This is a genomic window from Butyrivibrio sp. FCS006 (genome assembly GCF_000424525.1).
GTDB lineage: Bacteria > Bacillota > Clostridia > Lachnospirales > Lachnospiraceae > Butyrivibrio.
In genome coordinates this window covers 277126-334796 of the sequence record NZ_KE384203.1, presented here as the reverse complement: position 1 = coordinate 334796, position 57671 = coordinate 277126, and the positions used below count along the sequence as shown (strand labels likewise).

Sequence of the window (57671 nt, the reverse complement as noted above, 5' to 3'; positions counted from 1 at the left end):
TATCAACTCTAAAGCCATCGCATCCCTTATCAAGCCAGAAGCGCATAACATCCTTCATGGCTTCCCTTGTGGCGATACATGCCGGATCATCGGGAGCCTTCTGCCAGCTTTCGGTTCTTTTAGCAAAGCCGTAGTTAAGGGCAGGCTGGCACTTAAAGAAGTTGAGCATATAGCAGCCGTTTCTGTCAGCCTCTCCGCCTATATAAGGGTGTCCTGCGATTCCTTCGATCCAGCCGTTTGTCCAGATGTATCTGTCAGAGAATTCGTTTCTTTCAGCCTTTTTGCTCTCCAAAAACCACTCATGCTCCTCGGAGGTGTGTCCGGGAACAAGGTCAAGCAGCACGTGTATGCCCTTTTCGTGGGCAATCTTAAAGAGATTGTAGAGATCCTCATTGCTTCCGTATCTCTCTGCAACCTTCTTATAGTCGCGAACATCATAGCCTGCATCTTTGAAAGGAGAATCGTAGCAGGGGTTGATCCAAAGGGCATTACAGCCGAGCTCTTTTACATAATCGAGCTTTTCAATGATACCGTTAAAATCTCCGATTCCGTCTCCGTTTGTATCCTTAAAGGACTGAGGATAAATCTCATAAAATATTGCATCTTTTAACCAGCCGGGCATAGGAATACCTCCCCAAATTTTCTAAATTTTGATATATTATTATTAACAATAACACATAAAAGTTTTTCTTGCCAGAATATTCGGAAACGTTTCCGGTAAATGTGGGGAGATTCTGCTATGGTTGCAAAATATATCTATGCCAGTACTGAAATCCTTAGCGCAGTGCTTTCTTTCGTCGCTGCTGTTTATCTGTTTTTAACCAGTTCTTACATCAAAAAACAATACAGAGCTCTCGGGTCCATTGAGCTTTTGGTTGGTATTCTTCTGCTTTGTGATGGTGTTGCATGGTATATAAACGGGACCCCGGGCAAGAGTGCTTATTATTTAAATATTTTTGGCAATTTCATGACTTTTTCTCTGATAGCGATTCTTCCTGTCCTGTACTGCCTGTATATTGTTCAGTCCATGAGTGATGAGGGAAGGGGCAAGGGCCTTTTGCGCGGGATTGTTGCTATTTCGACAGCAACGCTCCTGTTTCATGTTATCTCCTACTTTAACAAATTCATATATTGGATAGATCCCATGACAAATCTGTACTCCAGAGGCCCCGGCTTTACCATCTGGTCAGTTTTGTTTTTTATACCTGTCCTTATTTCCGTAGTGTACGTTATTACTCACAGGCATCTTTTCAACAAAAGAAGGTTTACAGTAATAGTCATCTTTGCCGCCATTCCGACACTTACGGCCATAGTAAATCTTTTTATAGGAATGTCTCTTTCAAACTATGCAATCTGCGTCTGTGTGCTGATCATGTTCATGCAGGCTTTGCAGGACAATGTTCTGACCATGATCGAGCAGAGAGATAAGATCAAAAGACAGGATGACGAGCTGGAAGATATGAGACAGAGAATAGCGCTTTCTCAGATAAAGCCTCATTTCCTCTACAATACGCTGAATTCGATCTATGTTCTGTGCGATGTTGATAAGGATAAGGCCAAGTATGTGGTCAACAATCTTGCGGATTACCTTCGCCAGAGCATCGGTTCTATCGAGAGTAAAGAACCTATTCCTTTTGAAAAAGAGCTTGAGCACACCAAGGTTTATCTCGACATCGAAAAGGTCAGATTCGATGGAAGGTTCGATGTGGAATACAGGATAAATGCCACAAACTTCACCATACCGGCACTTACCGTCCAGCCCATGGCTGAAAATGCCATAAAGCACGGACTTTGCAAAAAGAAGAACGGAGAAAAAGGGCTTCTTATCATCTCGTCCGATGACTGCGGAGATTATTTCAGGGTTTGCATAGAAGACAACGGAGCAGGCTTTGATGTAGACGAATACAATAAAATGGACAAGCTTTCCGGTGAACACATCGGCCTTCGCAACGTCAGAGACAGGATAAAGATCATGGAAAATGCCGACATGCTCATAAACTCTGAAATCGGAAAAGGAACTAAAATTGAGATCAGAATTCCCAAAAATTGACTTGAAATTTTGGCCTCAAAAGTGTATGTTATATGTGTCTGTACAACTGGCGGATAAGTGGGTAACCACATGGGAGTACAGATAATAATTTTGAACAGTCGACCGCCTGGGCAACCGCTTTTAGCGCTATGCTCAGGCGGTTTTTTGTGTAGAGCACTTGGTGAGGTATTGTCGAGCCTAGTGCGAACCAGTCACGTGCACTTAACGAGGTATTTTCGAGTTTAGTGCAGCGGGACAAGGAGAAGGAGGACAAATGTTTAATCTCAAAGAAGAACTTAGCAGCACTACCTATCCGGGAAGGGGCATCATCCTTGGAACATCCGAGGATGGCAAGTATGCAGTTTGCGCATACTTCATCATGGGAAGAAGCGAGAACTCAAGAAACAGAGTATTCGTAGAGGATGGAGACGGAATCCGCACCCAGGCTTTCGATGAGTCCAAGATGGAGGACCCAAGCCTTATCATCTATGCACCTGTTCGTGTTCGCGGAACATCCACCATCGTTACAAACGGTGATCAGACAGATACAATTTATGAGCTTATGCAGGCAGGACAGAGCTTTGAGGAGTCACTCAGAACAAGAGAGTTCGAGCCCGATGCGCCTAACTACACACCCAGAATTTCAGGCATCATGAACGTTAAGGGCGGAAAATATGACTTTGCTCTCTCAATCCTTAAGAGCAACCACGGCGATCCTTCATCATGTCAGAGATTTACTTACACATACGAGAATCCCAAGGCAGGAGAGGGATACTTTATCCACACTTACCAGGGCGATGGCAATCCGCTTCCAAGCTTTGAGGGAGAGCCTACACAGGTAAATATCTCAGGCGACATCAACAAGTTCACAGATGATGTTTGGACAGCGCTTAACGCAGATAACAAGGTATCTCTTTTCACAAGATATATCGATATCGCAACAGGAGCAAAAGAGACAAGGATCTACAACAAGAACTTCAAGAAGGAGGAGAAATAATATGAACGAGATTCAGTTAAAATACGGATGCAACCCTAACCAGAAGCCTTCACGTGTATATATGGAAAACGGCGCAGACCTTCCAATTGAGGTACTTAACGGCCGTCCCGGCTACATCAACCTCCTTGATGCATTAAATGGCTGGCAGCTTGTTTCTGAGCTTAAAAAGGCAACAGGACTTCCTGCAGCTACATCTTTCAAGCATGTATCACCTGCCGGCGCAGCAGTAGGAACACCTCTTACAGATATCGAGAAGAAGATCTACTGGGTAGAGGATCTTGGTGAGCTCAGCCCTCTTGCAAACGCTTACGCAAGAGCACGTGGCGCAGACAGAATGTCATCCTTTGGTGATTTCATTTCTCTTTCAGATGAGTGCGATGCTGATACAGCTCGTCTTGTTAAAAGAGAAGTTTCCGACGGTATCATTGCTCCCGGCTATACAGACGAGGCTCTTGAGATCTTAAAGGCTAAGAAGGGCGGAAATTACGCAGTTATCAAGGTTGATCCAAGTTATGTTCCCGAGGATATTGAGAAGAAGCAGGTTTTCGGTATCACCTTCGAGCAGGGTCACAACTTCATTGAGATAGACAACAAGATGTTTGAGAACATCGTTACAGATAACAAGGACCTTCCTGAGGCAGCACTCATCGACCTCAAGATCGCTCTTATCACCCTTAAGTACACACAGTCAAACTCTGTTTGCTATGTAAAGGGCGGAGCAGCCATCGGTATCGGAGCAGGACAGCAGTCCAGAATCCACTGCACAAGACTTGCAGGAAACAAGGCAGATAACTGGTTCCTTCGTCAGGCACCTCAGGTTCTGAACCTTCCTTTCCTTGATTCTATCAAGCGCCCTGACAGAGACAACGCCATCGACCTCTACATCGGTGAGGACTACATGGACGTACTTGCAGACGGCAAGTGGCAGAACATCTTCAAGGAGCAGCCACCTGTATTCACAGCTGAGGAAAAGAGAGCCTGGCTGAATAAAAATACAGATGTAGCTCTTGGCTCAGATGCGTTTTTCCCATTTGGAGATAACATCGAGAGAGCATTCAGAAGCGGTGTTAAATATGTTGCTCAGCCCGGAGGTTCAGTAAGAGACGACAATGTAATAGAAGCTGCTAACAGCCACGACATGGTTATGGCATTCACAGGCCTTCGTCTTTTCCATCACTAATATTTATAAATGTGTTAAAAATGGATTAAATAAACTTAAAAAACATGATTATATGCGCGCAATAACGTACAATTTATATGTACACCCCTTGGTTTATTTTGTGAAAAGAAAGGATGCGCGCTATGAAAAAACTTTATAGTTTATCGCTGGCGCTGGTGATCATGCTCACTTGCATATTGTCAGGCTGCGGACAAAATAAAGAGATAGAAGCAGATACCACTGAAAGTGTCAGCTCTATCTCTTTATTAAATATCAAGAGTGAGGTCACAAGCCAATTGGAGGCCCTTGCTCAGCTATATGAGAAGGATACGGGGGTAAAGGTCAATATAATGACTGTGCAGAGTGGTGTTGATGCGCAGGCTACCCTCAAAGGATATTATTTGTCAGATCAGATGCCTGATATCATAGCTTGCGAGTCTTCGGGATTTGGAAACTGGGAAGGCCTTCTCGTAGATATGAGCGATCAGGCGTGGGCATCAAGAACCGATGCTGCTTATAAAGATTCGACATACGGAACTTTAGGATTTCCATATACAACAGAGGCTATTGGACTTGCTTATAATAAAGACATTCTTACAAAAGCCGGTGTAGATCCGGCTTCAATAACAGGTCCTGACGCCATGAAAAAAGCCTTTGAGACTATCGATGCTAAAAAAGAACAGCTTGGTCTTAAGGCGGTGATCGGCTATTCTGCTGAGCCGGAAAATCTTGGATGGTCAGCAGGTAACCACCTGACAGGAGCTTATATCGATTCGGGCCTTTCAAGATCGGATACTACCTATATTGACCTGATGTCTAATGGCGGCGGTGTGGATGAAAATCGTCTTACGCACTATGCAGAGATGATAGGTCTTTTCAATGAGTACTCAGATCCGAATCTTCTTGTAAGCGGAACATATGATGATCAGGTGGCCGGGTTTGCTGCTGGTAAATATGCATTTGTTACTCAGGGTTCCTGGATAGGTGCAACTCTTTCAGGTTCAGATGACTATGCTAAGGCAGGAAGCTTTGAAGTGGGTATGGTGCCATATGCATTTGAAGATGGGATGGATACAATTCTTACAAGCGCACCCAACTGGTGGGCGGTACCAAAGGAAGGCAATGTTGATGCGGCTTTGGCGTTCCTTCAGTGGTGCTCTGAGGATAGCGCACAGCAGATACTGGTTGAACAAGCCGGTTTCGTAAGTCCCTTTGTAGACTGTAAATATGTGGCTTCCGATCCGTTTGCTCCTGTAATTTCAAGTTACATTTCATCGGGAAAGACCTCCAGCTGGCATTGGATGGAAATGACTGAGGGTCTGGGGCAGAAGGGATTGTCGTTTGTGTATCAGAAATTTGCAAAGGGTGAACTTGATGTATCCGGCTTTGTAAAAGAGTTCAAGAAAGTTGCCACAGAATGGTATTCGAAATTATAAGGAGGGGAGCATGAGAGAAGAAAAAATCAAAGTGAAAAAAATCAATTCTATTATGTTCCAGATAGCAGTTGCAAATGTGGCCATTTTGATCGCTTTTGTCATTGTAATGTCCTTTGTCATGTCATCAATGGATACCTCTACAAGCAGCAGTATCTCAATGTTTAAAACCATGATGACACTTACACAGCATGAAGCTATGCTTAAGAACGACGTCATGTCTTTGTATGACCAGACAACCGGTTATGTGGCTGCCTCTGCTGATGAGACCAAACAGGCATTACTGCCGCAGATAAATGCTGTTAAGGCTACCATTGAAGAAGATATATCTGCACTGGAAAATGACTTCCAGGCAATTGGGAATGAAAAGGCAATTGCCCAGATGAGTGAGATCAGAGGGCAATATCAGAGAATGAGTAAGTTTATAGATTCTTCCATGACTAAGTGTGATTCGGGAGACAAGGATTCTGCTTATTCCATTCTTTTTGATAAAGCCGAGATTCAAAAGGTTGCTATTTTCCACTCCACAAATATTCTTGATGAGGCAATAAATGAGTCTGCATCAGCTACGACTCAGAAGATGCAGGCACTGTTTAATTCCGGACAGGTGACGGCTGCCATCGGCATTATTGTAATTATAGCGCTGATCATTTTCAGCTTCCTTATCAGCTACAAGAATATTGTTAAAAAGATCAGAAGCATCTCGGATGAAGTTAATGTCATTATTTCAAACATTGAAGAAGGCAGAGGTGATCTTACAGCCAGGATAAAGACTAAAGCCAAATCAGAGCTTTTGTATATAACTACGGGTGTCAACCACTTTATAGAGACTCTCCAGGGAATCATGAAAGATGTAAAGGACGGATCGATAGTTCTGACAGAATCTTCGGAGGAAGTGGTGTCACAGCTTCGTGTCGCAGATGATAACGTGACCAATACTTCAGCTGCTCTCGAAGAGCTTTCCGCAAGCATGGAAACCGTATCAGGTAACGTTTCGCATATCAATGAATCAGTTGAGAGCGTTAAGAATGCTGCACAGGAAATTGCTGATCAGGCAACGGAAGGTACCAGGACAGCGGGGGATATCAAGGCTGAGGCCGATGAACTTAAGGCCAGAGTGATCAAGAAAAAGGCAGAAGCAGGAGAACAGGTGGAAAACCTCTCCGCAACGCTTATGGAATCGGTGCATGAGTCTGAAAAGGTTGCGCAGATCAATGAGCTTACAAAGGTTATCCTTGATATTGCAGGCCAGACAAATCTACTTGCACTCAATGCTTCAATTGAGGCTGCAAGAGCCGGGGAGGCAGGAAAGGGATTCTCGGTAGTGGCAACCGAAATCAGTGCTCTTGCCGATAACAGCAGGCAGACAGCCGGAAATATCCAGGTTATCAGTAACGAAGTTACCGAAGCGGTTAATAATCTGGCCAAGAATGCTCAGGCTGTACTTGATTACATCAACGGTCAGGTTATAAGTGACTATGATGAATTTGTTGCTACAGGAGAAAAGTACGAGCATACAGCGGATATTATGGAAGAAATGCTTGGAAGCTTCAATAACAAGGCTGAAAACCTTAATGATATAATGACTGAGATGGTTGAGTCTGTTCAGCTCATCAGTACTTCCGTTGTGGAGAGTTCGCAAGCAATTTCGCAGTCGGCTGAGAGCTCTCAGGAAATTGTAGGTGGTATCAAGAAGATTACAGAAGCTATTGATAAGAATAATGAGGTTACAGAGCAGCTTAGCGATACTACGCAGAAATTCGTAACGCTTTAACCTGCAGAAGAAACATAAAAGCTCTCATTGGAGTGATTCCGATGGGAGCTTTTTATTTGTTTATATTAAGTTCTGGTCGTAGATGGCTCTTTGACCGCCTACGTATTTGGGCCTGTGGCGTGCGCATATTATAGGTGCTTCGCCAATCTTGCGAAGTGATATTCTCATGGGAACTGCAACTGCGTGCATGTGCATACCTATCATTGTTCCGCCTATGTCTATTCCTGCATCGGCCCTGCCACCGATGTCCTCTACTAGTACCGGATCATCGAATCTCTCATAGCATACGGTTCCGAAGGCTCCGCCTGCGTGATTGGGCTGGGGTATTGCATTTACCTGCTCAAATCCGTATTTGTCCATACAGGCTCTTTCTACTACAAGAGCTCTGTTTAAGTGCTCACAGCACTGAGCTGCTGCAAATATGCCTCTGTCCTTGAGAACAGGGATGATACCGTCAAATACTGCATTTGCGGAATCGAGGTTTGTGGCTGTGCCGATCTGATCTCCGAGGATCTCGCTGGAGGAACAGCCGATTACAAAAATGGAGCCCTCACGTAGCCTGGCGCTCTCTAAAATCTCTGTTATTGCCTGCCTTGCCTGGGCCTTTACTTCTGAATAATTCATTTAAATCGCCTGCCTTTGATCATGTTCTATAGTTAAGCAAGTTCCATCTTCTTAAAGATCTTAAGAAGACCTGCCTTGTAGCACAGAAGAAGTGAACCGATAACGCCGATGAGGGCCTGAGCGATCTCGTAAGGGAGCTTCATCATGGCGTATTCAAATGTGCTGTAAACAAAGGTCTTGCCTAGCGTATACCCAACTACCATTATAACAGCACCCACCAGAGTAGCAACAAGGGATTTGGCAAAAGACTCTTTTCCCTTATGAACCATATAGGAAATGGTAGCTGCCTGAAGTCCGTGCACAACCAGTGAAACAAACATCGGAAGAGGGTAGAAGATCATATCTCCAAGGAATGATCCAACACCACCGACTATGAAAGCTGCCAGAGGATCAAGAAGGATGGATGCTGTGCATATGATAAGATCGCACAGATACAGATGCCCTCCCGGAACTGTAATGCCAAAGCTTGACATTGCAATGTTAAGAGCCATAAATATGGCGGTCACGGTCAGCCATCTGACCTTGTTCACCTCTTTTAGCGTTACTTTTTCTGAAACTGTCTTCCCCATGATGATTTTTCCTCCCGGATAGTAGTATTTTTCCGTCTTGACTAACAAACTTCAATCAATATATCATCAAACTGATAGTATTAAAAATATCAAAAACAGATTATTTTATATAACCAGATTTCAGGAGAAATTATGGAAAAGGAAAAACGCTATCTGAGAATCTATGAACAGGTTAAGGAAGATATCATAAAAGGTACGTATCCTGTGGGTACGAAGCTCCCTTCAAAGCGCGTAATGGCTGATGCCATGGGTATGAGCGTCATTACCGTTGAACATGCCTATGAGCTTCTCTCGGATGAAGGGTACATTGTTCCAAAGCAGAAGAGCGGATACTATGTCTCTTTTGATGACAGCGACATATATACAGGGGTGGAAAGTGCTGCGCCATTTATGCCAAGACGACGCGAGGCGGCATCGGAACAAAGTGTTAGCAATGAGCCCGTTTTTTCGTACTCAATTTATGCTAAAACAGTAAGGAAGGTTCTCACAGAGTTTGAGGAGTATCTGATGCAGAAATCTCCCAAGAATGGGATGTTTGAGCTTAGAAGTGCCATTGCCTGGTATCTTCTGCGCTCCAGGAGGCTTAAGGTCTCTCCTGACCAGATAATAATAGGCGCAGGAGCGGAGTACCTCTACGGCCTTATTGTCCAGACCTTCGGAAGGGATGTGCTCTACGGCGTCGAGAGCCCATCCTATCAGAAGATTGCCAAGGTTTACTCGGCAGGCGGAGCAAGGCTTAAGATGCTGCGGCTTGGAAACGACGGGATAGAGAGCGATGAGCTCTGGAACAGCAATGTGAAGATACTTCATATAACCCCTTACAGGAGCTTCCCTAGCGGAGTTACGGCATCTGCTTCCAAGAAGAGAGAGTACCTCAGATGGAGCAGGAAGAATGGAGGATACATCATAGAAGATGACTTTGAGTCAGAGTTTACTCCCAGCCGTAAACCTGAAGAAACCATATTTTCCCTGGATGAGGAGGGGAGAGTTATCTACGTCAACACCTTTACCAGGACTATTGGGAGCTATGCAAGGTGTGCATATATGGTGCTACCGGAGAATCTGATCGGCGAGTTTGCTGATAAGACCGGGTTTTACGAGTGTCCTGTGCCGACACTTGACCAGCTTGTCATTGCCAGTCTTATCGACAGCGGAGACTTTGAAAGACACATTAACAAAGTGAGGAGATATAACCGTAATAAATGATTTGAAGTACAGAAATATGCTATAATTGAATAATAAGTCGCATACACATGCCAAAGGTGATCAATGGAAAAGTACGATAATATCGATGAGCTCACCGGGCTCTATAATCTGAACGGAATCTTAAGTCACTTGCAGGGCCATGAAACAAGAGCTGCTGAAGGCAGCATTGTTATCATTTATTTGAATGTTATGAATTTCAAATCCTTCAACCAGAGATACGGATTTGTTGGAGGTAATGAATTCCTAAGAGGTCTTGCAGGGGAGATAAAAGGTCTTTTCCCCGAGGAACTGATTGCCAGAACGGCAGGTGATCAGTTTATTATTCTTGCAAATTCCCTTGATGAAAAAGAAATAACGGACAGGCTTACCATGCTATCAGAAGCATCTGCAAGGCATGATAAGGGTCTTCGCCTTCATATCAAGGCCGGAATCTATCAGCAGACAGGAGATGAGACCGATCCGGTTATAATGATCGACAGAGCTAAGACTGCCTGTGACGATATCATCAGGGTCTATGACAAGAGCATAAACTTCTATGACGAGGCTCTTAGCAAGAAGAATGAGCTAAGGCAATATGTTATTGATAACTTTGAGAGTGCATTTAAGAACAGATATTTCAAGGTTTATTACCAGAAGGAAGTCAGAGCATTAACAGGCAAGGTCTGCGGGTATGAAGCCCTGGCCAGATGGCAGGATCCTGTTATGGGAATAATTTCGCCTCTGATTTTCATTGAGGTCTTAGAGGACGTCCATCTGATACACAAGCTTGATCTGTGCATCATTGATATGGTTTGTAAGGATTTGAGGGATGATATCGACAGCGGATATGCTGTTGAACCTGTTTCTGTAAACCTCTCCCAGCTTGATTTTGAGCTGTGTGACATCATGGCAGAGATTGACAAGTGCAGGGCTAAATATGACATTCCGGTTGAACTTCTGCATATCGAGGTCACTGAGAGTGCTCTCACTACCGGTGAGAATTTCCTTGATCAGCAGATCAAGAAGTTCAGGCAGGCCGGATATGAGATCTGGATGGACGACTTTGGCTCAGGCTACAGCTCTTTGAACAATCTTAAGACCTTTGATATAGATGTACTCAAGATCGATATGGATTTTCTGCGCACCTTTGATACCAATAAAAAGACACAGGTTATCCTTGCCATGATCGTAAATATGGCCAAGGAGCTTGGAATCCATACACTGGCTGAGGGCGTTGAGACTAAAGAGCAGTACGAGTTTTTGCGCAGAATAGGCTGTGAAAAGCTGCAAGGATACTTATTTGGCAAGCCTACGCCTGTAGATGATTTTGACAGAGCGGTGGACTGCAGCTTAGATGTGTGCGAGGACTTTTCTCTTACACCCTACTATGACAGGATCGGAGAGGTCAATTTCCTTGGAAATACGCCACTTAGAGACAAGAGCTTTGAGGTATTTAATAACCTGCCTCTTGCTATTATTGAGCTTCAGGATGATATAGCACAGTGTATCTATGCCAATAGAGCGTATCTTGATTACCTGAGTTCACTCGGCTTTGCGTCTTTATCAGAAGCAAACAGTGTATACGGAACTACAAATCACCCGGATATTGTTGAGTATACAGCATGCTTAAAGCGTGCACAGGCAAGCCCGGACCACAGGGCATATGCTGATATAGTAACTAATGGCAACACCGTCAATCACAAGGTAAGATTCCTGTTCGACAGCGGAGATCGTCAGGCTTTTGCCGTTGTGTCAAGAAATACCTCTATTCATGAGGAAAGTGACACGGCAGAGAGTCTTCGTGTTGCCATGGCACACGTATTTAACCAGTACTTCAGGGTTGATTTTTTTGATGAGGACGGCACTGTTGACAATATCTTCCTGAACGCAGATCAGAAGTCGGTTTCTGATTATACAAGAGATACCAAAGAGGCAGTAAGACTGTACTCTGAAATGTATATATATCCTGAGGACAAGGAACGTTTCAAGAAATTTTACGATATTACTACAGTCCGTGAAAGGATAGAAAACACAAAAAGTGCATATGTTGTTGATTATTATCGCTCTGCAACACCGGGGGATAACGGAAGAATGCAGATGTACATGATACTTCCGTTTTATTATAATGGCAAATGGAAGTTTATTTCTCTCTGCAGATATGCGGATGAGATCAGGGATGATGCATTAAAATGATTGGATGAAAGTTTATGTTAAGGTTTTGTTTTGGGGCATCCGGCGCGGGGAAGAGCACCGGATTATACAGAGAAATAATAGAAAGAAGCAATAAGGAGCCGGGTACTGATTTTCTTATCATTGTGCCGGACCAGTTCACGATGCAGACTCAGAAGGATGTAGTTAAACTGCATCCCGACAGGGCTATCATGAACATAGATGTACTGAGCTTTGGCAGACTCTCCCACAGAGTTTTCGAGGAGACGGGCCATGGCTCTTTTTCTGTGCTCGATGATGTGGGTAAGAGCCTGGTGCTGAGGCATGTTTCGGATATGCTTGGCGACAAGCTGCCTATAATCGGCAGGAATATGCATAAGAGCGGATATCTGGACGAGGTCAAGTCCACAATTTCCGAGTTTATGATGTACGGAATAGATGACAAGGCACTGTCCGTTCTTGAGGAAAAGAGCCTTAAAAAGGGCGCATTAAATGCCAAGCTTAAGGACCTCAGGCTCCTCTATCGGAGCTTCCTTGAATACATAGACGGAAGGTTTATCACTGCAGAGGAAACCCTTGATATTCTGTGCAAGGCACTTCCTGAGTCTGCCCTCATCAAGGACAGCGTCATTGTCTTTGACGGCTTTACCGGCTTTACACCAATTCAGTACAGGGTGATCAAAGAGCTTTTGTCCCTGTGCAGTGAAGTTGTCTTTTCCGTGACCATAAGTCCGGACGAGGACCCTTATGCAGATGATTATAAGGAGCAGGAACTCTTTATGCTGAGCAAAAAGACCGTTCGCGATCTTGAAAGGCTTGAATTTGAAGTGCAGAAGGAGAAAGGCTCCAATATACCTGATTTTGAGACATATAGGAAACTTAGACACAGTGAAGTGACAGATATCTTTTACCGCGAGGAGCCTGTGGCAAGGCTTAAGAATAATGCACCACTGGCATTTCTTGAGAAAGCTCTTTTCCGCTATAATCCCGAGAAATTTGCCGGGGATAACAACTCCATATTCCTGTATCAGACCACGACGCCTTCTGAAGAGATACGTCAGACTATGATCAAGATTGCCGATCTTGTGAGGAATGAGAACTATGCGTACAGGGATATTGCGCTTGTGTGCGGATCGCTTGATACTTACGGGGATATTATCACAAGGCAGGCTCAGAAGTTTGGAATTCCGGTTTATGTGGATACAAACGTCTCGCTGATGCTCAATCCCTTTATTGAATATATAACCAGTGCCCTGAATATCGTCATTTCAGGATACAGGTATGAGGACGTTTTCCATTACATGAGAAGTGGTATGACCGGATTTGATGCCGGGGATACTGATCTTTTGGAGAACTATGTACGCGCTCTTGGAATTAAGGGCAGGAAGCAGTGGGAAGACAGGTTCCTTCGCAGAATGCCAAGGAAGTTTAAATCAAGAAAGAAGGACCTTGAACAGAAGGACCAGATGCTCCTTGAGAAGCTCGACTTAATGAGGGAGAAGATAAGCAGCGACCTAAAGCCGTTATTCGATGCAAAGGGCGGAACGGTAAAGGAGATCACTGATGCCCTTATAAGTGTCGTAGAGGCCGGAAATTTAAAAGAAAAGCTTGAGGAGTACAGAAATACCTTTGAGGAAAAAGGAGACCTGAAAAAGGCCAAAGAATACGATCAGATATATACAAGGGTAATGCTGCTTCTGGAGCAGATGAATGCTCTTATAGGTGATGAGAAGCTTGACATGGCTGAGTACAAGGATGTACTAAGCGCAGGTTTTGGTGAGATATCAGTTGGTACGATACCACAGGACGTTGACAGGATCATTGTCGGAGATATTGAGAGGACAAGACTTAAAGAGGTTCGCATCCTGTTCTTCGTGGGAGTCAACGACGGCAATATCCCGTCAAACGCAGGAAGCGGTGGAATTCTGTCTGACATAGACAGGCAGTTCTTACAGGATCTTGGCACGGATATTGAGTTTGCACCATCGCCAAGGCAGCAGATGTATATTCAAAGGCTCTACCTGTATATGAACCTGACTAAGCCTACGGATAAGCTGTTTTTGTCCTTTGCCGAGCTTGGTAATGACGGAAAGAGCTTGAGGCAGGCATATCTTATTCCTAAGCTCAGACAGATGTTTGAGAACCTTGAAATAGAAAGGCCAATGGAGAATGGTTTTGAAGCTCAGATGGTCAGCATAGATGACGGAATGGATGCTTATTCCGATCTTGTCAGGGAATATGCTTCAGGAAGACTATCAAGCCTGCAGGAGAGGGAGATGTTTACCCTGAGGAAGGTGCTGTCTGAGAACAAGGACAACAAACTCGTTGAGAAGCTGACTGAGGCTGCGTTTATTCACTATGAGTCTGTACCTATTGCCAAGGCTGTGGCTCTTGCTCTTTATGGTGCAACCCTGGAGAACAGTGTCAGCAGGCTTGAGAAGTATGCAAGCTGCGCCTACGCACACTTTTTGCAGTATGGACTTACTTTAAATGACAGGCAGGAGTACAGTTTCGAGGCTTCTGACCTTGGAAATGTGTACCATCAGGTACTTGAGAAGTATACCGGAGAAATAATAACAAAAGGTATTGATTGGAGAGAGCTCTCCAAGGAAAAATCTGATGAAATATTAAATCGTGCTTTAACAGAATGCGTAGATGCGTACGGCGATACCATTTTAAGGAGCAGCGCCAAGAATCAGCACATGATAGAGCGCATCAAAAAGATCCTTACAAGAACCGTAGATACGCTTAAATACCAGATTACAAGCAGTTTGTTCAATCCTGCATATGTTGAGATGAGTTTTCAGGAGGCCGGAAGCCTTGATGAAATTAATGTGGCTCTTTCAGAAGATGAAAAGAAAAACATAACAGAGAAAATGAAACTTAAGGGAAAGATTGACCGAGTTGATCTATGCAACGAAGGCGATCAGATCTATGTGAAGGTAATGGACTTTAAGTCCAGCGAGCACAAGTTTAACCTGGCTTACCTGTACTACGGCCTTCAGCTTCAGCTTGTTATGTATATGAATGTTGCAGCTGCATGTGAGAGGAAAAAACATCCGGGCAAGGATATTATTCCTGCAGCAATCTTGTACTATCACGTGGAAGACCCCATGATTGAGGGAAAAGCGGATACAGTAACAGATGATATCAATAAAGAGATAATTTCAGAGCTGAAAATGACCGGACTGGTTAATGATAATACAGACATTATCAGGAAGCTGGATACCGGCTTTGCAACTAAGTCTGACATCATTCCGGTGGAACTTAAAAAGGACGGAACTCCAAGTGCAAGATCTCAGACAGCAAGTTCAGATGAGTATGAAGCTATCTCGGGCTTTGTTAACAAGAAGGTCAAGGAGTTTGGAAGGAATATCTTAAACGGTGATATTTCCGTCAATCCTTATGGGGACAGCAAAATGCAGTCCTGTACTTACTGCGATTACAAGCATATCTGCGGATTTGATGAGCGCATAAGCGGATACAAAAAGAGAAAGCTTGATATAACTTCAGACGAAGCGATGATGCGCATAATGAATGGGAATTAAGATTTATGGGAGTGGAATTTACAAAAGAACAACAGGCAGTCATAGACGCAAGAGACTGCAACATACTGGTATCAGCAGCAGCCGGATCGGGTAAGACGGCTGTACTTGTTGAGCGCATCATCGGCATGGTCCTTGCCGGCCTTGATGTTGATCATCTTCTGGTGGTTACCTTCACCAAGGCAGCAGCTGCCCAGATGAAGGAGAAGATCACCGCAGCCATACAGGAGAAGCTGGCACAAGACCCTGACAACGAGCATCTGCAGAAGCAGGAGACGCTGATACATAACGCCCAGATAACAACAATTGACTCTTTCTGCCAATATGTTATAAGGAACAACTTTAACACCATTGGGCTTGATCCGTCTTTTAGAGTTGCGGATGAGGGAGAGCTTAAGCTCTTACAGGAAGAAGTCATGAGCAGCATGATAGAGGAGGAATATGAGGCTGCTAAACAGGCCTCGGACAGCGACTTCATATTTTTCATGGATTATTTCAGTCAGGGCAGCAGAGATGAAAGGGCCGTGGAGTTTATTAATGATCTCTTTAAGTTTTCTGTCAGTTGCGCATGGCCTGAAGAATGGATCAGGGAGAGGGCGTCTGATTACGAACTTTCAGACGAAGCCTTCGACGAACTTCCCTGGGTAAAAGAGTGCATGCGTTATGCAAAGAGTACCCTTAAGGAATGTGCCGATAAGATAGACAGAGCCTACAGGATGTGCCTAGAGCCCGACGGACCATACATGTACGGAGATCAGCTTGAAACTGAAAATGACAGTATTTATGCAGCTTTGCGATATGATACCTACGATGCCCTGTTTGACGGCCTTCGCGGGATTTCATTCGATAGATTGTCGACAAAAAGGGACCCTTCGGTGAATGCCGATAAGAGGGAGTTAGCTAAGGACCTTCGCGGAGATGTTAAAGACAGAATAGGGAAGCTCATCACAGATTACTTTGCCCTTCCTTCCGAGGCGGTTCTTGCAAACATGCAGCTGTGTGACAGGGCAGTCAAGGAACTGTGCAGGCTTACCCTGGAATTTAAATCCAGATTTGATGAACTTAAAAGAGAGAGGCAGATCATAGATTTCTCCGATATGGAGCACTTTGCCCTGCAGATTTTGGTGGATCCGGATACCAAAGAGCCCACTCAGGTCGCACTAGAGTACAGGGACTACTACAAAGAGGTCCTTATCGATGAGTACCAGGATTCAAACAATGTCCAGGAGATGATCCTTAAGGCAATTTCCGGAGAAGAGGCAGCTGGTAGCGAGAGGTTCATGGTTGGAGATGTCAAGCAGAGCATCTACAAGTTCAGACTTGCAAGACCTGAGATCTTCATGGAGAAATTCAGAAGCTACGACCGCGATGAAAAAGCCTCTGACAGGAGGATCGATCTTCACAAGAACTTCAGAAGCAGAAGCGAAGTTCTTGATATAACCAACTATATCTTTAAGAGGCTGATGGCAGGAGACCTTGGCGGCGTTGAGTACGATGAAGATGCCAGACTGGTTCGCGGAAGGGATTTCGAGGAGCCAGACTTTGACGTAACACCTGAGATGATCTTTATCGACGGAGCAGACACCCTTGATGAAGATTCGCCGGACGAAGAGGGCATCGGGGATATGTCTTCCAAGGAGAAGGAAGCTCTTTTCATAGCCGAGAGAATCAATAAGCTAAGAGAAGAGAACAGTGCTCTTATGTTCAAGGACATAGTGATCCTTTTAAGAGCTCCTTCGGGATGGGATGAAACCTTTAAGGATGTCCTGGAAGGTCAGGGAATTCCCACATATATCGATTCCAAGAGCGGATATCTGGATGCCTCGGAAGTGGCTATTTTGCTGGATTCCCTCAGCGTTATTGACAATCCCAGACAGGATGTGCCATTGACGGCTGTCATGCACTCATCCATTGGCGGTTTTAGTGATGAGGAGCTTGCTCTTATTCGCATAGCTATGAATAAAAGCGAAGAGCAGTTAAGGGGAGAAACGATATATGATGGCCTTATCAGTGACCTTGAGCTTTCAGATGGCCTCTCGGCCAAGGTGAAGGCGTTTACTGATACTCTTGAAGAGTACAGGCGTATGTCAACTTACACGCCTGTTCATGACCTTTTGCAGATCATAATTGATGATACGGATTACGAACAGATAGTTACTGCTATGCCCGGCGGAACCCAGAGAAGAGCCAATGTTGAGATGCTTCTTAACAAGGCAGCAGACTTTGAGAAGACCAGCTTTAGGGGGCTCTTCCACTTTGTCCGCTACATAGAGCACATCAAGGTTGTTCAGGTGGACTACGGCGAGGCGGGAACCATTGACGAGAACTCGGATGTCGTGCGCATCATGAGCATACACAAGAGTAAGGGACTGGAGTTCCCGGTTGTCTTTGTGGCAGGCCTTAGTAAGGATTTTGACAAAAGAGATACCTATGGCGATCTCATAATCGACATGGATCTGGGCATAGGTGTAAAGAGCATAAATACTGACCTTCGCGTTAAGTACGATACATTAAAGCGCAGGATCATAGCCGGCAAGATAGGAACCGATAACCTTGGGGAGGAGATAAGAGTACTCTACGTTGCCCTTACAAGAGCCAAGGAGAAGCTCATCATGACCTCCTACGTCAAGAATCTTGCAGGAACTCTGGAATCACAGCTAAAAGACTTATCTGTGCTGGGAGCTGCAGATGAGGCGCTTCCATATTCCATGAGAGTAGGCGCGGGCAATTATCTCTCCATGGTACTCCCATCTCTCATGCTTCATCCTTCCATGGGAGGACTTCTTGATAAGTATGAGCTGCCAAGACAGGACTATGATGCGCTTTTGGAAGGCGCCTGTGAAGCGCCGGTGCTTAAGATTAGTTCTGTGGGAGATAAGGACCTTCTTGACGGCATAAGGGCCGGAGCTTTTAAGGCAACTATGCGCAGACAGGCTCTGGAAAATGGCGGAAACATTGATGAGGAGCTCCTTGAGAGTCTTAAGGCGAAATTCTTTGCAAAGTACCCTCACGCTGATCTGAAAGGTCTTTTCACCAAGACTACGGTATCTGAGCTCAAGAAGAAGGCCATGGTGGATGAGGATGAGTTTGGGGTGGTTCCTGCTCCGTATGCTGCAGATGAGGAGCCTAAGGGCACTCTTACCGGCGCAGAGCGAGGAAGTGCCTACCACAGGGTCATGGAGCTTCTGGATAGTGATGCATTTGCAGACACATCTGCAGAGGGCCTTGGAGACTGGATTGCGATAGCGGCTCAGAAAGGCCTGATACCTGATGAGTACCGTGAGGTGGTAAAACCTGAGGACATAAGAACATATCTTTTAACGGACCTTGGAGCTCGCATGGGAGCTGCATTTGGCAGAGGCGAGCTCATGCGTGAGAAGCCTTTCATGATGGGGATTTCGGCAAAAGAGCTTGATCCGGGATTTCCGGAAGATGAGATGGTGCTGGTTCAGGGAATTGTGGATGCCTGGTTTATAGAGAATGGCGAGATAGTGCTTCTTGACTACAAGACCGATAAGGTCAGGGATGGCAAGGCACTGGTGGACAGATATGCTGTGCAGCTTGAACTCTACAAGAGGGCTCTGGAAGCCGCCACAAGAAAAAAGGTAAAGGAAGTATATATCTACTCCTTTACCCTTGAAAGCGTCATAAGGCTGGATTAAAGCAGAGTATAGACCAAGGCAAAAGCATTGGCTGCAATGTGCACCACCAGAGGGATGCTCAAAGTCCTATGCCTGTAATAGCTGTAGGTTATGATAAGCCCCATCAAAAAGCCGTATAGGGCCTGTACGGGGTGAAGATGATAAATGCCAAACAGAGCTGCTGTCAGGATAATTACGATGGCAGCTCTTTTTATGTGTCTGTTTAGAAAGTTAAAGAGAAAATATCTGAACAGTATCTCTTCCACCAATGGAGTGGCAAAGCAGTACACCATGATCAGTATGGCAGTCTCGCTTGATATGCTGAAAAGGCGCCTCTCCGGGCCCTGAAAGGACTCAAGGCTTGTAAGACCCATGGCATTAAATATAAGGGTCAGCACAAGGGCTGAAAGAGCGCCGATAAGAGCCCATATGGCATGGAGTTTTATTTGATTTAAAGTAAATGCTCTGTTATTCATAAAAAGCTATTGACAATCCTTGGGCATAATAGTTTAATTGACTTGAATTAAAAATAAACCGCTAGGGGAGCTATGCTGAGAGTGCTCGTGCGATGCACGACTAACCCTTATCACCTGACCCGGATAATACCGGCGTAGGGAAGCAACGATAACTCATAGACGTCAGAGTACATTATACTGTGCTTTTAATGTTTATGGAATATCAACGTCAGGAAACCTCCCAAGATAACGGTCATATAAAGGGAGGATTTTTTTATGAGTTTATTTCTTGAAAAGGTCGTTGAAGACGGCTACACATCTTACAACATCACAACAGGCGGATACATCCTGGTGGTGGTTCTTGCAATCCTTGCGTTTTTGGGTATCAGCTACTTTATAAATGCCGATGGCAAAGGAAAGCTCAGCGTTAAGCAGCTCACAGTATCAGCTCTTTGCCTTGCCCTTGCATTTGTTTTGTCAAACGTTAAGCTCTTTAAGCTTCCAATGGGCGGATCAGTTACAGTATTCAGCATGTTCTTTATCACATATATCGGATATCTCTACGGACCCAGAGTAAGCCTTGCATCAGCATTTGCTTACGGACTTCTTCAGATGATCGTTGATCCTTATATCATCAGTGTTCCACAGCTTCTGTGCGACTATGTGCTTGCTTTCACAGCTCTCGGTCTTGCAGGATTCTTCCACAACACTAAGTTTGGAATGTACAAGGGATACCTGGTTGGTGTATTCGGAAGATTCGTATTTGCAGTGCTCTCCGGAGTTGTATTCTTTGCAGACTATACACCTGAGGGAATGTCACCGATTGGCTATTCAGTAGCTTATAACGGAAGCTACCTTGCAGCTGAGGCAGTTCTCACAATTGTAGTTCTCTGCATTCCTGCAGTAAGAGTTGCTCTCAACAGAATCAAAAATGAGGCTCTTGAAAAGGGCGTAGTAAAAACTGCTCAGGCAGTATAAGGAAGTCAGGGAGTGAGTCAGTGGGGACGTTTCAGGAGTCAGAGGGACGGTTCTCTTGACTTCTTTTGCGATGCTAAAGAAGTCAAGAGAACCGTCCCTCTGACTCCTGAAACGTCCCCACTGACTCACTCCCTGACATAAAAAAGCCCGGCACATCGAAAGTGCCGGGCTATATTTATATTACAGTATCTGAATTCCGTTCCTGGTAGCCTCTTCAACCATATCCTCAGGCCAGATAGAGCACTGAACCTCTCCGATATGAGCTTTTCTTAAGAAGAACATACAAATTCTTGACTGACCGATTCCACCGCCGATGGTGTAAGGCAGCTCTTTGTCCAAAATTGCTTTCTGGAAAGGAAGCTCTGCTCGTTCGGTGCATCCTGCCTTCTCAAGCTGGCTCTTGAGTGACTCCTCATCAACTCTGATTCCCATACTTGAAAGCTCAAGAGCAATGTCAAGAACAGGGTAGTAAACGATGATGTCAGCATTAAGTGCCCAGTCGTCATAGTCCGGAGCTCTTCCGTCATGCTTATCACCTGAAGCAAGCTCATCACCGATCTGCATTATGCATACAGCACCCTTGGCTTTGGAAATGAAGTACTCACGCTCCTTGGGAGTGTTGTCCGGGAACATGTCCTCAAGCTCCTGGGTTGTGATAAAGAAGATATCCTCGGGAAGGATCTCCTCGATGTAGTCATACTGAATGGACATGAACTTCTCGGTCTTTCTGAGAACCTTGTAAACGTTCTTAACGGTTTCCTTGAGGAAATCAAGGTTTCTGTCCTCTTTATTTATAACCTTTTCCCAGTCCCACTGGTCAACGAAGATTGAGTGGATATTGTCAGGGATCTCATCACGTCTTACAGCGTTCATATCTGTGTAGAGACCTTCGCCAACATTGAATCCGTACTTCTTAAGGGCATATCTCTTCCATTTAGCAAGAGAGTGCACGATCTCAGCCGGACGCTCATTCTCATTGAGAATATCAAAGGCTACAGGGCGCTCAACGCCATTAAGATTGTCGTTAAGTCCTGACTCGGGAGTTACAAACAGGGGCGCTGTTACACGCTGAAGATTGAGCCTTGTTGCGAGCATTCCCTGAAAAAAGTCCTTGACGGTCTTGATTCCAACCTGTGTGTCGTGAAGATCAAGAGCTGATTTGTAGTTCTTTGGGATCTTAAGGTTTTCCATCTTATTTATTCCTCTTCAAATTTTAATTTCTTCCTACAATTTAATAACTTTTAGCGTATTAATGCAAGAAAAAGTTGTTATCCGGGTTCTGTTTTTCAACAACATTTTTTTCAAAAACAATTCACAAAATGGTCACAGACTTCTATTTACAAACCAATCTTAAAAATATAATATATTTTGAAGTTCGAAAACGATTTCGAAACTTAAAGTTTGTATTATGTTTTATGGTAGTAAGGAGTGATGTTTTATGTTAGGAGAATTGATTAAAAAGCACATTATGCTTAAGCCTGCTCAGGTTAAAGATTTTGTGGATGCTGCAACGAAGTGTGATTTTGATGTGGACATCTACTACAACAGATATGTTGTTGACGCTAAGTCAATCCTGGGCGTATTTGGTCTTGATCTTACACAGCCTCTTACAGTGGAGTACAGAGGTTACAACAAGAACTTCGAGACATTTCTTAACGCCATGGCTGTTTGATAAGGCTTGCATTAGTTAAATAGGGAAATAGGAGGAGGCTCTCTATGGTATAATCTTTGAGTGAAATACCATAGGGAGCTTTTTTTATGGAAATCAGAATATCAGTCAGGGGCCTTGTGGAATTTATTTTAAGGTCCGGTGACATAGACAATAGAATACATCAGGCAAGTGCAGATGCCATGCAGGAAGGCGGAAGGATCCACCGTATGATCCAGAAGAGCATGGGGCCTGATTACCACGCCGAGGAGCCTCTTTTATATAAAAAGAGCTATGAAAACTATGATCTGATCGTGGAGGGCCGTGCTGACGGAATCCTGGATAAGTATATGGATCAGCCTGTGAGCGCGCTGGAGATGGGACAGAGTTCTTTCCTGCCTACAGAGCGCTATGCACCCATGATCGACGAGATAAAGGGCACCTACAGGGAACTTGCCAAGATGAAGGAGCCTGTATCAGTGCATCTGGCTCAGGCCAAGTGCTACGCAGCCATGTATCTTCTTGACCGTCACTATCCGGAAGTTGACGTCAGGATGACTTATTGCAACATGGACACAGAGGAGAAAAAGTTCTTCGACTTCACCTTCACATATGCCGAGATAACACAGTGGTTCTCAGGCCTTATCGAGATGTACAGGAAATGGGCAGATTTTGAGTGTGATTGGGGGCTTGAGCGCACCATGTCCATAAAGGCCGTAAACTTCCCATTCACCTACAGAGAAGGACAAAAAGACCTTGCAGCTGCGGTTTACAGAACCATTGTCCACAAGAAAAAGCTGTTTTTGGAGGCGCCTACAGGCACGGGTAAGACCATTTCCACCGTATTTCCCACGGTAAAGGCCATGGGGGAGGGGAAGGTCTCCAAGATCTTCTACCTGACAGCCAAGACCATAACAAGAACTGTGGCCGAAGAGGCCTTTAATATCATGCGCTCATCTCAGGGCCTTAAGTTCAAGACCGTGACCATAACAGCAAGAGATAAGATCTGCTTTATCGATGAAGCCACAAGGAACTGTAATCCCGTGGCATGTCCCTACGCCAAGGGGCACTATGACCGCATCAACGATGCCATATTTGATATGCTCACACATGAGGATAACTTTGACAGGGACACCATCACAGAGTATGCCAAAAAGCACGAAGTATGCCCCTTTGAGATGTCTCTGGACATGAGCCTTTGGAGCGATGCCATAATCTGCGACTACAACTATGTATTCGATCCTTTTGTATATTTAAGGCGCTTCTTTGCTGACGGAATAAGGCACGACTATGCCTTTTTGGTGGATGAGACCCACAACCTTCTTGAGAGAGGAAGGGAGATGTACAGTGCCGTCCTTCGGAAAGAGAGCTTTTTGGACCTCAAGAACAAAATCAAAGACTATCACCCAAGAATCGTATCAGCCCTTACCAAGTGCAACAGTGCTCTTTTGGAACTGAAAAGAGAGTGCGACGAGATGAAGGTATATGGCTCAATCGAGAGATTTATTCAGCCGTTGGACAGACTATCCGCGGTCATGAACGAATACCTTGAAGATCACTCAGAAGGGCCCTTTAGGGATGAAATACTGCAGTTTTACTTTGATATATCAAGATTTCTTACAATATATGACCTCTTGGATGACCACTATACAATCTACGGAGAATATGCAGAGGACGGAAGTTTTCTGCTTAGACTTGCGTGCATAGATCCGTCCAGGAATCTCTCTGCCTGCATGAGCAGAGGAGTATCCTCAATACTCTTTTCCGCAACACTTCTGCCAATTCAGTATTACAAGGGACTTCTTGGCGGAGATGACAAGGACTTCGAGATTTATGCCAAGTCCATATTTGATCCTTCAAGACTTGGAATATTCATCGGCTCTGATGTGACCAGCAGATATTCCAAGAGAAGCGATGATATGTATTACAAAGTTGCTAATTACATCCACAGCGTTGTAAGTGCCAGAAGCGGAAACTATCTGATATTCTTCCCCTCGCACCAGTTCCTTGAGGAGGTTTATATCGCTTATGAGGATAATTTCTATGATCCCGATTCGACAGATATTCTTGTGCAAAAGAGCTATATGACCGAGGAAGCCAGAGAAGACTTCCTGGGAAGATTCTCTGAGGGCAATAGCCTTGATCTCTCTGAGATAATCCATATGGACATGGAGGTCGTAGAGGACAAAAACGTCCTTGGCTTTTGTGTGATGGGTGGAATCTTCAGTGAGGGTATCGATCTTAAGTATGACAGCCTCATAGGCGTTATAGTTGTTGGAACGGGAATCCCCATGGTATGCAATGAGAGAGAAGTCATAAGAAATTACTTTGATCAAAAGGGCCTTGATGGCTTTGATTACGCCTACAAGTATCCGGGAATGAATAAGGTCCTTCAGGCAGCCGGAAGAGTAATAAGGACCAGCGAGGACGTTGGCGTTGTTGCGCTCCTTGATGACAGGTTCCTTCAGGCTACTTATAAGGCTCTTTTCCCGAGAGAATGGAGAGGATATAAGACGGTTTCGACCACTTCGGTCAATAGCGAGATTTCCCGCTTCTGGAGAGGATTTGAAGCGGATTTAGACCCTCAAAAAACTACAAAATCATAAAAAATCGGAAATTAAGTTTACATAAATCAGAAATCAATAAATTTATGTAAACCATAATTTTAGCCCTTTTGTCCCAAGATGTGAAAAAATACACTAAATTATCAGATAAATGATACAAAAGACATAGATAAATGACACCAGAGTCATGTGGATAACTCTGTGGAAATTGGGGATTATTGTGAAAATAGTTTTCAAAATACCGCATAAATAGGCATTCTAAATCGGCTGATAAAATAACCCCAGCCGGGGGTATAAATCAGGTGTATGACCAGAATGGTCAATACATATATGTAAACCAATAAAAATAATGACATAAGTGTCAATAAAAACGCTACAACCCAGTATTTATGGGCGCTTCAGCAATGGAAATAACTTTCTTGATAGTGCTAAAGAGTTGTTGTAAAATAAATTCTAATATGTCGTAAGAAGGAGGAGCAGAGTATGAAGATACAGGACTATGGTCAGGATGTAGTTCTTCTTAATGAAGAGATGCTTTCCGAAAGAGCCAAAATGTCTGGTAACCTTATAGGTGCATGCAACAAGCTTCTCAAACGTGCCAAGGAAATTGATAATATAAATCTTCTGGGCTACAGCTACTATTATGTGGCTGATGCTTATTATCTTTTAAGTACTGACTATCGTAAGTTCAATACCAATCTTCTCAAGGCAATCGAATACCTTCAGACATGCGGAGACAATGAGCATCTGGCCAGATGCTACAACCTCCTTGGTATTGATGCGCTCAATCACGGCAATCCCGAGCTTGCTCTTGATTTCTTCCTGAGCGGTCTTAAGTATTGTGAGGCCATCGACAAGAACAGCAGTATTCCGGGATTTCTTAAGTTCAACATCGGACAGATCTATTACGACAACGGTGAGATCAAGCAGGCGCTTGGTTATATCCGCTCTGCTTACAGAGATATTCGCAAGAACAAGAAGGACAGTCTCTATTACAGAAACCTTCTTTACTGTTACTGCTTCCAGGCAGACTGTTACATCATTCTGGACAAAAAAGATTCAGTCGAGAAGTGCCTTCAGGGCATAGAGCAGCTTGAACAGGCCGACGGTGTTAACCTTGATCTGTTTCAGGATCTTCCGGTACTTGATATCAAGATGCGTGGATATCACTATCTCGGTGAGATGGAACTCTACGAGAAGTATTCAGATATGCTCTCTTACCAGCTCCAGAACAACAAGTTCCCGCTTGACAGTATGGAAGACATTTACGTGGTCTGCAGATTCTTTATGAAAGTGGGCAGATACGGAGAGGTCAAGAGGATAATTAAGAACTCGGAGCGAAGCCTTAAAGAGCTCAATATTCCAAACCTTGCAAAAGGGCATGCCAAGCTCAGAATAGAGTTTTACGAGAAGATGAAAGAGACTAAAGAGAAGAATCAGGCTCTTTTGGATTATTACAACGCATCCCTCGAGCAGGAAAAAGAGAGTATCGTCAACTACAAGTTCTTTATGAATATAAGGAACAGACTCTCTTCCATAGAAAAAGAAAATATCATGCTGATAAAGCAGGCTGAGACCGATCCGCTTACAGGACTTGGCAACAGATACGGTCTTAATAAGTACGCTGATAAGGCGTTTGAGGAAGCCTACGCAGGTCAGTATTCACTGGCAGTGGAAATTCTGGACGTGGACAACTTCAAGCTATACAATGATACCTATGGTCATCAGGTGGGTGATCTGTGTCTTAAGAAGATATCTGAGATCATAAGCAACCTCTGCACTGTGAGAAAGACTGTACATGCTTACAGATACGGCGGTGATGAGTTTGTTTTGATATATGAAAATATGAATGACGAAGAGATAATGGAATGTGCCACATCCCTTCGTGATCAGGTGGCATCCCTTAAGTTTGACAACAGACGCTATCCGTCGGGACCTGTCGTCACCATCTCCCAAGGCATAAGGAACTCGGTACCGGGCGAGACCAACAAGCTTTGGGATTACATGTATGCTGCCGACAACGCGCTGTATGATGTCAAGGAACACAAAAAGGGAGAGGTTGTCCTGCTCCATAAGGCAATAATTTCTCAGAAGTCACTTGACGAAGCACAGCACAGCTGATTATTATTATTTTTTACCATAGATGAGGAGAATATAATGAAGAAAGAACTCGAAAAAACCTATAATCCCAGGGAAATAGAGGATCGCCTCTATCAGAAATGGGAGGAAAAGAAATATTTCCACGCTGAGGTAGATAAGACTAAAAAGCCTTTTACCATCGTAATTCCACCGCCAAATATCACAGGTAAGCTCCACATGGGCCACGCCTTTGACCAGACTCTGCAGGACATTCTTATCAGATGGAAGAGAATGCAGGGATACAACGCACTCTGGCAGCCCGGAACAGACCATGCCAGCATTGCTACTGAGGTTCGTATCACTGACGAGCTCAAGAAGCAGGGCATCGACAAGAGAGAGCTCGGCAGGGAGAAATTCCTTGAGAAGGCATGGGAGTGGAAGAAAGAGTACGGCGGAACCATCGTATCCCAGCTCAAAAAGCTCGGCTCTTCCTGCGACTGGGACAGAGAGCGCTTTACCATGGACGAGGGCTGCAATGAGGCGGTTACCGAAGTCTTTGTTAAGATGCATGAGAAAGGCTACATATATAAAGGAAGCAGAATCGTAAACTGGTGTCCTATATGTAAGACTTCTATTTCCGATGCAGAGGTTGAGTACGAAGAGCAGGCCGGACATCTCTGGCACATCAAGTACCCTCTTATCGAGGATGACGGATCAGTATCTACAACCAAATTTATCGAGTTTGCAACCACAAGACCTGAGACAATGCTTGGTGATACTGCTGTAGCAGTTAATCCCGATGATGACAGATATAAAGATTTCAAAGGCAAGAAGGTTCTTCTTCCTATAGTTAACAGAGAGCTTCCTATTGTTGAGGACTCTTATGTAGATATGGAGTTCGGAACAGGTGTAGTTAAGATCACTCCTGCTCACGACCCTAACGACTTTGAGGTTGGAAAGCGCCATAACCTTCCTGAGATCAACGTCCTTAACGACGATGCTACGATCAATGCAAACGGTGGCAAGTTTGAGGGTATGGACCGTTATGAGTGCAGAGATGCAATTGTAAAAGAGCTTGATGAGATGGGGCTCCTTGTTAAGATTGAGGACTATTCTCACAACGTTGGAACTCACGATCGTTGCCACACCACAGTAGAGCCTATGATCAAGGCTCAGTGGTTCGTAAAGATGGATGAGCTTATTAAGCCTGCTGTAAAGGCAGTTAAAGAGGGCGAGATCAAGCTTATTCCTCCGAGAATGGACAAGATCTACTACAACTGGACAGACAATATCAGAGACTGGTGTATTTCAAGACAGCTCTGGTGGGGACACAGAATCCCCGCATACTACTGCGATAAGTGCGGAGAAGTTATTGTATCAAAAGAGGCACCTAAGGTTTGCCCTAAGTGTGGATGCGAGCACTTTACTCAGGATCCCGATACTCTTGATACATGGTTCTCATCAGCACTCTGGCCTTTCGAGACTCTTGGATGGCCACATGAGACTGAGGACCTTAAGTACTTCTTCCCTACAGACGTACTTGTAACAGGTTACGATATCATTTTCTTCTGGGTTATCAGAATGATCTTCTCAAGCTACGAGCATATGGGAACCTACCCATTTAAGACAGTTCTTTTCCACGGTCTTATCAGGGACTCCCAGGGAAGAAAGATGAGTAAATCCCTTGGAAACGGTATTGATCCTCTTGAGGTTATTGATAACTACGGCGCAGATGCACTTCGTCTTACTATCGTTACAGGTAATGCGCCGGGTAACGATATGCGTTTCTACAACGAGAGAGTAGAGAACAGCCGTAACTTTGCTAACAAGGTTTGGAATGCTTCCAGATTTATCATGATGAACATGAAGGAGGATGCTCCTTCTGCTATTCACCAGCCAATGCCTGCAGGTCTTGAGCCTGTTGATCACTGGATCCTCTCTAAGCTCAACAAGGCTGTAAAAGAGGTTACCGAGAACATGGAGAAGTTTGAGCTGGGTATCGCAGTCCAGAAGGTTTATGACTTTATCTGGGATGAGTTCTGCGACTGGTACATTGAGATGGTTAAGCCTCGTCTTTACAACTCAGACAATGAGGCATCTCATGAGGCAGCTCTTTGGACACTTCAGACCGTACTTATAAATGCACTTAAGCTCCTTCACCCATACATGCCATTCGTTACAGAGGAGATCTTCTGCACTCTTCAGGATGAGGAAGAATCCATCATGGTTTCAGACTGGCCTGTATATAAGGACGAGTGGAATTTTGCAGCTGATGAGAAGGCTATCGAGACCATTAAGGAGGCAGTTCGCGGAATCCGTAACGTACGTACACAGATGAACGTAGCTCCTTCAAGAAAGGCCAAGGTATTTGTTGTAAGTGATAACAAGGAAGTTCTTGATATCTTTACAACAGGTAAGCTCTTCTTCGAGGCACTTGCCTATGCATCAGAGTCTGTTTGCCAGTCCGGCAAGGACGGTATTGCTGATGACGCAGTATCTGTAGTACTTGCAGATGCTACTGTATATATTCCTTTCTCAGATCTTGTAGATATCTCTGCAGAAATAGAGCGTCTTACCAAGGAGCAGAAAAAGCTCGAGGGTGAGCTTAAGAGATCCCAGAACATGCTCAGCAATGAGAAGTTCCTCTCAAAGGCTCCTGCTGAGAAGATCGCTGAGGAGAAAGAGAAGCAGCAGAAATATCAGCAGACATACGATCAGATAACAGAAAGACTTGCTCAGCTTTCAAAGTGATTGGCGGCAAGTAGGTTACATATGAACGATTTGCTACTGGCGCAGATCGGAGAGCTCCTTGAGAGAGCCGATAACAACGCCAAGATTACAATTTCAGAGTGTGACAGGTTTTTAAATCAGATTCCGAGCTTTAGCGATAAGCACACCATAGAAGACACCAAGAGTTTTCTTGAATATTTGGGAAATCCGGAGCAGAACATTCAGATCATCCACGTTGCGGGAACCAACGGAAAGGGATCGGTATGCAATTACCTCTCTTCCGTGCTGACCAAAGCGGATTATACCGTCGGAATGTTTACGTCTCCCCATCTGGTGGCTGTCAATGAGCGCTTTGCCATTGATGGTAAGCCCATTTCAGAGGGTGTCTTTGTGGAAGTCTTTATTGAGACTCTGCGAAGGATCATGGAGTTTGACAAGGAGGGATATTTCCCCACCTATTTTGAATTCCTGTTCTTTATGGCAATGATACTTTATGATGTTTACCCCGTTGACTATCTCATACTTGAGACTGGACTTGGGGGAAGACTCGATGCCACAAACGCAGTAGATAACCCTATTCTTACAGTCATAACCGAGATTGGGTTCGATCACATGCAGTATCTTGGCACAACTATAGAGGAGATCGCTGCTGAGAAGGCAGGTATCATAAAGCGCGGAGTTCCCGTAGTCTTTTTTGACAAAAGACCTGAGAGCACCGGCGTGATCAAAAGAAAAGCCCTGGAACTTGATTCAAGAGCCATCGCAGTAGAACCTAAAAACATTGAAAACGTAGATATCACAAGGGATGAGAGCGGCAACAAATACATTGCTTTTTCATATAATTCCCTTTATGATAAATATGCTGATTTAAAGCTCTCCACAGAGGCTAAATATCAGACGCAGAACGCAGCTGTGGCTGTTACCTGCTTAGAGGTTCTCAGAGATAAGGGAGCTAATATTTCCGAACTGGATATCAGGGAGGGACTTCTTACATCTAAGTGGGATTGCAGGATGGAAGAGATGAGACCCGGCATATATGTGGACGGAGCTCACAACCTCGACGGAATCGAGGCTTTCCTCGATAGCGTGGAGGACATAGGCTGTGATGGCCGCAAGATGCTGCTTTTTGGCATCGTAGGCGACAAGCAGTACAAGGATATAATATATGAGATCCTTAAGAGAGGTCTTTTTGATTCCATATATGTGGCGACTCTTGAAACAAGCAGGACAGTATCCACATCAGACCTTAAGATTGCCTTTGAGGACTGCAAGGATGAGCTGGGCATTATCGGCCTGCCCATCAAGTATTACAGCAACGTGAGGGATGCTGTAACAGATGTAATAGCTATGAGAAAATCCGGTGACTATGTATTTGCCGCAGGTTCGCTTTACCTGGCAGGACAGATAAAGTCAGTCATCTGATTGTGTATTTTAGAGGGAAAAGTAATGCTAAATTTTGACGAAGAGCTTAAAAAGTTCAGACCCAGCCTCGAGATCGAGGATGCAGAGGAGATAATCTACAACCAGGATATCGATGATATGTCCGATGTTTTGGTCAAGCTCCTGAAAGATGCAAAAGTAGAAGCAGATACTGCAAAGAGGTCTAAGTAATAATGGCAACCACCAAGAAAAAGCTCGAAAGTTTGTCTAACCGATATTACAACGAGGGACTTGAAAAGGCCACAGTAAGAGATATGACAGGAGCTGTGGAGTCACTTCGCCAGAGTCTTAAGCTCAACAAGAACAACATTGATGCAAGAAACCTTTTAGGTCTTGTCTACTATGAGACCGGTGAGGCTGTACCTGCCCTTTCCGAGTGGGTAATCAGCAAGAACCTTCAGCCTGAGGATAACCTGGCCGACAGCTACATGGATATGGTCAGAAGTAATCCCGGTCAGTTCGATAATATCAATCAGACCATCAAGAAATTTAATATAGCGCTCAATTACTGCAATCAGGACAGCCTTGATCTTGCAGTGATCCAGCTTAAGAAGGTGCTTTCATTAAATCCCGGATTTATAAAAGCGCATCTTTTGCTTGCGCTTTTATACTTAAAGAACGGAAACTTTGACAGAGCCAAGATCGAGGCTCAGAAGGCACTTAAGCTCGATACAGGTAATCTTATGGCCAAGCGCTACCTCAAGGAAGCCGATTCAATGCTGCTTCCGGGTGAGAGTGGCAAGCTCGTATCTGACGTGGCTTCCTCTGAGAGCGATGATGTGATCAGATACAACAGTGGCAATGAGATGATCATTCAGCCTGTCAAGAAATCTGCTATCGCAAGAAGTAATTCCATTTGGGGAATCCTTCTTGGAATAGTACTGGGAGTTGCAGTAGCATGCTTCCTTATACTTCCTCAGCGCATTCAGAGCATCAATACCAAGAACCAGGAAAAGATTGCTCAGATCAGCGAGGAGTCAGATTCAAAGTCAGCACAGATAGTAGCTTATGAGCAGCAGATCGCATCTCTTCAGGAAGAGATCGACAAGCTCGGAGCTACCGTTACAGAATATGAAGGCGTGGATTCAACATCTGCAGCCATGAATTCGCTTATGAAGGCAGTTAACATCTACATGGAGGACTCACAGGACTACGAGGGTATGGCAGAAGCCCTTGCCAGCATAGACCTTGATGTCATCAGCTCGGATGTGTCTTCGGAATTTACTTCACTCTACGATTATCTGATGTCCCAGGTTGGGCCTCAGCTTGCAAAGTCCTATTACAATACAGGCTATGAAGCATATAAGAGTGAGGACTACGAGACAGCAATTGCCAACCTCTCGAAGGCTTATCAGTACGACAACACCAACGTCAACACATTGTATTATCTGGGAAATGCTTACAATGACAGTGGTGATATTAATAAGGCCAAAGAGGTCTTTGATGCTGTGGTTACAAATTTCCCGGACACAAAGAGCGCTGCAGCAGCTGAAACTAAGCTTGCGGAGATAAACAACTCAAATGGTTAATTTTTCTGACCTTAATTTTATATTCAGGTTTTTACCTGTATTTTTGGTGGCTTTTTATCTTACACCGGTTAGATTCAGAACATGGACTCTTCTTTTTGGGAGTCTTTTGTTTTATGCGGTGGGAGACCTTAGGATGTTCCCTGCCCTTTTAGCGGCAGTAGTAGTAAACTTCCTCTTTGCCAAGGCACAGTTTGGAGAAAAGAGTAAGTCTCTTTTATTCTTCGTTCTTGCAATAGACGCAGGAATGCTCATAGAATTCAAGATCCTTGGTCAGTATGTGGACAAGTCTCTTTTGCCTATTGGCATCAGTTTCTACATCTTCAAAATGATCAGCTATCAGATGGATGTATATAGGGGCAAAGTAGAAAAAGACGCATCATTTGTCGATGTTGCGGCTTATTTTTGCATGTTCCCACAGGTGGTATCGGGTCCTATCATGAGGTTTGACAAGTACCTTGAGAATACTGCCCTTAGGGAAAAGACATCTTTAAGTCAGATAGCAGAGTCCATAGAGGACGGACTTCGCTTCTTTGTAGCAGGTCTTGCAATGAAGGTTCTTCTGGCCGACCATCTGGCCATGCTCTGGAAGGATATCGGAACCATAGGCTATGAGAGTATTTCAACGCCTCTGGCCTGGCTTGGAGCCGTTACCTATTCACTTGAGCTCTACTTTGATTTCTGGGGATATTCGCTTATGGCAGCAGGAATCGGCGTAATGATCGGATTTCCCTTTATCACAAACTTTGACCACCCTTACGGAAGTGGCAGTGTATCAGAATTCTACAGAAGATGGCATGCAACCCTTGGATCCTGGTTCAGGGATTATATCTACATTCCTCTGGGCGGCAGCAGAAAGGGAGAAGCAAGGACAGTCTTTAACCTCCTGGTTGTCTGGCTCGTTACCGGTTTCTGGCATGGAATAACCTTAAACTTTATCATCTGGGGACTTTCGCTATGCTTTCTTATCATCTGCGAGAGGCTCTTTGTGCTTAAGAGATTTCCTGCGCCTCTTTCAAAGTTTGTTGGCAAAGTGAATGTACTTATTCTCATTCCGCTTACCTGGGTAGTATTCGCTATATCTGATTTCGACATGCTTGGAATATACTTTTCAAGGCTGTTTCCCTTTACAGGTTCGGGAATAGCGGTAAATCAGGGCGACTTTTTGAAAAATATCGGTATTTACTGGACTGTTCTGCTTCCATCGCTCCTTCTGCTGATTCCGAAAGTCTATGACTTTTGGGTAAATCGCAGGAACAGATGGATATTTAACATCCTATGGTTAATCCTGTTCTGGGCATGTATCTACAGCCTTGCAGGAGCAGCAGGCAATCCGTTTATGTATTTTAAGTTCTGATGAAAGGCAAATGATTTGAAGATCCTGAAGAAATGCCCGATCCTTGTGGGGATTGTGGTCATTACAATTGCATTATCGATAGTGTCGCTGATTTTCAAGGACACTGTATATGCCGGATATGCCGATAAGTATGAGTCCGGTGATATACCTCTTATGGCTCTGGCACTTAAGGGTGCGACAGATGAGATTTTTCCATGGAGCAGCACTGAGGAGGAAGCTCTTTTACCTGAGGATACACAAGGTCCTGATGAGGGAAAAGAGCTTACTGAAGAGGAGAGTGAACAGGAAGGAAGCGAAGAACCTTTAGAGGTTGTTGATATCTCCGGAAATGACATCTCAGGAAATGATATCTCAGGAAACGATGTTTCGGGAAATTCTGAGGATATTACCTACGAGTTTACCGAGGTTGATGATGATTACTTCACAGATGCAGTATTTATAGGCGATTCCAGGACCGTTGGACTTTCAGAGTACTGTGAGCCACTGGATACACGTGCAACCTTCTATGCCAAGGTATCCCTGACCATCTATGATGTGTTCAAGAAGGAGTACATCAAGACTGATGACGGCAAGATTGGACTCGAACAGGCCCTTACAGAGAATCAGTACGGCAAGGTCTATATCATGCTGGGACTTAACGAGATCGGAACCGGTGACAACGAGTATTTCAAGAATGCCTATGCCGAGGTGATAAATAGGATCAGAGAACTTCAGCCGGATGCAATAATCTACATTCAGGGCATTATGCACGTTGCTGCTGCAAAGAGTAGGGTCGACAAGAACTTCAACAATGAAAAGATCAATTCAAGAAACGCATCACTTGCGGAGCTTGCAGACAATAAGACCATCTTTTTCATAGATATGAACGAGTCGGTGGATGATGAGGAAGGAAACCTTGATTCAACGCTTTCTTCAGATGATGTTCACTTAAAAGCTTCAGCTTATGAAAGATGGCATGAGTTTTTACTTCATAATGCTATAGTGAGGTGATAAAATGGCTAGAGAGATGGTTTTTAAAATGGAGCGACCGGGACTGTTAAACGAGGGAGATCATGTAACGGTAACGGAGGGAGTGCTTCCAAGTAACTATTACTACACCATCGACCCGTCTCTTGCAATGAGCGGCAATTTCCCGTTCCGTGAGAGGATGCTCGAGAGAGAAGGCGTAGTGACCAAGGTAGAAGAAAACGCCAGAGGATTCTATGTTACAGCTGTTTTTGGTGAGCAGAGCACTTAGCGAGGTATTTTCGAGCTTAGTGCGAGCCATGGGTGAACACCTGGCGAGGTATTTTCGAGCCTGGTGAGAATCCCAGAGCAGAGCACTTAAATAAAAGGAGGAGAAATCATGGAATACATTTCAACAGACAAGGCACCACAGGCAATCGGCCCTTATTCACAGGCCATCAAGGCAGGAGATTTTCTCTATGCATCAGGACAGATTCCGATCAATCCTGAGGATGGAGAGATCGATACAACAACTATTGCTGATCAGGCTGACAGAGTCTGCAGAAATATCGGTGAGATCCTTCACGCAGCAGGCACAGACTATGAGCACGTTGTAAAGACAACCTGCTTCCTTGCTGAGATGAGCGATTTTGCAGCATTCAACGCTGTTTACGAGAGATACTTTACAGGAAAGCCTGCAAGAAGCTGCGTAGCAGTTAAACAGCTTCCGAGAAACGTTCTTTGCGAAGTTGAGGTTGTTGCATACCTTAAGTAATAACCTGGCGATATACATGGGGGAATCAATTTGAGATATCATATTATTGCCTGCACGGCGCTTGCAGCGGTACTTTTGACCGGATGCGGAAGCCTAAACGGCAGACACAATATTGATTCGGGATTTAGCTATATCGAGAGCCATGAGTATCAGAGCGCTCTGGAGAGCTTTGATGCGGCTGAGAAGGGTGAGGAGGATAAATGCCTTATTTACAGGGGAAGAGGCATTGCATACCTTAACAGGGGAGAGTACGACAAAGCTATTGAGAATCTTCTTGCTTCTCTTGCTGCAGATGAGGGAATAGTTGATGATATGGACTTTGATACCAACTATTACCTGGCAGAAGCCTATTTAAACACCAAGGACTATAACAAGGCAAAAGAGGTGTATGACGCCATTTTGTCTCTTAGAAGTAATGACAGCAACGCCTATTACCTAAGAGGCACAGCAGAACTGGCTTCAGGCAACCACGATGCCGGATACTCGGATTTTACCAAGGCTATAGCACTTAATTCCCGAGATTATTCAATGATCATAATGATTTATAAGGCACTTGATGAGTATGGCTATACCGATGAGGCTACAGCTATTCTTCAGACTGCCATAGACAACGGCAGGGAGTTTATGTCCAATTTCGAAAAGGGACAGATTTCCTACTACCTGGGGAACAATGCAGAGGCCCAGAGCTATTTAGAGGCTGCCAACAACGAGAGGAACCAGGAAAAAGAGCCTGTTGTCATTCTTCTTGGTCAGACCGGAGAAAAACAGGGCGATTATAACTATGCCATCAGTGTTTACAGGAACTACTTAAGCGAAGAGCCTGACAGCGCTCTTGTTTACAATCAGCTGGGTATGTGTCAGATCAGGCAGGGGGATTATTCGTCTGCTGTTTCTTCCTTTGAAGCCGGACTTGCCCTTGATGACAAGAATCTCAATCAGGCGCTTATGCTCAATGAGATCACTGCCTATGAATACAGCGGTGATTTTGATGTGGCGCAGAGCATGATGGAGACCTATCTTGCCAAGTACCCTGATGATCAGGAAGCCATAAGAGAAAATATATTCCTATCCACAAGATGATGTATAAGCCATGCAATTTTGCATGGCTTTTTGTGTTCGTTAAATTGACAAAAAAATATCAATATGTTATCATATACTAGTGTCCGTAAACGGGCACGGGGATTACAAAATTTTTTCAGGAGGGTATGTAAAAAATGGCAAAAACAGCAATTATCACAGGCGGCTCCAGGGGTATTGGAGAAGGAATGGCACTTAAGCTTGGAGAGCTTGGGTACAACGTAGTTATCAACTACAGAAGTGAGTCTTCAAAGACTCTTTCAGACAATCTTGCAGCTAAGATTTCTGAGCAGTATGGAGTAGAGACTTTAGTAGTTAGAGCTGACGTTAGTAAGTATGAGGATTGCGAAGCACTTGTAAAGGCTGCAGTAGATAAGTTCGGTGAGAATATCGACGTTCTTGTAAACAACGCAGGCATCACAAATAACTGTAACTGGATCGACATCAAGAGAGAGCAGTATGAGAACGTTATCAATACAAACCTTATGAGCTTCCTTCACATGACACACCTTGTTCTTCCTCACATGATCAACCACTCAAGCAAGGACAACCAGTGCTGCATCGTTAACACATCTTCAGTCGGAGGACTTACAGGTGTTATCAATCAGGCAGACTACTGCGCATCCAAGTCAGGTATCATCGGTCTTACAAGAGCTCTTGCTCTTGAGTTCGCAGGAAGAGGCGTTAGAGTAAATGCTATCGCTCCCGGAATGATCATGACGGATATGCTCCGCGGCGTTAACCAGGATGAGCTCAATGCTCTTGCAGCAACTATTCCGGAAGGATTCATCGGTGACGTTTCAGATATCGCAGGCGCTCTTGGATATCTCCTTACAGCACCTTACGTAACAGGACAGGTTATCTCACCTAACGGTGGATTCGTTCTTCAGTAATTAAATATCAGGCATATAATAAAACCCTACAGACTCATGATAGTCTGTAGGGCTTTTTTATTTAGTCTTATTCTTTTTGGGCTTGTCTGTGTGGGCTCTTATTATGCCCCTAACGGTTTCTGCAAGGTGGGGCTTAAGCTCTTCAAGGCTTACGGGATCGCTGTACATTATGGAGCTGTAGCCGGTTGAACCAACAAGTTCAATTATCATAAAGAGCATGACCTCCGGGTCCTTAAGGTTTAGTCCCGACTCTGCGATCATATTCTCATAAACTTTGGTAAAGTCCACGTCTTCATCACTCATAGGGGTGATGAGAGCTCTTTTAAACACTGCCCAGGACAAATCCTTGTAGATGAAGGATAAAAGTCCCTTGTTGGCAGCAAGTTCATCAAGGACATGGTCCATTATAAAGATGATACGCTCTTCAAAGTCTGTTATGCCCGATTCCTGAAGGGCATTGTAGGCCTGCATAAAGAGCTGCGAGGACTTGTGGGCGATGAGCCTGTTCCTTATATCATATTTGTCTTTAAAATAAAGATAGAAGGTTCCCTTGGCAACCTCTGCCTTATTCACTATGTCGGAGATAGAAGTCTTGTTGATGCCCTGAGATGTAAAGAGCTCAAAGGAGGCATTTAGAAGGTTTTCCATCTTCAGTTTCTTGTTTAGATCTGCTTTTCCCATTTGTTCACTTCCCTTTTAAACATATTATAGCATAGCGTCAAAGCGCTCGTTTCCATTTATTTCAAATGAAAATTATTAAAATGAAATAAAATTATGACTAATGGTCAAAAATATTATTGACCAGTGGTCATTTATGTGATATACCATAATACAGAAAGTGACCATCGGTCAATAATTATTTTTAATAAAAGAGGAGTGAGTGTTATGAATAAGCTTTCAAAACTGATTGTAAAGCTGAGATATGTAATCCTGATCGCAGCTGTAGCACTTCTGATTCCATCAGCAATCGGTTACTTTAACACAAGAGTCAATTACGATATCCTGACATATCTGCCCAAGGATATTGAGACCATGAAGGGCCAGGATATTCTTCTTGACCAGTTCGGGACAGGCTCTTTTGTCTTATATGTAGCTGAGGGCATGGAAGAGAAAGATGTTGCAGCTCTGAAAACTAAAATAGAGAATGTGGACCATGTAGCCAATGTACTCTGGTACGATTCCTTCATGGATCTGAGCGTACCAATGGAGATGCTTCCAAGTAAGGTCTATGAAGCCTTCAACTCAGACACAGCAACGATGATGTTTGTAATATTTGATTCCGGAACATCTGAGGACTGCACCATGGATGCCATTGAGGAGATCAGAAGGATTTCCAACAAGCAGTGCTTCATGAGCGGAATGAGCGCCATCGTTACAGATACCAAGAACCTGGCCATGAAGGAAACACCTATTTATGTGGGTATCGCAGTTCTTCTGGCAGTCATAGTTCTTTCACTGACAATGGATTCCTACCTGATTCCGCTGTTCTTCCTTCTTAGTATAGGAATGGCAATCGTCTACAACATGGGAACGAATATATTTAAGGGAGAGATTTCTTTTATTACCCAGTCACTTAGTGCAGTACTTCAGCTGGGAGTTACCCTTGATTATTCAATCTTCCTCTGGCACAGCTATCAGGAAGAACTGGAAAAGACATCTGACAAGAACGAAGCCATGGCAGCAGCAATTTCAGCCACCTTCCAGTCAGTTATCGGAAGTTCAATAACAACAGTCGCAGGCTTTGTTGCTCTTTGCTTTATGAGCTTCACACTGGGAATTGACCTGGGCGTTGTAATGGCTAAGGGCGTTATCTTTGGTGTAATCGGATGTGTAACAATCCTTCCTAGTATGATCCTTATATTTGACGGCCTTATTGAGAAGACAAAACATAAGCCTTTGATGCCTGAGTTTGAAAAGCTGCCCAAGTTTATTGCAAAGCATTATCTTGCATTCTTTGCAATCTTCCTGGCACTGATCTTCCCGGCACTTTACGGAAACAACCATACAAAGGTTTACTACGACCTGACTCAGACACTTCCTGACAGCCTTGAGAGTGTTCAGGGAGCAAACAAGGTCGATGAGAACTTTGATATGAACTCCGCATATATGCTCCTTGTTGATAAGAACTTGGATACAGCATCCATGAACGAGATGATATCCGAGCTTGAAAATACAGACGGAATTCTTTCCGTTCTCGGTGAAGATTCCGTTGTGGGACCTGCTTTCCCAAGAGAGTTCATTCCTGAGGATCTTTTGGATGATCTTCAGAGTGAAGAGTGGAAGATGATTCTTTTAACAACTGATTACAAGATCGCTTCCGATGAGATCAATGCTCAGATCGCAAAAGTAGACCAGATTGTAAAGAGCTATGATCCAAAGGCCATGGTAGTTGGTGAAGCGCCTTGTACCAAGGATCTGATCAACATAACAGACCACGACTTCCAGGTTGTAAACATCGTTTCCATCGGTCTTGTGTTCCTGATCATCGCCTTCGTGCTTAAGTCAGTATCACTGCCGTTTATCCTGGTAGCAGTTATTGAGTTTGCAATCTTTGTAAATATGGGTCTTCCATACTACACAAATACAACGATACCTTTCATCTCTTCAGTAGTTATCGGAACCATTCAGCTTGGTGCAACTGTTGACTACGCGATCCTGATGACAACAAGGTACTTAAATGAGAGAAACTCGGGCCATGATAAGAAGGAAGCTACTCTGATAGCTCTTTCAACCAGCATGAAGTCAGTCATAGTAAGTGCACTGAGCTTCTTTGCAGCAACCTTCGGTGTTGGACTTATCTCCAGTATCGATATGATCGGATCTCTGTGCATGCTTATGGCAAGAGGCGCCATTATCAGTATGTTTACCGTACTTCTGGTTCTGCCGGCTATGTACATGTTATTCGACGGACTCATCATGAAGACAACATTCGGACTTGGAACAGATGATAAAGAACATCATCACATTACAGAAATGTTCCACAGACATAAAGTAGCTTGATTTAGGAGGAGAATAACCATGATCAGAAAGAATTTAATCAAATCATTATCAGTAGTTATGGCAACAATGCTGGCTGTTATGACAGTGGCTTGTGGCCAGGCTACCACAGATACACAGACAGTGGCAGCAGTAGAAGAGAGCGCTGAGGAAGCTGCTCTTGAAGATAGCATTGTAAAGAACTCAGTGGTTACAGGAACTGAGTCAGATGCAGGCAAGGTTGAGACAGTCTACGTAACAGCAGATGCCAACGGCGCTGTAAATGATGTCATCGTAAGCGAGTGGCTCAAGAACGCTACAGCTTCTTCAGAGATTGCTGATTCAACAGAACTTAAGAATATCGTCAATGTTAAGGGTGATGAGACCTTCAAGGATAACGGCGACGGAACACTTACCTGGGATGCAGAAGGGTCAGACATTTTCTATCAGGGAACAACAGACAAAGAGCTTCCTGTAAACATGAAGATCACATATACACTTGACGGAAAAGAGATTTCTCCCGAGGAACTTGCCGGAAAGAGCGGAAGAGTAACAATCCGTTTCGAGTATGAAAACAACGCCAAACAGACAGTAAATGTTGACGGAAAAGACATCGAGGTCTACACACCATTTGCAATGGTATCCGGAATGATGCTTGATGCCGACAAGTTCACAAATGTTGAGATCTCAAATGGTAAGGTTATTTCAGAAGGTGGCAACTACGTTGTTATGGGTGTTGCACTCCCCGGACTTAAGGAGAGTCTTGATATCTCTGAAGATAAGTGGGACAAGCTTGATGATGCAGATGAGATAAAAGAGAAGCTTTCAAACTCCTTCGAGATCACAGCAGATACATCTGATTTCGAGCTTGGTATGACCATTACTATGGCAAGCTCAGATATTCTCTCGGATTTCGGACTCACTGATATTACAGGTTCTGATAAGATCGCTGATTTAAAGAGCGATATGGGAGACCTTAATGACGGTGGAAACAAGCTGGTTGACGGAGCACAGGCTCTTATGGACGGCGCAGTAGAGCTTAAGGATGGAACAGGTAAGTTCTATGATGGAACAACGCAGCTCTATGATGGAACAGGCAAGCTCTATGACGGAGCAGGAACACTCTCTGACGGAACAGGTAAGCTCTACGAAGGAACAGTAACACTTCGCGACGGAGCAGGCACACTTGCAAGCGGAACAGCTACACTCAGAGATGGTATCTCTGCTTATACAAACGGTGTTTCACAGGTTAATGACGGTGCTGTAGCTCTTTCAAAGGGGGTTAATACAGCAAAACAGGGATCAGAGGCACTTAAGGCCGGAGCAGGAGCGCTTGCAGAAGGCGCTACAAAGATGAATGAAAAGGTAGGCGGTATTGGACAGCTTCTTCCTGCTTACAAGACCAAGATCAACGGACTTACACAGGCAATGAATGCTAATGTTACAGCTCTTACAGCAAAGAGAGCTAAGCTTGTTAAGACTCAGAACTTCCTTGCAACAGGAGAGGGTTGGGATGCAGACGTTGCTGAGATGATGGCTCTGATGGCAAAGCATGAGGTATCTGAAGCAGAGGCTAAAGAGCTCGTACTTGGTGCACAGGCAACTCTGGCAGCAGCTGCTGAGAAGACACCGGAGCTTCCTGCTCCGCCTACTCAGGATGAATCTGCAACAGATCAGGCTGGTCAGACAAGCCAGGGTGGAAATACTGCTCAGACAGGGGCAAGCACAGATACTACTGAGACTACTGAAACAGGCAGTGTAGATACACCGGATAACTTCGATGAACTTGTACAGGAAGTTGAGACAGATACAATTACTGAGGATGATAAAGAGCCTGAGGTTACAGAGCCGGTTGTAACAGAGCCTACCGAGACAACACCTGTGACTATCGATGATGAGGAGACACCTAAGGCAGCAGAGCCTGTTACAACTACACTTGATCTTACTAATGTAGAGCCTACAGGTGATGATACAGTAGTTACAACTTCTCTGGATTCAGAGTCAGATGGAGAAATGAGTGCAGCTCAATATGAGGCACTTATTGCTGAACTTCAGGGACAGCTTGATCAGGCAGTACAGGCTGCTCAGACAGCACAGGCAGCGGCTGAGGAGTACGGAGCTAAGGCTAAGGCAGCAGCAGATGGAATGCAGTCATATTATGATGCAGCTAAGCAGTACAGAGATCGTATTGTTACCCTTAAGGCTGGCGTTGGAGCAGTTTCACAGTATGAGCAGCTTGTAGGAGCTACAGATGCTGCAATTAAGGCAATTGATGAGACACTTGCAAGTCTTGGAAATATCGGTCTTGATCCTCAGGAACTGGCAGGCATCATTACAACAGTAGAGACTAAGGCCGGTGATCTTATGAATGGCACAGCAGCTCTTGAAAGCGGTGCAAAGCAGGTATATGGCGGAGTAGCTCAGCTTGATGGTGGCCTTCAGGAGATCAGCGCAGGTGCTGATAAGCTTGCAGCAGGAACAGGTACTCTTGTTTCAAAGAACGGCGAACTTAATGATGGTGCAAACAAGCTTGCTGACGGAGCAAACAAGCTCAGCGATGGAACAGTAGAACTCAACGATGGCGCAGGACAGTTAAACAGCGGAGCTAAGGAGCTCTTAAAGGGCGCAGGCGATCTTAATGATGGTGCAAAAGAGCTTAATGACGGCGCTAAGCAGCTTGATGACGGCGTTGTAACACTTGAGGATGGTATGCAGCAGCTCCTTGATGGTGTGATCAAGCTTGATGAAGAAGGAATCAAGAGACTTTACGAGGCATTCGACGGTGACCTTTCAGATTTCGCTGACAGAATGAGCGCTATCCAGGAAGCCGGCAGCAATTACAACAGCTTCGGCGGATCAAGCGAAGAGGAGAACAGCAGCGTTAAGTTCATCTTCAAGACTGACAGCATAAAGAGTCTTTAAGGCAATCAAAAAATAAACACCAGCTCGTGATGAGCTGGTGTTTATTTTTGATCAATTTGTTATGGAGTTATACCATTATCCTCTAATAACTTGCGAAGGCGGTCAACTTCAGAAGTCAGAGATTTAATTTCTGCTTCTTGGGTTTTAAGCTTCTTATCCTTATAAGCCTGGCTGCGAAGAAAATCTTCACGTTCCCTTGCAACTTTCAGGATATTTCTGTCTGTGTTTGAGAGATACATTGATTCAACAGTAGAAGTCATATAAGGGTTATCTTGTGCTACCATCTTAAGATCCTCCCATGTCTTTGCTTTGAAAAGACGTACCCACTTATCGATACCGCAGGCGATGTCTTCCTTTGTTGCGAGTTCTTCATGCATTAATTCTATCACAATCAGATTGAACCTGTCAGTATATAGGTATCCATCTTTTTCATTGCGCATCTGGTATCTTGCACAGAATTCAGGGTGGTCCTCAAAGAGAGAAAAACCAAGAAACCCAACCTGATATGTGGGTTGTACATTATCGTAATCATCGCCATGATCCAGGTTGTCAAACTCTCGACACAGATATGCAAGTGAACGATGCTTCCAGTTACCCTGGTTTCGTAGCTGCATCTCAAGATTTATAGTTTGGGAATTGTTTATTAATAGCAATATGTCCATGCGATATTCTTTATCGGTTATTCTCTGACCGGGCTTTATTTCATTTGAGATGGCGATGTCCTCGATAGTTTCAGGATCCAGATGTAGTACAGAAGCTATTAGCCCTTTTAAAGCATACTTGTTCTCCTGAAAGACAATGCGGAACATGTAGTCGTTTGTCATACCCACAGCAACTGGCCCGGTAGCAGTTAAATAGTTCATGGTTGTTACAGTGTTTTCTATATTTGATTGTTTCATTAAATTACCTTTCGTATTACTGTTTTTCATATCTTCTTGCAAGGAGTGTTGGATAAATGGCGGAAAACCGCCACGACAGCAATTAGCTGTGATATGTTGGCAAGGAAGAATATCCTCACGACAGGAGATATTATAAAAGCAAATTCTTAAGATTTACCGTCGAAAAATCTTAAGATTTACGATAGAATTCTTAAGATTTTTTGTAGACATAAAAATAAATTAAAAAACTTTATATTTGCTCTTGCCAGGATTCAATATAGATGCTACAATAGCTTTCGTGGTTCGCGTTAAGAAAGCCACATAAGCTGAATAGGGGAATCATACAATGGCTAGTATCACGGTCTCCAAAACCGTTCATGCGGGTTCGAATCCTGCTTCCCCTGCTCTTTATAAAAGGCTGAAATCTAGATGGTTTCAGCCTTTTGTTGTATTATTCTTTGCATAGGTATTTGTTGGAAGGAGAAGCGCTCACATGGTTTATGAGAATGTACTTGATGCAGTCGGGAATACTCCGCTGGTTAAGCTTGGAAGGATGGCAGGAGAGGACAGCGCCGAGATACTGGTTAAGTTTGAGGGAACCAATATCGGCGGATCCATCAAGACCAGAACTGCTCTTAACATGATATTAGAGGCTGAGAAACAGGGCCTTATACATGAGGATACAATAATTGTTGAGCCTACCAGTGGCAATCAGGGAATCGGCCTTGCGCTGGTTGGTGCAGTCAGAGGATATAAGACCATCATTATCATGCCCGACTCTGTAAGCGAGGAGAGAAGAAAGCTCATTAAACATTACGGCGCTGAGGTTGTTCTTATCCATGACGACGGTGATATAGGTAAATGCATAGACGAGTGCCTAAGGACTGCTCTTAAGATGCGCGATGAGAATCCAAAGGTCTTTGTACCTCAGCAGTTTGAAAATCCCAACAATACCCTGGCACACAAGAACGGTACAGCTCTTGAGATCCTTGAGCAGGCAGACAGACCTATCCACGGCTTCTGCTCAGGAATCGGCACCGGTGGAACCCTCACAGGTATCGGAGAAGTGTTAAAAGAGAAATACCCGGATATCGAGATCTGGGCTGCCGAGCCTGAAAACGCTGCAATCCTTGCAGGCGGAAACATCGGAACCCATATGCAGATGGGTATCGGCGACGGCATTATTCCCGATATCTTAAATCAGTCAATTATCGATCACATCTGTGTTGTGACTGATGATGAAGCCATCAATACATCCAAGGACCTGGCAAGACTTGAGGGATTTATGTGCGGAATATCCAGCGGAACCAATGTGGCAGCAGCCCTGAAGCTGGCTAAAAAGCTTGGCCCCGGAAAGACAGTAGTGACCGTTCTTCCTGATACAGCAGAAAGATATTTCTCTACACCACTATTTGATGATTAATTAAAAATCTTTATTGCTTTAATGCAGTGCAGTATGATATACTATCTCAAAACAAAGGCGTTTCGATTCATTTCGTGCGCCTTTTTGCTTTATCGTGGCTTTAGGAGGAGATGTATATGGGCAATTTACTAAGTAACGTTGAGAACGTCAACAATGCTGTAAACGGTTTTGTCTGGGGACTTCCCATGCTGATTCTGCTTGTGGGAACCGGAATCCTTATGACAATTCTTACAAAGGTATTCCAGATCTCACATTTTAAACACTGGATCAGGAGTACTATCGGTGGAATCTTCAAGGATAAGCATGTCACAGCCCACACAGGCAAAGATGACACGCAGATCTCTCAGTTCCAGAGTCTTTGTACCGCGCTTGCAGCAACCATCGGAACAGGTAATATCGCGGGTGTTGCAGCGGCTATTCTTTCAGGTGGTCCCGGAGCGATCTTCTGGATGTGGATCGTAGCATTCTTCGGAATGATGACCAACTTCTCTGAAAATGTTCTTGGTATTTACTATAGAAGAAGGAACGAGCGCAACGAGTGGTGCGGAGGCGCCATGTACTACCTTAAGTACGGCCTTGGCTCCAAGAAGGGCTTTGGCCATATCGGTGCAGCTCTGGCAGTAATGTTCAGCTTATTCTGCGTAATAGCTTCATTTGGTATCGGCAACATGAGCCAGATCAACTCAATTGCGGTCAACATGAATTCTGCCTTTGGAATTCCACATGTCTTCACAGGTGCACTCCTTATGGCTCTGGCAGGCCTCGTTATCGTAGGTGGTCTTAAAAGAATCGCATCCGTAACCGAGAGACTGGTGCCTTTCATGGCAGTTATCTATCTGGTCTGCACAATCGTTATCATTGTTCTCAACTTTGATAAGGCAGGTGCTGTATTTGCATCAATAATCAAGGGTGCCTTCGGTATGAGAGCAGTTGGCGGCGGAATCGTAGGAAGCGGAGTTGCTTATGCTATGCAGTGGGGAATGAAGCGTGGCGTATTCTCAAACGAAGCAGGTCTTGGATCTTCCGTTATGGTTCACTCCTCTTCAAACGTAAGAGAACCTGTAGTTCAGGGAATGTGGGGAATCTTCGAGGTATTTGCAGACACCATCATCGTATGCTCACTTACAGCTTTCGCCGTTCTTTCCAGCGGACTTGTTAATCTCGATACAGGTGAAGTTATTTCTGATGCAGTATCAACAGCTCTTGTTGCAGAAGCATTCTCAACAGTATACGGTCGTGCCGGAGCAGCATTTATCGCCATTGCGATCCTGTTCTTTGCTTTCTCAACTGTACTTGGCTGGAGCCAGTACGGAAGCAAGGCTTTTGAGTATCTCTTTGGTACTAGGTCAGCCAAGATCTATCAGCTGATATTCGTAATCTTCATCATGGTTGGTGCAACTATGGACCTTACACTTGCCTGGGATCTTTCGGATACCTTCAACGGAATGATGGCTATTCCAAACCTTATAGGTGTTCTTGCACTTTCGGGAACAGTAATGAAGATAACACAGAACTATGTGGACAGAAAAATAAAAGGAAAGCACGTTAAACCCATGCTTTCCGCAGTAGATGAGATTCAGGAGCTTCACGAAGAAGAACTCAAAATGGCTTCAGGAGAGTGAAATCTTCGCACTCTGAACAGATAGTTATCTGATAATCATCGATTTCATAAGGTATCAAATTTAGCGCCTCACAGTCGCACGCGGCTGATGAGGCCTTTATTTTGCCGTTTTCAAGCCTCAATAAAATGGTCTTCGGTCCAAGAGAGATTCCTTTTCCGGTGTGCTTCATTATACTCTCTTTTATGGTCCAGAGCCTCGTGTAGACTTTGTCCATGTCACTTTCACTCATCGCCAGCTCTTTTGCCAGTTCCTGATCCTGTGGCATAAATACGTAATTGATAAGGCTCTCCCTAAAGTGCTTGACCTTCTCAACATCCACGCCAATCTCCTTATCTGAAATGCCAAGGCAGACCATCTCACCAGAGTGGGATATGTTGAAAAAGACATCTCCACGCCCCTTAATGCGTGGCTTTCCATTCTCTGAGAGCTCTATCTCATAATCATCAAAACCACAATCTTTCATAGCTTTGTCCAAAAGCATTCCTGCTCCGAGAGATAACAGCTTAGAGCGATGAGGCTTCAGGGCGTCGACTTTTCTCTTCCTGAAATCAGGCATCTTATCATACCAGAGATCAAACTGCGTCTGATCCTCAAGTATATCTATATTCATAATGTATAATGTATTTTCTATCTTCATAATACACATATTATAACATGAAGGAAAAACGTTGAAACAAAAGTCCCACTCGGTGGCCGGTCAGCCTTATATGCACAATATTTTGCGATTTGTAAACCATGGAGGAAAGACCAAGTAATCTCAAGTGTCCCACACGCAGAGATTGCTGCCCTGGGCTTTACGGAGTGCTCGGTTTAAATGAGCAAAAATTGTGCATATAAGGCTGACCGGCCACCGAGCGGGACTTTTGCCACTGTGTTCCCCTTGCTATACCTCTGCCATAAAAAGACACAAATAGTGTATAATAATTCGTAACAGAGACAGGAGAGGTTACGGATGATAAATCTTGCAATCGTAGAGGATGAGGATTCCTATGCTGAGCAGCTTATCGAGTTTGTGAATAAGTATCAGCAGGAGAGCGGTAATTATTTCAAGATCACCAGGTTTAAGGACGGAGATGAGATAACAAACGGCTATAAGAGTCAGTTTGATATCATTCTCATGGACATAGAGATGAAGCTCATGGATGGCATGACGGCGGCAGAGGAGATCAGAAAGCTTGATCAGAACGTGGTCATCATGTTTATCACCAACATGACTAACTATGCCATAAGAGGGTATCAGGTTGACGCCCTTGACTATGTCCTTAAGCCCGTGAGTTACTTTGCCTTTTCGCAGAAGCTCGACAGAGCCCTTGGCAGGGTCAAAAAAGAGGATTCCAACATCATTTCCATAGAGATGTCATCCGGAGTAAAAAAGCTTGATATCGACAATATCTTTTATATAGAGAGCCAGGGGCACAACTTGAATTTCTACACCGGAGCCGGTGAGTTTACCATAAGAGCCAAGCTCTCGGACTTTGAGCAGCAGCTTGCACCCTACAATTTCTTCAGGAGCAACAAGGGGTATCTGGTGAACCTAAAGTATGTGGACGGTGTTGAGAAGGGTGCGTGCATCATAGCAGGCAAGCAGCTCCTTATCAGCCGCGCCAGGAAAAACGACTTCATGGCGGCACTGACGGATTACATGGCAGGATCATAATATGGAAAATTATTATCAGGATATACCAAGACTATACACAGCCATAGCAGAGTGGCTGGCCTGTTTTATATATTGCCTTGTCCTTAAGCGCAAGGTGAGCAGGAACAAATTTATATTGATTTCAGTAATTGCACTTATTGTGCAGTCTCTTTTTCTTGTATATACAAAAGACCTTCCGCTGTTCATGTGGGTTCCCTGCATGCTGATGGCTGTGTTTTTTATGTTCGTATTCATGTACAGCGTCTGTGAGGACACGGTAAATGTCATTGGATATTACTGTGCAAGGGCGTTTCTTCTGGCGGAGCTGGCTGCATCGCTGGAGTGGCAGCTGGCATGTTTTTTTGCAAAGCTCAATGACTCGCAGATACTTCAGATCATCATCCTCGTTGCTGTGTATGCCTTTGTATTTATCTGGGCTCTCCACATGGAGAAGAGCATTACGAGGGGAATCTTCCAGCTGGAGATAAACACCCACGAACTGTTTGCAGCAGTGATCATTGCAGCTGCTATCTTTGCTTTCAGTAATCTTAGCTTCATTTTTTCAAATACTCCGTTTTCAGCAGGTGTTGCTGCGGATGTGTTCTACATAAGGACTCTTGTTGACGTCGCGGGAATCATGATTCTTTACGTTTATCAGAGCCGTATCTGTGAGCTTCTTGCGGAAAAAGAGCTGAGTAACATCCACTCAATGTTAAAGGTCCAATACGATAAGTACAGAAACTACCAGACCACCTTTGACATGATCAACGTCAAGTACCATGACCTTAAGCATCAGATTGCGGGGCTTCGCGCAGAGATGAGCGATGAACAGCGTCAGAAGTGGATTGATGACATGGAGCAGGAGCTTGAGTCCTACAGCCCTGAGCTTGAGACCGGAAACAGCGTTCTGGATACGCTGATCGCAGGTAAGATGATGAACTGCAGGGCAAATAACATCAAGGTGACCTGTGTTGCAGATGGCAATATCCTGGATTTTATGCACGTGGCAGATATTTGTACGATATTCGGAAATGCCCTTGATAACGCCATTGAGAGCGTGTCGCTCATAGAAGATCCGGAAAAGAGACTCATTCATTTGTCAGTGTCTACGAAGAAGAATTTTGTTATAATACAGATAAATAACTATTGTGAAAATCAGATAAAGATCAAGAATGGTTACCCTGTTACAACAAAAGCCGATAAAACAAGTCACGGTTTTGGGTTAAAGAGTATACGATATACTGTCGATAAATATCATGGAACTGTCACTTTTGACGTAAACAAGAATTGGTTTGAGCTTAAAATACTAATACCTCGCGGAGGCACTTTATGAATATAGGAGCTGTAGGCACATCGGATTTTATGGGTTTTGTTCTGCTCGTTTCTCTTCTTATCAGCAGCAGAATCAGAAGATCCGATGACAAACATCCGGAATTCAGGATATATACCGTAATAGCTATTCTTACCATGGTGGCCTGTGTCGTTGACTTTATTTCTTTTTATGTGGATGGAATAAACAAACCCGGCATGAGGCTGGTCAATATTCTGACCAATACGTTTTGTTTTGCGGCGAATCCTCTTTTTGTTGCTTCCTGGTGTCTTTATGAGGATCTTAAGCTATACCGTTCCATGACCAGGGTAAAAAGAATTTATACCTATGCCTTTATACCGGCAGTAATAATGGTTATTATAGCGCTTGTCAATATGTTTGTGCCCATCATCTTCAGGATTGATGAGCAGAATGTTTACAGCAGGCTTCCCTTTAGTTATGTGTACTATATTGTAGATATCGGATATGTTCTTTTCAGTATATTTATTTACAAGGGCTATGAGAGAAGATACGGAAAGATCAGGTTTTTCCCTCTTTATCTTATGATCGGTCCAATAGTTTTGGGCTGTGCCATTCAGGTGGTTATTTACGGAGTATCACTGATGTGGATATCCACAGCTGTCGGACTTACAGCAATCTATATGTCCATTCAGAACGAGTTTTCATATCTTGATAAGCTTACAGGTCTTTACAACAGAGCTTATCTTGATTATTTGCTTGAGACCAGCACAAGGGAGAAAAACAACCTTGGCGGAATCATGATCGATGTGGACTATTTTAAACAGATCAATGATACCTACGGACATTCCTATGGTGATGAGGCACTTATAGATGTGGCAAGAATCCTTACTTTCGGAAAGCCTGACAAGGCAGTTGCTCTGCGATTTGCCGGAGATGAGTTTATAATTCTTATCAAGGGAGTCTCGGAGAAACAGCTTCAGAGCATTATCACCAGCATCAGGGACGAGTTAAAACTTTTCAATGAAACTGAGGAGAGAAGATATAAGCTCTCATTATCTCTTGGGGGCAGCATTTATGAGCCGGCTCACGACTCCATCGATAACTTCCTAAAGCGCATGGATGACGCCATGTATGAGGAAAAGAAGGAAAAACATTCCAGATAATTTAATTACCGTTCATGACAAAAATCGTACCGTTTGTGACAAAAACGGCACGATTTTTTTTGCGTGCTAGGATAAAGTCATGAGAAAGGAGTAAGATCGTGAAACATCAGGACATTATCTCAAAAATGACAATAGAAGAGAAGGCAGCTTTCCTTAGCGGAAAGGGCGAGTGGGAGACAAGAGATTTTGAAAGAGTAGGAATTCCTTCAATCTTTTGTTCAGACGGACCTCACGGTATCAGAAAGCAGGCCGGAGCGGGAGACCATCTTGGACTTAACGAGTCACTTCCTGCCACATGCTTCCCTACAGCAGCCACAATTGCAAACAGCTGGGACGAGGACCTGGGCGAAACCCTTGGTGATGCGCTGGGAGAAGAGGCTATGGCACTGGGCGTGAACATCCTTTTGGGACCCGGTCTTAATATAAAGAGAAGTCCTCTCTGCGGAAGGAACTTCGAATATTTCTCAGAGGATCCGTACCTTGCAGGCAAGATGGCAGCTTCCTATGTTAGAGGAATCCAGTCACAGGGCGTATATGCCTGCCCCAAGCACTTTGCGGTAAATTCACAGGAGCTTCGCCGAATGGCCATGAACTCCGTTGTGGATGAAAGAACCTTAAGAGAGATATACCTTACAGGCTTTGAAATAGCAGTTAAAGAGGGCGGCGCTAAGACGATCATGTCGGCCTACAACGAGGTCAACGGCACCTACGCCAATGAGAATAAACATCTGTTAAAAGAGATCCTCAGAGATGAGTGGGGATTTGACGGAATCGTGATCACCGACTGGGGCGCAAGTAATGACCACGCACTCGGAGTTGCAGCAGGTTCAAACCTTGAGATGCCAAATCCGGGTCTTGACTCAGCAAGAGAGCTTATCGAAGCAGTAAGTTCCGGCAAGATTTCGGAAAAAGACCTTGATGAGAGAGTGGATGAACTCATGGATGCAGTTATTACTCTAACTGCAAATGCAAAAAGCAGAAAAGAAGATTTTGATAAGAATGCACATCACGGTATTGCCAGAAGGGCAGCAGCTGAGAGCGCAATACTGTTAAAGAATGAAGACAGTATTCTTCCTCTTAAGAAGGGTGCTAAGGTTGCAATAATCGGTGACTTCGCCTTTGTTCCAAGATATCAGGGAGCAGGATCTTCCCTTGTTAATCCAACTAGGGTTGAGACTATATCAGAGATGGTAAAAGGCTATGACCTCCAGGTTGTGGGCATGAGCCGCGGATATTCAAGGAACGGAGAAGAGGATGCACAGACAAAGAAGGAAGCACTGGATCTTGCTTCAAGAGCTGACATAGTTCTTTTCTTCTTTGGACTTAATGAAAACTCAGAGTCTGAGGGAATGGACAGAACTCATATGAGAATTCCTCAGAATCAGATAAATCTGCTTCAGGAACTTGGACAGGTTAATTCAAACCTGGTAGGTGTTATCAGCGCAGGCTCAGCAATCGAGATGCCCTGGCACCACTACTTCAAGGCCCTTCTCCACTGTTACCTTAACGGACAGGCAGGAGCAGGAGCTACACTGGACATCCTTACAGGAGCGGTCAATCCTTCCGGTAAGCTCTCAGAGACAATACCGAGAAGACATGAGGATACACCTGCTTACCGCTACTACCCAAGTCAGGAGAGAAACTCAGAGTACAGAGAAAGTCTCTATGTGGGATACAGATACTATGACACAGCAGATGTTCCTGTGCTTTATCCATTTGGGTTCGGACTCTCATACACGAGCTTCTTATATACAGACATTACAGCAGATGAAAGCGGAGTGTCTTTTACCTTAACAAACACAGGTGATAAGGACGGAGCAGAAGTAGCACAGCTCTATGTATCCCTTCCGGACGGAAAGGTCTTCAGACCTGCAAAAGAGCTAAAGGGCTTTAAGAAAGTTTATTTGAAAGCCGGTGAAAGTCAGAAGGTCACAATCTCTTTTGACGATAAATCATTCCGCTATTACAACGTAAAGACCGGTAAATGGGAAGTTGAAGGCGGAAAGTACAGGGTGATGATTGGAAGCAGCAGCGCAGATATCAGAGCGTGTGCTGATGTTGAGATCAAAGGAACTACACAGGATTTCTCTTATGCAAAAGAGAAGATGGCTTCCTACTACACAGGTAAGATTGAGAATGTTAAGGACTCAGAATTTGAGGAGCTTCTTGGAAGACCGATACCTGATGGAAAGTGGAGTGGAGAGCTCACAAGGAACGATGCTCTGTGCCAGATGTATTACGCAAAGAGCGGACTTGCGAGATTTGCTTATGGGCGCCTTACAGCCATGAAGAAAAAGGCTGACGAAAAAGGTATCCCGGATCTGAACACTCTTTTCATCTATAACATGCCTTTCAGGGCCATGGCCAAGATGACGGGCGGAGCCGTTAGCATGGAGATGGTGGACGGAATCGTAAATCTTGTGAACGGCCACTTCTTCAAGGGACTTGGAGCCGTAATAGGCGGATACTTTAGAAACAGCAAGAAGAACAAAGCCTATGAGGCAAAGATGAAAAAGTGAGGGGATTAAAGAAATGAAATTTTGGAATGATTTTGCTACAAAGCATCCTGCCGTAGCCAAGTGGGTAAGAGAGGGCGGACTCTTCGTTATCGTAAGTAACGCCATCACAGTATTTAAGTACCTGCTGCTAACGTTCCTGCCGGCTGCATTTGCCTTTCTTGGAGATCGCAGCTTTGGCTGGCCGGGAATTCCGCTGACACTCTTCGGAGAGACTTTCCAGTGGAACATCCTGGGATACGACCAGGCTCATGGCGGACTTGCTTACTTCACAGCTTACATGATCGCAATGATCATCGGCGAGTGTATAAATTTCCCGATCCAGAAGCTTTTCGTGTTTAGAAATCACGACAAGCCGGGAAAGCAGATTGCATGGTATGTGCTGGCATTCATCGTTATCACCTGCATAGTAAATTCCATCAACTGCATCTGGGTAGCTGTTGCAGGAAAGTTCGTTCCTGCATGGGTTTACAACATCGGAACTACGGTTTTAAACGGCGGAGTGTCAATGGTGGTATTCTTCTTTGTTAACAAGATAATATTCCCTGAGACACCAAAGAGCGCCGAGTAAAATAACAAGTTTTTTTAATGGGAAGGAGAAAAAGAATATGTTACAAATCAACATTGCGGACGTCATTGCAGTACTTAACACAATGATCCCACAGCTGGTGATTATCGGTGTGGTACTTGTCGCAGCAATCATCTGCACGATCGCAGCAATCAAGATCAAGAAGCCTTTGAAGGGCTTCGTAAGAAAGCAGGCATGGCTTGTATTTCTTTTGACACTGGTACTTGTTGTTACCAATATCTTACTTGTACCTATGTATTCTATGGTAAACATGGCAATGGGCGGCGGAAAGATTTCCGAGGAGTCCTCTGAGCAGGCAAAAGAGCTCTGCACACAGATCGCAGAGGAGGGAATAGTTCTTTTAAAGAATGATTCCGCAGCACTTCCTCTTGCATCAGGAACAAAGGTAAATGTATTCGGATGGTCTTCAACCAATCCTATCTACGGCGGAACTGGTTCAGGAGCGCTCTCAGCAGCATATCCTACAGTTGATTTCCTTCAGGGACTTACTGATGCAGGAATCGAGTACAACCAGGAACTCGTAGACTTCTACAAGGGCTGGAGAGATTCAAGACCTTCAGTTGGAATGATGGGTCAGGACTGGACAATTCCGGAGCCTACAATTGATGAGTACGGGGACCTCTTTACATCAGCAAAAGACTATTCTGACACAGCAATCTTCTTCATCGCCCGTTCAGGTGGTGAAGGCGCCGATCTTCCTGTAAGCTACGACGGCGTTGACACATATAACTTTGATCCAAACAGCTGGTTCGGAGGAACAGGAACACGTTACTCAGAGCAGGCTGATGACCTTGATGCAAACAAGTCATACCTTGAGCTCTCAAACAGAGAGAAGGCTCTTCTTGACAAGGTTACATCAGATTACAGCAAGGTTATCGTTATTGTAAACTCAGCTAACGCTATGGAGCTTGGCTTTGTAAATGACTATTCACAGATCAAGTCAGTTATCTATTGCCCAGGCACAGGTCAGACAGGTTTTGACGGACTTGGCGAGATCCTTGCAGGTCAGGTTAATCCTTCAGGTAAGACAGCAGATACATTCGTTGCTGACCTTCATGCAACACCTACAGCTAACAACTTTGGCGACTTTGATTACACAAACATGACAGAATTCGGATATGAGAACATGTTCGCTGAGGGCGGAATGGCTTATCCTACATTCGTTAACTACGTAGAGGGTATCTATGTTGGATACAGATTCTACGAGACAGCTTTTGCTGAGGCAGAGGCAGGCAACATGGAGTTTGATTATGACAGCGCTGTTGTATATCCTTTCGGATACGGCCTTTCATACACAACCTTCACTCAGGAGATGGGTCCTGTAAACAACGACGGCAAGACAGTTTCTTTTGACGTAACAGTTACAAACACAGGTAGCGTTGCAGGTAAGGACGTAGTTGAAGTTTACTACAATCCTCCTTATACAAACGGCGGAATTGAGAAGTCAGCTGCAAACCTTATTGCATTTGAGAAGACAGACCTCCTTGAGGCAGGAGCTTCTCAGACTGTAAATATCTCTTTTGCCCTTGAAGATATGGCTTCCTATGACACTTATGGTGAGGGATGCTACGTACTTGAGGCAGGAGACTACGAGATCTCAATCAACACAGATGCTCACAACAAGATCGCAAGTGAGAACGTAACAGTAGATACAAAGGTTGTTTACGACGAGTCAAACAAGCGTGAGTCTGACTTCGTTGCAGCAACAAACCAGTTCGGATTTGCTGAGGGAGATTCATTTACATATCTCTCAAGAGCAGACGGATTTGCAAATTATGATGAGGCTACTGCAGCACCTGCAACTACTGAGATGTCAGATGCTTACAAGGCTACATACTTTAACGAGACAAACTATGATCCTACTGCATACAACAACGATGCAGATGTAATGCCTACAACAGGTGCTAAGAACGGAGTTAAGCTTGCTGACCTCCGCGGCGTAGATTATGATGATGCTAAGTGGGATTCACTGCTTGATGAGCTCACCGTATCAGAGATGAACACCCTTATCGCTCTCGGCGGATATGAGACATCAGCAGTTGATTCTATAGACAAAGTCATGACTTATGACTGTGATGGACCTGCTTCCATCAACAACAACTTCACAGGCCAGGGTTCAATCGGATTCCCTGCAGCAGTAATGATTGCTTGCACATGGAATAAGGATCTTGCCTATGCATTCGGTGATTCAATCGGACAGATGGCTGATGAAATGGATGTTTCAGGATGGTATGCACCTGCTACCAACACACACAGAAGTGCTTTTGCCGGACGTAACTTCGAGTACTACTCAGAGGACGGTGTTCTTGCAGGCTGGATGTGCGCTAAGGCAGTAGACGGAGCAAGAGCTCACGGTGTTTACTCATACGTTAAGCACTTTGCAACCAATGATCAGGAGACCAACAGAACAGGCTTCCTTTGCACATGGCTCAACGAGCAGTCACTTCGTGAAGTTTACCTTAAGTCCTTCGAGATCGCATTCAAGAAGGCAAACCCTGCAGCAACCATGGTAGCTTTCAACAACATCGGAACAGTTCCCGCTGAGGCTTGCTCAGAGCTCCTTAACACAGTACTTCGTGGCGAGTGGGGCTTTAGAGGTCTTGCAGAGACTGACTACTTCGGTGGCTACGGTTACCAGGATTCAGACAGAATGATCAGAAACGGCTGCGACCTGATGCTGGCTACATACGAGACACCTCAGTCAACAGTTACAGATCAGACTTCTGCTACATCAGTTATTGCCATGAGACAGGCTTCCAAGAACATTCTCTACACTGTTGTTAACAGCCGCGCTTATGACAAGAACATCAGCACAGGACTTCCTACATGGGTTAAGATCCTCTATGCTGTAGATGCACTTCTTCTTGCTCTGATTGCATTCCTTGAGTACAAGGCAATCAAGAAGTACCTTGCTAAGAAGAAAGAGATGGCTTCTGAGAGCGTAAGCGCTGAGGTATAAAACAAAGATAATTATTTCAGAACTCCCCGGTATAAGCCGGGGAGTTTTTTGAGTCACCGGGGACGTTTCAGATTGACTCATTTTGAGTCACCGGGGACGTTTCA

Annotated in this window: 41 protein-coding genes, 1 tRNA gene and 2 riboswitches (1 of these 44 running past the window's edge); of the genes, 34 read left to right on the top strand and 8 right to left on the bottom strand. The window is 44.4% G+C overall.

All coding sequences use genetic code 11. The features are described from left to right. Window positions 1-622: the start of an alpha-amylase family glycosyl hydrolase gene (locus tag G633_RS0108670; protein ID WP_026519676.1), read on the bottom strand. 914 nt of this gene lie to the left of the window's left edge; only the first 622 of its 1536 coding nucleotides appear in the window; it begins with the start codon at window positions 620-622; its stop codon lies off the left edge, out of view. A gap of 117 nt (window positions 623-739) precedes the next feature. On the opposite strand from G633_RS0108670, the gene G633_RS19270 reads away from it, so the two are divergent. The 5 genes from G633_RS19270 (at window position 740) to G633_RS0108645 (ending at window position 7392) form a co-directional block, all read left to right on the top strand. Then, window positions 740-2050 (top strand): histidine kinase, encoded by a 1311-nt coding sequence (locus G633_RS19270; RefSeq protein WP_051200070.1) that lies wholly within the window; start codon window positions 740-742, stop codon window positions 2048-2050. Between the two features lie 32 nt (window positions 2051-2082). After that, window positions 2083-2169, top strand: a riboswitch (ZMP/ZTP riboswitch). Window positions 2170-2303: 134 nt separating this feature from the next. Continuing rightward, on the top strand, window positions 2304-3026 hold the full coding sequence (locus G633_RS0108660) for an IMP cyclohydrolase (RefSeq protein WP_022769750.1): 723 nt from the start codon (window positions 2304-2306) through the stop codon (window positions 3024-3026). After that, a complete protein-coding gene (locus G633_RS0108655) occupies window positions 2929-4206 on the top strand; it encodes a phosphoribosylaminoimidazolecarboxamide formyltransferase (protein ID WP_242838860.1) in 1278 nt (425 codons plus the stop codon). The genes G633_RS0108660 and G633_RS0108655 overlap by 98 nt, the downstream gene beginning before the upstream one ends. Window positions 4207-4328: 122 nt before the next feature. Next, the gene (locus G633_RS0108650) at window positions 4329-5621 is read left to right on the top strand and encodes an ABC transporter substrate-binding protein (RefSeq protein WP_026519674.1); all 1293 of its coding nucleotides are present in this window, start codon (window positions 4329-4331) and stop codon (window positions 5619-5621) included. A gap of 10 nt (window positions 5622-5631) precedes the next feature. Beyond that, on the top strand, window positions 5632-7392 hold the full coding sequence (locus G633_RS0108645; protein WP_026519673.1) for a methyl-accepting chemotaxis protein: 1761 nt from the start codon (window positions 5632-5634) through the stop codon (window positions 7390-7392). A gap of 60 nt (window positions 7393-7452) precedes the next feature. Here G633_RS0108645 and G633_RS0108640 read toward each other — a convergent pair whose 3' ends face one another. Next, on the bottom strand, window positions 7453-8016 hold the full coding sequence (locus G633_RS0108640; protein ID WP_022769745.1) for a TIGR01440 family protein: 564 nt from the start codon (window positions 8014-8016) through the stop codon (window positions 7453-7455). 32 nt (window positions 8017-8048) lie between these two features. Then, window positions 8049-8585, bottom strand: coding sequence for an ECF transporter S component (locus G633_RS0108635; RefSeq protein WP_022769744.1), 537 nt, complete (start codon window positions 8583-8585; stop codon window positions 8049-8051). Window positions 8586-8717: 132 nt separating this feature from the next. On the opposite strand from G633_RS0108635, the gene pdxR reads away from it, so the two are divergent. The 4 genes from pdxR (at window position 8718) to addA (ending at window position 19146) form a co-directional block, all read left to right on the top strand. Further along, complete coding sequence (gene pdxR / locus G633_RS0108630; RefSeq protein ID WP_026519672.1) at window positions 8718-9791, top strand: MocR-like pyridoxine biosynthesis transcription factor PdxR; 1074 nt, start codon at window positions 8718-8720, stop codon at window positions 9789-9791. 63 nt (window positions 9792-9854) lie between these two features. Then, window positions 9855-11963 carry a bifunctional diguanylate cyclase/phosphodiesterase gene (locus G633_RS19265; protein WP_051200067.1) on the top strand — a complete coding sequence of 703 codons (2109 nt, stop codon included), beginning with the start codon at window positions 9855-9857 and terminating at the stop codon, window positions 11961-11963. A 14-nt stretch (window positions 11964-11977) separates the two neighbouring features. Continuing rightward, entirely contained in the window at window positions 11978-15487 is a 3510-nt protein-coding gene (locus G633_RS0108620) for a PD-(D/E)XK nuclease family protein (protein WP_026519671.1), read from the top strand. 5 nt (window positions 15488-15492) lie between these two features. Next, window positions 15493-19146, top strand: a complete 3654-nt coding sequence (gene addA / locus G633_RS0108615) for a helicase-exonuclease AddAB subunit AddA (RefSeq protein ID WP_026519670.1) — start codon at window positions 15493-15495, stop codon at window positions 19144-19146. Here the strand turns inward: addA and G633_RS0108610 are convergent. Further along, the gene (locus G633_RS0108610; RefSeq protein ID WP_026519669.1) at window positions 19143-19601 is read right to left on the bottom strand and encodes a CPBP family intramembrane glutamic endopeptidase; all 459 of its coding nucleotides are present in this window, start codon (window positions 19599-19601) and stop codon (window positions 19143-19145) included. The two genes, addA and G633_RS0108610, sit on opposite strands and share 4 nt — an antisense overlap. A gap of 53 nt (window positions 19602-19654) precedes the next feature. Then, a riboswitch (TPP riboswitch) is annotated at window positions 19655-19759 on the top strand. Window positions 19760-19856: 97 nt separating this feature from the next. On the opposite strand from G633_RS0108610, the gene thiT reads away from it, so the two are divergent. Then, window positions 19857-20558: an energy-coupled thiamine transporter ThiT gene (gene thiT, locus G633_RS0108605; RefSeq protein ID WP_026519668.1), complete on the top strand. Its 702-nt coding sequence runs from the start codon at window positions 19857-19859 to the stop codon at window positions 20556-20558. Between the two features lie 180 nt (window positions 20559-20738). Here the strand turns inward: thiT and asnA are convergent, their stop codons facing one another. Further along, window positions 20739-21749 (bottom strand): aspartate--ammonia ligase, encoded by a 1011-nt coding sequence (gene asnA, locus G633_RS0108600; protein ID WP_022769734.1) that lies wholly within the window; start codon window positions 21747-21749, stop codon window positions 20739-20741. A 247-nt stretch (window positions 21750-21996) separates the two neighbouring features. Here asnA and G633_RS0108595 point away from each other — a divergent pair, with 247 nt between their 5' ends. The 13 genes from G633_RS0108595 to G633_RS0108535 all read left to right on the top strand — a co-directional run bounded on the left by G633_RS0108595 (window position 21997) and on the right by G633_RS0108535 (window position 37592). Then, complete coding sequence (locus G633_RS0108595) at window positions 21997-22230, top strand: HPr family phosphocarrier protein (RefSeq protein WP_022769733.1); 234 nt, start codon at window positions 21997-21999, stop codon at window positions 22228-22230. An 86-nt stretch (window positions 22231-22316) separates the two neighbouring features. Beyond that, the gene (locus G633_RS0108590) at window positions 22317-24812 is read left to right on the top strand and encodes an ATP-dependent DNA helicase (RefSeq protein ID WP_026519667.1); all 2496 of its coding nucleotides are present in this window, start codon (window positions 22317-22319) and stop codon (window positions 24810-24812) included. A 441-nt stretch (window positions 24813-25253) separates the two neighbouring features. After that, a complete protein-coding gene (locus tag G633_RS0108585) occupies window positions 25254-26891 on the top strand; it encodes a tetratricopeptide repeat-containing diguanylate cyclase (protein ID WP_026519666.1) in 1638 nt (545 codons plus the stop codon). A gap of 36 nt (window positions 26892-26927) precedes the next feature. Further along, window positions 26928-29600, top strand: a complete 2673-nt coding sequence (locus G633_RS0108580) for a valine--tRNA ligase (RefSeq protein WP_026519665.1) — start codon at window positions 26928-26930, stop codon at window positions 29598-29600. Between the two features lie 21 nt (window positions 29601-29621). Continuing rightward, window positions 29622-31001, top strand: a complete 1380-nt coding sequence (locus G633_RS0108575; RefSeq protein ID WP_081664729.1) for a bifunctional folylpolyglutamate synthase/dihydrofolate synthase — start codon at window positions 29622-29624, stop codon at window positions 30999-31001. 24 nt (window positions 31002-31025) lie between these two features. After that, complete coding sequence (locus G633_RS20100; protein ID WP_022769727.1) at window positions 31026-31190, top strand: hypothetical protein; 165 nt, start codon at window positions 31026-31028, stop codon at window positions 31188-31190. Between the two features lie 2 nt (window positions 31191-31192). Continuing rightward, window positions 31193-32548, top strand: a complete 1356-nt coding sequence (locus G633_RS17885) for a tetratricopeptide repeat protein (RefSeq protein ID WP_051200065.1) — start codon at window positions 31193-31195, stop codon at window positions 32546-32548. Then, window positions 32541-33902: an MBOAT family O-acyltransferase gene (locus tag G633_RS0108560; protein WP_026519663.1), complete on the top strand. Its 1362-nt coding sequence runs from the start codon at window positions 32541-32543 to the stop codon at window positions 33900-33902. Before G633_RS17885 ends, G633_RS0108560 begins: the two co-directional genes overlap by 8 nt. A gap of 15 nt (window positions 33903-33917) precedes the next feature. Beyond that, the gene (locus G633_RS0108555) at window positions 33918-34892 is read left to right on the top strand and encodes a GDSL-type esterase/lipase family protein (RefSeq protein WP_026519662.1); all 975 of its coding nucleotides are present in this window, start codon (window positions 33918-33920) and stop codon (window positions 34890-34892) included. 4 nt (window positions 34893-34896) lie between these two features. Further along, window positions 34897-35139: a hypothetical protein gene (locus tag G633_RS0108550; RefSeq protein ID WP_022769721.1), complete on the top strand. Its 243-nt coding sequence runs from the start codon at window positions 34897-34899 to the stop codon at window positions 35137-35139. A gap of 108 nt (window positions 35140-35247) precedes the next feature. After that, window positions 35248-35622, top strand: coding sequence for a RidA family protein (locus G633_RS0108545; RefSeq protein ID WP_022769720.1), 375 nt, complete (start codon window positions 35248-35250; stop codon window positions 35620-35622). 30 nt (window positions 35623-35652) lie between these two features. Next, the gene (locus tag G633_RS0108540; protein ID WP_022769719.1) at window positions 35653-36702 is read left to right on the top strand and encodes a tetratricopeptide repeat protein; all 1050 of its coding nucleotides are present in this window, start codon (window positions 35653-35655) and stop codon (window positions 36700-36702) included. Between the two features lie 134 nt (window positions 36703-36836). Next, entirely contained in the window at window positions 36837-37592 is a 756-nt protein-coding gene (locus tag G633_RS0108535) for an SDR family NAD(P)-dependent oxidoreductase (protein WP_022769717.1), read from the top strand. Window positions 37593-37649: 57 nt separating this feature from the next. Here the strand turns inward: G633_RS0108535 and G633_RS0108530 are convergent, their stop codons facing one another. Beyond that, window positions 37650-38273: a TetR/AcrR family transcriptional regulator gene (locus G633_RS0108530; protein ID WP_022769716.1), complete on the bottom strand. Its 624-nt coding sequence runs from the start codon at window positions 38271-38273 to the stop codon at window positions 37650-37652. A 204-nt stretch (window positions 38274-38477) separates the two neighbouring features. Here G633_RS0108530 and G633_RS0108525 point away from each other — a divergent pair, with 204 nt between their 5' ends. Further along, on the top strand, window positions 38478-40592 hold the full coding sequence (locus G633_RS0108525) for an efflux RND transporter permease subunit (protein ID WP_051154946.1): 2115 nt from the start codon (window positions 38478-38480) through the stop codon (window positions 40590-40592). An 18-nt stretch (window positions 40593-40610) separates the two neighbouring features. Continuing rightward, window positions 40611-43490, top strand: a complete 2880-nt coding sequence (locus G633_RS0108520) for a hypothetical protein (protein ID WP_026519661.1) — start codon at window positions 40611-40613, stop codon at window positions 43488-43490. A 59-nt stretch (window positions 43491-43549) separates the two neighbouring features. Here G633_RS0108520 and G633_RS0108515 read toward each other — a convergent pair whose 3' ends face one another. After that, window positions 43550-44314 (bottom strand): Rpn family recombination-promoting nuclease/putative transposase, encoded by a 765-nt coding sequence (locus tag G633_RS0108515; RefSeq protein ID WP_196804249.1) that lies wholly within the window; start codon window positions 44312-44314, stop codon window positions 43550-43552. Between the two features lie 386 nt (window positions 44315-44700). Between G633_RS0108515 and G633_RS0108510 the strand changes: the two genes are divergently transcribed. From G633_RS0108510 to G633_RS17880, 3 genes are all read left to right on the top strand, one after another. Continuing rightward, window positions 44701-44772, top strand: a tRNA-Trp gene (locus G633_RS0108510). Window positions 44773-44861: 89 nt separating this feature from the next. Continuing rightward, window positions 44862-45791 (top strand): cysteine synthase A, encoded by a 930-nt coding sequence (gene cysK / locus G633_RS0108505; RefSeq protein WP_026519659.1) that lies wholly within the window; start codon window positions 44862-44864, stop codon window positions 45789-45791. Window positions 45792-45907: 116 nt separating this feature from the next. Further along, window positions 45908-47413 (top strand): alanine/glycine:cation symporter family protein, encoded by a 1506-nt coding sequence (locus tag G633_RS17880; protein ID WP_022769709.1) that lies wholly within the window; start codon window positions 45908-45910, stop codon window positions 47411-47413. Here G633_RS17880 and G633_RS17875 read toward each other — a convergent pair. Next, complete coding sequence (locus G633_RS17875; RefSeq protein WP_051200062.1) at window positions 47391-48023, bottom strand: 4'-phosphopantetheinyl transferase family protein; 633 nt, start codon at window positions 48021-48023, stop codon at window positions 47391-47393. The two genes, G633_RS17880 and G633_RS17875, sit on opposite strands and share 23 nt — an antisense overlap. A 342-nt stretch (window positions 48024-48365) precedes the next feature. Here G633_RS17875 and G633_RS0108490 point away from each other — a divergent pair, with 342 nt between their 5' ends. The 6 genes from G633_RS0108490 to G633_RS0108465 all read left to right on the top strand — a co-directional run bounded on the left by G633_RS0108490 (window position 48366) and on the right by G633_RS0108465 (window position 57567). Next, window positions 48366-49070 carry a LytR/AlgR family response regulator transcription factor gene (locus G633_RS0108490; RefSeq protein ID WP_026519658.1) on the top strand — a complete coding sequence of 235 codons (705 nt, stop codon included), beginning with the start codon at window positions 48366-48368 and terminating at the stop codon, window positions 49068-49070. Between the two features lies 1 nt (window position 49071). Continuing rightward, on the top strand, window positions 49072-50382 hold the full coding sequence (locus G633_RS0108485) for an ATP-binding protein (RefSeq protein WP_026519657.1): 1311 nt from the start codon (window positions 49072-49074) through the stop codon (window positions 50380-50382). After that, complete coding sequence (locus tag G633_RS0108480) at window positions 50379-51503, top strand: diguanylate cyclase domain-containing protein (protein ID WP_026519656.1); 1125 nt, start codon at window positions 50379-50381, stop codon at window positions 51501-51503. The genes G633_RS0108485 and G633_RS0108480 overlap by 4 nt, the downstream gene beginning before the upstream one ends. Window positions 51504-51601: 98 nt before the next feature. Then, window positions 51602-54022 carry a glycoside hydrolase family 3 C-terminal domain-containing protein gene (locus G633_RS0108475; protein ID WP_026519655.1) on the top strand — a complete coding sequence of 807 codons (2421 nt, stop codon included), beginning with the start codon at window positions 51602-51604 and terminating at the stop codon, window positions 54020-54022. Between the two features lie 13 nt (window positions 54023-54035). After that, complete coding sequence (locus G633_RS0108470; RefSeq protein ID WP_026519654.1) at window positions 54036-54590, top strand: GtrA family protein; 555 nt, start codon at window positions 54036-54038, stop codon at window positions 54588-54590. A gap of 37 nt (window positions 54591-54627) precedes the next feature. Continuing rightward, entirely contained in the window at window positions 54628-57567 is a 2940-nt protein-coding gene (locus G633_RS0108465) for a glycoside hydrolase family 3 protein (protein WP_026519653.1), read from the top strand. Window positions 57568-57671: the final 104 nt, after the last annotated feature.

Coding starts and splice junctions, on each gene's coding strand:
- G633_RS19270 (WP_051200070.1), top strand. CDS start 740: ATGGTTGCAAAATATATCTATGCCAGTACTGAAATCCTTAGCGCAGTG.
- G633_RS0108660 (WP_022769750.1), top strand. CDS start 2,304: ATGTTTAATCTCAAAGAAGAACTTAGCAGCACTACCTATCCGGGAAGG.
- G633_RS0108650 (WP_026519674.1), top strand. CDS start 4,329: ATGAAAAAACTTTATAGTTTATCGCTGGCGCTGGTGATCATGCTCACT.
- G633_RS0108645 (WP_026519673.1), top strand. CDS start 5,632: ATGAGAGAAGAAAAAATCAAAGTGAAAAAAATCAATTCTATTATGTTC.
- G633_RS0108640 (WP_022769745.1), bottom strand. CDS start 8,016: ATGAATTATTCAGAAGTAAAGGCCCAGGCAAGGCAGGCAATAACAGAG.
- G633_RS0108635 (WP_022769744.1), bottom strand. CDS start 8,585: ATGGGGAAGACAGTTTCAGAAAAAGTAACGCTAAAAGAGGTGAACAAG.
- pdxR (WP_026519672.1), top strand. CDS start 8,718: ATGGAAAAGGAAAAACGCTATCTGAGAATCTATGAACAGGTTAAGGAA.
- G633_RS19265 (WP_051200067.1), top strand. CDS start 9,855: ATGGAAAAGTACGATAATATCGATGAGCTCACCGGGCTCTATAATCTG.
- G633_RS0108620 (WP_026519671.1), top strand. CDS start 11,978: ATGTTAAGGTTTTGTTTTGGGGCATCCGGCGCGGGGAAGAGCACCGGA.
- addA (WP_026519670.1), top strand. CDS start 15,493: ATGGGAGTGGAATTTACAAAAGAACAACAGGCAGTCATAGACGCAAGA.
- G633_RS0108610 (WP_026519669.1), bottom strand. CDS start 19,601: ATGAATAACAGAGCATTTACTTTAAATCAAATAAAACTCCATGCCATA.
- thiT (WP_026519668.1), top strand. CDS start 19,857: ATGAGTTTATTTCTTGAAAAGGTCGTTGAAGACGGCTACACATCTTAC.
- asnA (WP_022769734.1), bottom strand. CDS start 21,749: ATGGAAAACCTTAAGATCCCAAAGAACTACAAATCAGCTCTTGATCTT.
- G633_RS0108595 (WP_022769733.1), top strand. CDS start 21,997: ATGTTAGGAGAATTGATTAAAAAGCACATTATGCTTAAGCCTGCTCAG.
- G633_RS0108590 (WP_026519667.1), top strand. CDS start 22,317: ATGGAAATCAGAATATCAGTCAGGGGCCTTGTGGAATTTATTTTAAGG.
- G633_RS0108585 (WP_026519666.1), top strand. CDS start 25,254: ATGAAGATACAGGACTATGGTCAGGATGTAGTTCTTCTTAATGAAGAG.
- G633_RS0108580 (WP_026519665.1), top strand. CDS start 26,928: ATGAAGAAAGAACTCGAAAAAACCTATAATCCCAGGGAAATAGAGGAT.
- G633_RS0108575 (WP_081664729.1), top strand. CDS start 29,622: ATGAACGATTTGCTACTGGCGCAGATCGGAGAGCTCCTTGAGAGAGCC.
- G633_RS20100 (WP_022769727.1), top strand. CDS start 31,026: ATGCTAAATTTTGACGAAGAGCTTAAAAAGTTCAGACCCAGCCTCGAG.
- G633_RS17885 (WP_051200065.1), top strand. CDS start 31,193: ATGGCAACCACCAAGAAAAAGCTCGAAAGTTTGTCTAACCGATATTAC.
- G633_RS0108560 (WP_026519663.1), top strand. CDS start 32,541: ATGGTTAATTTTTCTGACCTTAATTTTATATTCAGGTTTTTACCTGTA.
- G633_RS0108550 (WP_022769721.1), top strand. CDS start 34,897: ATGGCTAGAGAGATGGTTTTTAAAATGGAGCGACCGGGACTGTTAAAC.
- G633_RS0108545 (WP_022769720.1), top strand. CDS start 35,248: ATGGAATACATTTCAACAGACAAGGCACCACAGGCAATCGGCCCTTAT.
- G633_RS0108535 (WP_022769717.1), top strand. CDS start 36,837: ATGGCAAAAACAGCAATTATCACAGGCGGCTCCAGGGGTATTGGAGAA.
- G633_RS0108530 (WP_022769716.1), bottom strand. CDS start 38,273: ATGGGAAAAGCAGATCTAAACAAGAAACTGAAGATGGAAAACCTTCTA.
- G633_RS0108525 (WP_051154946.1), top strand. CDS start 38,478: ATGAATAAGCTTTCAAAACTGATTGTAAAGCTGAGATATGTAATCCTG.
- G633_RS0108520 (WP_026519661.1), top strand. CDS start 40,611: ATGATCAGAAAGAATTTAATCAAATCATTATCAGTAGTTATGGCAACA.
- G633_RS0108515 (WP_196804249.1), bottom strand. CDS start 44,314: ATGACAAACGACTACATGTTCCGCATTGTCTTTCAGGAGAACAAGTAT.
- cysK (WP_026519659.1), top strand. CDS start 44,862: ATGGTTTATGAGAATGTACTTGATGCAGTCGGGAATACTCCGCTGGTT.
- G633_RS17880 (WP_022769709.1), top strand. CDS start 45,908: ATGGGCAATTTACTAAGTAACGTTGAGAACGTCAACAATGCTGTAAAC.
- G633_RS17875 (WP_051200062.1), bottom strand. CDS start 48,023: ATGAATATAGATATACTTGAGGATCAGACGCAGTTTGATCTCTGGTAT.
- G633_RS0108490 (WP_026519658.1), top strand. CDS start 48,366: ATGATAAATCTTGCAATCGTAGAGGATGAGGATTCCTATGCTGAGCAG.
- G633_RS0108485 (WP_026519657.1), top strand. CDS start 49,072: ATGGAAAATTATTATCAGGATATACCAAGACTATACACAGCCATAGCA.
- G633_RS0108480 (WP_026519656.1), top strand. CDS start 50,379: ATGAATATAGGAGCTGTAGGCACATCGGATTTTATGGGTTTTGTTCTG.
- G633_RS0108470 (WP_026519654.1), top strand. CDS start 54,036: ATGAAATTTTGGAATGATTTTGCTACAAAGCATCCTGCCGTAGCCAAG.
- G633_RS0108465 (WP_026519653.1), top strand. CDS start 54,628: ATGTTACAAATCAACATTGCGGACGTCATTGCAGTACTTAACACAATG.